The sequence below is a fragment of the Streptomyces sp. XH2 genome (assembly GCF_049725035.1).
GTDB classification, from domain to species: Bacteria; Actinomycetota; Actinomycetes; order Streptomycetales; family Streptomycetaceae; genus Streptomyces; species Streptomyces roseoverticillatus.
The window spans coordinates 209,202-261,219 of the sequence record NZ_JBMMMZ010000016.1; the positions used below are offsets into that span (position 1 = coordinate 209,202).

The following is a 52,018-nucleotide window of genomic DNA, read 5'->3' on the forward strand; positions in this document are numbered from 1 at the left end:
GGCCCCCCTGGTGTGTGGGGGGGGGGGGCGCCCCCCCCCCCCGCCCCCCCCCCAACCCCCACTTCCAACGGTTTTGGATTTACGGTCGGGCCAGCCCGACCGTCTGACTCACTCTCTGCCTTTTGGTGGCCAGCTTCTCGTGACGAGCCCGCTGCAAGCTTCCGAAGGTTTCCTGGCCCTGCCGCTTGAGAAGGTGAGGAATCCGATTGGCGGGAATTCCGACCAATGGCGACTCGCTGAGGACCGATAGAAGGTCGGACTCGGTCTGATCGTTGTATCCGGCGATGATGAGTGCTTCCACGTCGGGGAAGACGTCGGCATGCCTCTCGACCCCGAGGTCGATGAGGTGATCTTCGCGGCCGCCGAGGCTGTAGCACCACAGGAAATTCTCGGGCGCCCCGGGCTCCACGAGCCGCTTGAAGCGGCTGATCTCCTTGGTGTAGCAGTAGAAGCGACTCTTCGGAGTGTTCTTCATAATACGCATCCAGGCCAGCAGATAGGCGTCGGAAAAGAAGTCTCCGGAGTCATGAAGTCGAATCCATTTTCCAGCGTATCGCCGGTGACTGAGCTCTTCCGTCATGCGTTCCTCCCATTCAATGGGAGAGTCCCGGCACAGGAGAAGATTCCGGATGTGAGCCGCCCGTACATTCTTGAACCGGTAGGCTCCGGCCCTTGCGTAACAAAGCTGCGCGCAGACCCCTGCCTGAGGGCAGACGTTGAAATTCTCCCCGCTGGGCAGTTTGACCGCGAATGCCGGTAGAGTCCAATTGAAAATGCCCTCCTTTCGCAGTTCAGAATTCTGTGTCAGAAGCCATTTTCTGGCCGTTCGCTTTGTCGTGGCGGTGTCGCTCATGTCTGTCACACACTCGTCTTCGAAGGGCGGGGCGGGCCGCGTTCCGCAGGCCAGGGGCAGTCGATGCGGGGTCGGACGCACGCGTGAACGTGCGCCGGCGCCAGGCCGGGCGCACGGCAGTCAGGTGGTGGCGTGGGCCGTCGAGGGCGTGGGAGCGTTGCGGCTCGCGACGGGGCGGCCGGTGCCCGGGCATGGTTCGGCCCCCGGCGGGTGAAGGGCGGCCCGCGCTCCGCGCCGCAGAAGGGTGAGGGCGCCGCAGACCGTGCAGCGGCCGGTCGGCCGTTTGCGGTCGGGGGCGAGCCAGACGGTCATCGGCCCCCGGACCGCGCTCATGTAGCGGTTGATGGCGGTCTGCCGGACGCCATCGGCGCGCCAGTGGTCAGCAGTGGTTTCGAGAACCTCGATCTCCTCGACCGTGCGGTTTTCGCAGTATGCGGTGTTCTCGTAGGTGCAGTCGTCAGCGAGATCGTCGACGTCCAGCTCCTCGTCCAGGTAGCGCTTGATGGCTCGGGGGCTGTGGGCTATCGCGACGGGTATCTCGAATGTGCGTGCTGCTTCGTAGGTGACCAGCTCGGAGAAGGTGACGCATACCCGGAGCTCGGTGAACTCTTCAACGGTCTCGGTGGCGTGTGTAGGGGTGCTCATAGAAGGGGCCGTTTCATGCAGGGCGCCCCCGGCTCTGTGTGAGCCGGGGGCGCCAGTGGGGAGGAGGGTGGTTGGTGCGTCAGTCGCCGCGTGCGGGGCAGCTGGCGGTGTGCGCGGGGGAGTAGCGGAGCCGGGGCGAGCCGCCGAGGAAGTCGCGAGCCTGGAGGAGGTAGTCGCCCAGGTCTTCCAGACAGTCGATCTCCTCGGTGGGGACCTTCTTGCGGCAGCGCGGGCACGGGGCGATGAGGTCGAAGGTGAGGCGGCGGCGGTCGTTGTAGGTCGCCAGGAAGTCGAGCGCCCGGCCGTCGACTGGGATGGACAGTGCGATGGCGCGGTAGTGCTGGCCGTTCGGGAGCAGCGGGTGGGCGCTGTCGAGCGCGCGACGGATCACGACAGGACGGGCGAGGGAAGCGAGGCGGAGGCGGTGGCGCAGAACCTGTGCCACTCCGCTGAGTTCGTCGCCCCAGACGTGGACAGACGGGTCCGGGCTCAGCGGAATGGCGCGGCCGGTCCGTGCGCGCCGCATCGCGGCCTGGACGGCAGCGGACTCGATCGGGTGGAGGGCCGGTTTCATCATGGTGCTCGGCATGGTGACTCCGAGATGGACGGGGGCGCGGGCTCGAACGGCGTGTTGCTGGCTGATGGCGCCCGTGCCGGACTCAGGGGCCGCGAACGACGGCCCTGGACCAGAGCGGGGAATGACCCGCCCTGCACTACTCATAATACCGCTGAGAATGGAGATATGCAACGCACCGGGATTGGGGATGCCCCACGTCTTGACCGGTGGGGGTGTGAGACGCGGGGCATCAGCGGCCGAGACCGGCTAAGGGCACGGGCATGCTAGGGAGCAGCCAGCTGCCCAACCTGGTCGAGCAGGAGCTGGGCGCGGGCGAATGCCTTCTCCTTGTGGCCGTACGAGGGTACGACCAGGTGCATGCTCTCGTGGGCCAGGGCGCGGTCGGCTTCCTCGCGCGTCGTGACCAGATCCAGGTTGATGGCCATCAGAGGCGTGCTCAGCCGCGCCCCTTCCGGGCCCCGGAAGACCTGGGCCGCGTAGTGCGGGTAGAAGGGCATCCCGGTGACCGAGGCGTAGGCCTGGAGGTCGACGACCAGATGGAAAGGCCGCTGTGCGACGTGCGCGAACTGCTTGGCGCGCCGGCGGAGCCAGGCCATGCCGACCGGGAGGTCGCGCTCGTGTTCGGGCAGTGGGCTGCGCAGCGCCGTGTGCCGGGCGTCGGTCAGTGGGTGCCCTCGGTGCACGGTCATGAGCTTCTCCTGCCGGTGGTGTCCTGGAAGGTCCGGGCGAGCTCGAGGAGGGCCTCGGGGGTGAGGCCGAAGTGGTCGGCCAGGCCGTCCAGTACTGCGCCCTGCAGAACGGGGGCTGCTTCGCCGGCCGCCCGGACGGCTGCCGCGTGGGCCCGGACGATGTCATCCGGCTCGACGTCCCAGGCGGTCGCCAGTTTCCTTGCGACACCGGGCTTCAGGGTGCGCGTGTGGCCGCCCTCGAGCATGGCGTACCCGCTGCGCCCCAGGCCGGCTGCCTCGGCTGCGGCGGCTTGGTTGTGGCCGGCCCTGCACCGCAGGTCCTCCATCGTGGTGGGCTGTCCGGGGCGCAGCTCGCCGATGGTGCTCGAGAGAGCGGTGGCGAAGGCGTTCAGCGTTCCCCATTCCGGGGTTCGCCGGCCTTCCTCGTAGGCGTGGATCAGGGAGGTAGGCGTCCCTGTGGCCCGCCCCAGCTCCTCTTCGGACATGCGCTGGCGCTCGCGGGCGGCCCGAAGGGCGGCTCCGTCGAAGCCGCGCACGCCGCGACGTCGTGCCACGCTGATCACCTCCCTGGTGTGTCGTGTCGGCCGGAGGTCCGGCCGGCGCTTCGTGCTGGGAGGCCATCATGCCAAGACGGTTGCCGGCGCCCCTGGGGCCGGCGGTGCCAGTCAGGCATAGCGGCCTTGCCAGGAGTCCGCGTCCAGGCGTTGCAGGGCCGCGTCCTCTTCCGGGGTGAGTCGGTCGGTGAAGTCCTCCCAGCGGATCAGCTCCTCCAGTTCGGCGCCGTCGGCCGGTTCGATCCGGGCTCGCTGCCCGGTGATGAGGTCTATCTCGACGGCGTCGTCGACGAGCTGGACGCTTTCCCACTGCAGGGCGCGGCGGCGTGCCACGCCGAGGTTGAACAGGTAGCCGTCCGCCGTGTCCTGGCCGCCGGCCAGCGGCCTGATCCACACGGTCCGGTCCTCGTTCACGAAGCGGTGGTGCCGGGCGAGGGCCGCGCGGAAGACCTCGTCGCTGTCGGGGCCGAAGACGACCAGGCGCGCGCCGGCGTCGACCGGGTCCCCGGTGGTGCTGTGATTGCCGGCCAGGAGGTCCGAGAACCGGTGCTGCCACTGCTGTGCTGTCATCGTGAAACTCCTCGTATCAGCTGTAGTCGCTCGTCAGGCACAGGACATCCTCGACCGGCTTGCCGCCGAGCTCGGTGATGCCCCGGGCGGAGAACGAGGCGAGGATCGTCTCCCGCTCGCTGGCGGACGAGCACACGATCCTGCTCGGCGCCTCGGCCCCCAACAAGTCGATGCCGTTCCTGAACATCACCTCGTTGTTGTAGTTGGAGAACTTGGCGATCTTCATCGGATCCCGGGTGATCGCGTTTTTGCTGTAGTTGTGGTGATTCGGGTTTATTGCCCCAAAATGGTCACTGTTGTAGCCGTAGTAGTCGCTGCGCCGCATCAGCACACTGGGGTCGTCCCAGACCAGTACGCCTCCCCCCAGATAGTCGTTGCTGCTCTTAACCCGCAGGAAGACGCTGTTGGCGCCGCCGGTCATCTTGTCCTTCTGCTCGCTCATGCCAACGCCGCTTCCGATACCCATGACGGCGCGCTTCTCCGTCGAGGCCAGCACACCGGTGCCCAGCAAGCTGGCAAGGTCACCGCCGCCGATGCTGTGGGTCAAAGACCGCCCCTGGAAGGCGGCCTTGATCTCCTCGTGCTTGCCGGTCACGTCGAAGCGCGACCAGGTCAGCCACTTCCCGGTCGTCGAGGGCGTCGGCTCGTAGCCCGGGCTGGCCGCCAGCTCTGCACCACTGGAGAACCCGGAGGCCTTGGCGACCGCGTCCCGGACCACCTCGACCTTCATCGGCAGCACTTTCTGGGCCGCCTCCAGGTGGATCCGCTTCATCTGGGCCTGCAGGGCGTCGCTGTCGAGCCCCATGAGCGACTCCATCCGCTGGTGCACGATCTCCTGGACCTGAAGATCCTGGAGCCCCTGGGCCGTCTCCATGGCCGCCTTCATCCCGGCCGCATTGTCCAGCCCCTGCGCCTGAATGTTGTTCGCCAGGTAGGTCCACTCGCCCTCGGCCGCGGTCATGGGCTTGTTCATCAGGTGCAGCTGCTCCAGCCGGTCCACGAGTTCCTTGCCGTGGCCCGCGCCGGCGGGGGCATGAACCTCCAGCTGCCCGCGCAGCGAGTACTCCGTGCTGGATGGGTCGTTGTCCTTGTACGGGCGGTAAACCGCCTTCCAGCCGTCGCCCATGTCGATCTCGTACTCCGTGCCCTTGGCGGGGCTGCGGGTGACGCCGTCCCAGGAGGCCTGCCCGGTCTGCGGGTCCAGAGTGGCCTGGATCCGGCTGGCCTTGCGCACCGTCGCCGCGAGCGTCCCCGGTTCGGGCTCTCCGTCGGGTACCGGCACCTGCTTGGTGACCATCTTGGTCGTGGTCACCTCGTAGGCGTCCATCCACGGCAGGGGCGCGCCGCCGTTGTCGATCTTGTCCTTCACCAGGTCCAGCTGGTCCATGTAGTGCTGGGCCATGGCCTTCTCGTCGGCGCTGATGCCGGGATCGTTGAGCACTGCGGAGACGGCCTCGACGGCACTCTGGTGCTTGGCGACCGACGCCTCCGCGATCGGAAGGTCATTCTTCAGCTTGTGCTGCACCGAGCTGACCGCTGACTTGGTCAGCTCGGCCAGCATCTTCTCCTTGTCCAGGCTCAGGCGCTCCTTGACCTCCTCCTCGACCTCGACCTCCTCCATGTGCGTGCCGGGAATGCTCAACGCGTCGAGCAGTTTCTCCTCCGCCTCCTCGGAGACATGGGTGAGCAGCACCTCGCGTGGCCCCTCCGGCGAGTCGTACGCGACGAGCGCGGCCTCGGAGTTGATGAAGTCGTCCCCACCTACGAGGACCGGCGCGCCGGTCGGCTCACCCACGGGGGGTGCCACGGGCACGGGCGTCAGCGGGGGGTCCGCCTCTTCCTCGTCTTCGACCTCCTCAAGCTCTTCGGCGAGCAGCACGGCCTCACCATCGGCTGCGGGGGCTTCGCTGCTGCCCTCCTCGTCCTCAGGCGCGCCCGCCTCGGTTTGGACCTCCGCCTCCTGAGGCTCGTCAACAGCTGCTCCAGCCTCCTGGGACTCCCATTCCTGCTCGATCTCCTTGATGAGTTCGTCCGCGGCAAAGTCCAGATCAGCATCCGTCGGCTCGGCAGAGACAGGCGGCTCGGGCAGCGCCTGCTGGACAGCGGACACCTCCGCCTCCGCGTCCTCACCGCCCGCGGCAGCGCCGGCGAGGCCTGTGACTCCCGCCTCGGCTGGCGCGCCAGCGAGGTCCACCGAGGCCGAGGGGCTGTCCGGGGTCACAGTGGGGCTGACCGCGTAGCTCTGGTGGCTGGACTTCGAACTCGTTCCCATCAGCTACCTCCGTGCTTGAGGGAGGCGGCGGACGGCATCTTGAGCTGCTTGACGAAGAAGTCCGTGAAGTTCTGACGCAAGGAGTTCTTCCTCTCGACTGCGTGGTCCAGGAACGTGTTGGCGATCTGCTCGTGCGTTACCTGGGACTGGGGAACTTTCAGGGCCTTGGCGGCCCGGCTGCGCATCTGGGGCACCCACGCGACGCCGGCCTTGGCCCCTTCGTGGGCGGTGTAGTGCAGGATCGAACGCAGTTGCGCATCCGGGATGGACTCGAACTTCTTGATCACCGGGTGCGCGGCAGCAGGGTTGAGCTTGACGCCCTTGGCGAGCCCTCCGCCGAGGGCGGCCTGGTACAGGCGCTGATGGACGGGGGTAAACCCGCCTCCGCCGCTGGGGGCGTAGTCGATCGAGAGCTTGTCGTTGCCGTAGTGCTTGTAGGCCTGGCCGCGGTCGACCTGCACCAGGCCGCCGGAGGGTGTCTGAAGCCAGTTGTCCTTGTGGCCATCGTGTTCACCGATGAGCCACGAGCCGACATGGGACCGGACGATCGCGTCGACCTGGCTCTGCGTCCACTCACTCGGGCTGGAGGTGAAGGGCTTGGCGCCCTGGAGCATCGGCTGGATCGAGCCGGCCGTACCGTCGCTCTTCTTGTGGTGGTACACGGGCACCGACGGCACGCCACCGAGCGACAGGACGTGAGAGGCGGCGGCCTCGGTGTGCCCCAGGGCTCCGCCGTGGTTGTGGTCGGCCTTGAACAGCCACTGCGAACCGTCCGGGGCGGTGTGTACGGTCTTGGCGTACGTGCCGCCGAGGTTCGACGCCGTCGTGCCCGCGCCGAAGTCCCAGGAGGCGACCTCCTTGGCGTCGATGTGGGCTGGCAAGTCCTGGCTGGTCGCCTTCGCGTGCTGCACCTGTGCCATCAGGGCCTGAACGTTCGCGTTGAACGACCCCGGTTTGGCAGGTTTCAGCGCCTTCGCCGACTTCGGTGCGGCGGGCGCCGCCGGCTTCGCGGGCGAGGGGGATGCGGCGTTGCCGTTGTTACCGTGCAGCTTGCTCGCCAGGGCCTGGACCGCCTCGTCGGAGGCAAGATCGCCGCTGACCTTCGCCACCTCGAACGCGGTCGCGGCCTTCGCGGCCTCCTTCTTCGCAGCGGCCGCCGCGACTTTTTCCTTGATGGACGCCTGGTCGTACTTCGGGTTGAAGCAGGCCGCGATGTAGTTCTGCACCTGAGCACGCGAGGCGGCGGCGTTGTTGTCCATCCCCAGCTCGCCGGCCACGGCACGCAGGTCGGCGAGCTTCTGCCCCTTGGCCCACGCCTTGAAGTCGTTGGTGAGGCTCTCCGGGTACACGTACTGTGCTGCGTCGGCACCCGGGTGGGCAGCGAACGGCTCGTCGGCGAGGAACTGCTGGCTCTTGGAGTACCAGCTGTGCGTAGCGTGCTGCAGGTCCTTGAGCTCGCCGGCGCCCTTCGCCCACATGGCGATCGCCTTCGGCGCCCCCGGGATGTCCGCTGCTGGTAGACCCAGCGGCTGCCCGTCCCCGGGCGCGTAGGCGGAGTGCGCGGTGTAGGCCTCATCGAGGGACTCCAGCTGCTGCTGACGCTTCACCGCCAGCTGCTTCAGCGCGGTTGCCTCGCTCTCGGGCGTGGTCGAGCGCATCAGCGCGACAGCTTCCCTGGCGGTGAGGTGCTGCGCCTCGGCCTCCGTCAGCTTGCCCGAGGCGATGGCATCCTGCACCGCTGGCTGGATGTCCATGGGCGAGAGCGAATGGAGGTTGAGGGTCTTGTCGACCATGAGCTTGGCATGGGCCTTGGCGTTGTCGAGATCCTCGCCGAGCTCGGGGCATTCCGCTGTCGCCAGCTTGTGCTCCGCCGCCAGCATGGCCTGCAGCGCTTCACCCTTCTGTCCGCCTGCCATGTACTTCGCGGCGTGGTTGTAGGCACTGGCAGCTTCGAGGAAGGCTGTTCCGGCTGCGGTCGCCTGCTCCGGAGTAGCCGACCACGACCCGCTGCTGACCGGCGGCTCGGTGCCCTCGAGCTCGTGCAGGTCGGAGAGCGTCATCCCGCCGACCGTCCCGCCGGCAAGCAACTGCTGGTACCGGTCGAGTGCGGCAGCCTGGATCTTCTGCTTGGACGGGATGTCGCCCGGGTAAGCCGGGTCGAGCCAGTGCACCAGCGGGTGCTGGCCCTTGCCGGACAGGCCCACCAGCGCCGGGTGCTCGAATCCCTTGGCCTCGGCGATCGCGCGCAGGTCCTCTTCATCGAGGGAACTGAGGAAGGCGACAGTCTGAGCCTTGAGCGCCTTCGTGCGGGCCTCGATCTCCTCCTCGGAAGCGCCGGCCTCCTTCAGCTTCTCGATGGCGGCCTGGGCATCCTCCACTTGGCCGACGAAGAGGTCGAACTTCTCCACCGGGTCGTCGGGGAGCGGGTCATCCCCGGGACCGGGGACAAATTGCGGGTCAGCCATTTCCTCCAAGAGGCTCATGGCCACCAGCAGGTCGATCTTTGCCTGGACCTCCTGGTCGGAGACAGGCTCTGCTGGCGCCTCGGCCACCAGCTCCGCCGCCCCCTCGGCGGCGGTGGTGGGGCTCACGGCGTAGGAGTCGTGGCTGGACTTGCTGCTCGTGCCCATCAGGCAGCACCCCCCGGCGGGAGGGCGGGGATGACCTCGGCGAGCAGTTCGTTGAGGACGAGCTCGGCTGCGTGGGCCAGGTCGAGCGCGCCGTCGGGCACCTCTACAGCCTCGACGGCGCAGGTCCCCGATTGCGCCGTCCAGCGCTCGACGTCCTCGTGGGTGGTGTTCTCGCCGAGCCGCTCCCGCCACAGGTCGGCCGCGTCGTAAACCAGCGGGACCCAGCGCACCGCGCGCTGGGCCGGGGCGCCGGGCCGGCCGTCGAGGCCGAGCACGGCGACGGGGTCCACGGGCAGGCCCAGGGTGGGGTGCCAGACGAGCAGGATCCACAGCTGCCACGAGGAGGAGGCCGGCGACGGCGCGGGCGCGCCGGTGGCCGGGGCATCGGGCTGTGGAGTGAGTTCGGTCGTCATAGGTGCTCCTCCCGTCGGGGCTCTCACCTGCTATAGGTGTGAGAGGAGCTACTGGTGTGACAGCCGGGGCGGAAAAGGTTTCAGCGGGGCGGCAGTAGCGAGGCCATGTACTGAACGGTCGAAGCGAAGGCGTCCTCGGGCCGGGCGTGGACGTCCTCACGCCCGTTCGCGGTCATGATCGCGCCGTGCAGGGCGTACTGGTGGGCGTTCTGAGAGACGAGGGTCAGCCGGGATCCGAAGAGCTGCACCATCTCCGCGATCCGGTTGGTGCGGGACAGGCCGGTGAGGATGACGGGCATGTCCTCGGGGAGGTTCGCGGCCAGCCAGTGCAGGCCGGGCCGCTCCCAGGTGTCCCACGTGCCGTTGTCCCTCACGGTCTGTACGTTCACCGCGATCGCCGGCGGCGGCGCATCCTCGATCCAGGCCGCGTAGCGCTCGAGGTCCTCCAACCGGAACCAGTACACATTCGGCACCACCGGCACACCGGCCTCGGCGAACTCCTGAGCGAGCATCAGGCTTCGGCGCATGTTCAGCAGATGCTCGGTGCGCGGCCAGTCGCCGTAGATCGAATAGTTGCAGGCCAGCACCAGGTCCCACTGCTGCTCCGCGATCCGCTCGACGAGGTTGTCCCGCCGACGCCTGGTCCAGAAGGCCTCCACGAGCGGGTCTTCGCCGTAACCAACAAGGACCGCCTTCTGGTGTGGCTTGAGGTCCAGGGCCTGGCGCGCGGACTGCTTGGTGAACCGCGGGTAGAGCGTGTGGGTGTCGGGCGAGAACACACGCCGCAGGCCCACCCCGTAGGCCGGCCAGTTCAAGCTGGCGTCGAGCTTGGTGACCGAGGAGCCGTCGGTCATGGGGATGAAGGACGGCAGGCCCTCGGGCAAGGTGCCGTCGACGGTGATGTCGTCGAAGGTCAGGGTGCCGCCGACGTCGGCCATCCACTGGGCGATATCCGTCCGGCTGCCGCAGCGGATCGGGCACGTACGGGTCACGCAGGCGTTTGCGGGGGCGTCCGCTTCCGCTGCCGCGCACCCGCAGAACCGGCAGTCGGAGTTGGTGCCGGAGCACAGGGGCTCGACGGTGGCCGGGCCGCCCCGTCCGTCGGGGCCAGCGTAGAAGGCGCAGGCGTTGCAGTCGCAGCCGCGTCCGGGCAGCGGGAGGCCGACGGTCGGGGTGGGCAGGGAGATGCGGGTCATGCTGCTTCGGTTCCTTCGTGCGTCGTGCCGTGGCCCGCGTGGGCGGGGTCGGCGTCTTCGTCGAGATGTGTGCTGAGCTCGCGCAGGGCGAGCCGCAGGGACCCGCGGTCGTAGCGGGAGATCTGTTTGCCGGCCCTGATCTCGACCAGCAGGCTCCGTACCCCGTCCAGCGCGGCCCGGACGACGTCCGCCGCCACATCGGGCCGCCGCGTCGCCGGTGCGGGGGCCGCGTCGGGCTGAGTCGTGGTGGTCTGTGTCGTGGTCGTCGGCGGGGTGGCCGAGGGGGCCGGGCCGTCGTCGTGCTCGTCTGTGGGCGGGCCCGGCGCAGCGTCGCGCTCCTCCTCGTCGTCCGCGGCGTCCTGCGTTTCGTTGCTGGCCGGGACCCGTGTGAGCTTCGCGCGCCGGCCGGCGTTCGCCGCGTCCTGCCGCTCCTCCGCCTCCGCGATGATCTCCTCCGGGCCGAGGCCGGGTTCTTCCAGGCCGACGTTCACGGCGGTCGGCAGAAGGTGAAGCCGCTTGGACGTCTTCAGCGCCGCCCAGATGCCCTCGGCTGCCTCCGCACGGCCGTTGCGCAGCTCGGCGTAGCGGATCCGGGTGTTCAGCCGGATCGCCGCCTCGTCCATCTCCTCGGTGAGGTCCCGGGGCAGGGCGCGGAAGGCGCGCACCAGCTCGCCGGCCTTGCGCTCGCTGAGCTGAAGGCCCAGCCGGTCGAGCACCTCGCTCCATGGCGCGGCGCAGGAGCTGTCGGTGCCGCGGATCTTCTCCAGGGCGTGGAAGCGCTCCGCCGGGTCGGGGATGGCGTAGACCTCCTGAGGCACGGGCTTGCCGGCTTTCAGGAGCTTCCCGACGAGGACGGCGCACCGCTGGTACAGCAGGGCGGCGGCCTGCTCGCCGGGCTTGAGGGGTTCACGGGCGAAGTTCTCGACGAAACGCCACATGTGGCGTTCTTCTTCACTGAGCGGGCCCGGGCACACCACGGCGGGCAGGGCTGCGAAGTGGGGGTTGTCCGGCCGGTTGGTGGCGCCCCAGCGCATGGCGCGCAGCCGGCGCTCGCCGGTGACCAGGCGGATCGTCGGCGCCTTGCCACCGACGGTGATCTCCTCGGCCAGGACCGGCTCCAGGAGCCCGACGACGGACATGGAGGAGATCAGGTCTGCGATCTCCGCGGGCGGAAGGGAAGCGGAGGGGTTGCGGGCGTGGGCTTCGGTGAATGGGGCGCCCGGGCCGCGCAGGGGAATCATCTCGAATCGCCGCTGCCGCAGCTTCACGCTGCGGTGCAGGATCTCGGTGAGCCGGATCATGCTCCCGCCGTCGGGCGGAGCCTCGAGCAAGGTGGTACTGGGCATTGCGAAGGTCCTTTGAGTGCCGCGTCCGCGGCCAGTTACGTCGTGGCGAGGTACAGGTCGGTGGGTGACGGTCGAGCAGCGGTGCCCCGCAGCAGCGGGGTGAAGATCGGGGCGCAGGGGCCGTGCTCCTGCAGCTGCTGCAAGGTGGTGACGCCGATCATGAGGTCGTCTTTGAGCCGGGCGAGCCGGACGTCCGCGCCCGTGCGTGCGTAGAGGTCCTCCGTGCGCGCCGCCAGCCGCTGCGGCCGCCGGTCGGGCTGGCCCTCCCGGGGCGGTGCCGCATCCAGGACCACCAGGATCCGGGGAAAGACTGGGTAGGAGTACATCCAGGCTGGCCGGGTGGCGTTCGGAGTGCGGCGTGCCCGGTCCGGGCTCTGCGGGACGTACTCGTACAGCCGGCCGTAGGCGGCGAGCTTCGCAGCCAGCCGCGCGGAGGTCATCGTGGCCCGGTCGACCTCGATGAAGAAGCTCAGCATGGTGCGCTGCCCGCGCTCGATGTGCACGTAGTTCAAGAGGGCATCGCTGATGACGTGGTCGTCTTCGAAGCGGCGCTGGCCGTCGCGGATGCGGTTGGCGACCTCGGGCGTCCAGTCCAGCGGGCCGCACTCGTGCCCGAGCCGGCGCGCGTGTTCCACGAAGGCAATGCCGGCGTCGTTGACCGCGAGCGTGTGCGCCTGCCGGGCACCGGCGACCGCGTCCGGAGTCACCCTGTAGGGACGGGCGGGCAGCTCTCCGGCCTCCTCGACGGACTCGGCGCCCGAATCGGTCAGGAACCACAGGTACTGCTGGCTCTGGATCCGCCCGGGCCCGTGGCCGCCGCCTTGCGCCCGGACCCGGTTGACCAGACCCGCATCGTGCAGCTCGCCGAGCTGCCGGCGCAGGTAGACCGGACGGGCAGGCCGTTTCTCCGGCTGGGTCAGGAGCACGTGCATCTGCTGGGTGGACAGCACGCGGTGCTGGTAGAGCAGTTCCAGTACACGGCGGCCCATCGTGTGGAAGCTGCGGGTGCGGGCCGGCGCCGGGGGCGGTTCGACAAGGTGCAGGGTCATCCGAGCCTCGACTGGTTGGGGTTGGGGTTGAGCGGCAGGACGTTCTTCGGGATGTCATCCGGCTGGGCGGGCTGCTCTCCGCTGATGACGGTGCCTTCGCTGTCGTGGACGCGAGGCGTGGCCGAGCTCGGCGCGGGCGGCGCTCCGCCTCCGTCCGAACCGTCGGGGCCATCGTCGGGCGGGGCCGTCTCGTCGGCGTCGGGTTCCTCGGGCGGCAGTCCGGAGGCAACGGGATCGTCGTCGTCCGGCGGCACGTCGAGGGTGACGATGAACCGGCGCAGCCGCAGGTCCAGGCGGCGCAGGTCGGTCAGGATGTCGCGGACCGAACGGCGCTTGAGGTTCACATCGATCGCCTGGCTCAGCAGCTCCTCGTTCTGCGGCCGGTAGTAGTCGGCGTAGAGGTCCTCCACCGAGGCGCCGCGCACGCGGAACGGATCGCTCTGCCCCCCATCGAGGGTCACCGACATCACGTAGTTGAAGCGGTTGAGCTGGATGATCGTGTCGGGCGAGACCTTCTTGCCCCAGCGCCGGGTCACCAAGGTGGCCTCGTCGATGTCCGACGCCGTCGTGGAGAGGATCGAGAGATTCTGCAGCAGACCCTGCCGCGTGGTGGGGGTGAGCCGCTGCGCCATCTGCGTCATCGCCAGGAGCTTGACGTTGAACTTCCGCAGCTGCTCCGTGATCTGCGCCAGCGTGCCCTTCGACGCGCCGTCGACGCTGGTCAGCTCGTCGATGAAGGAGTAGAAGTCCCGGCGCTGCTCGGGGGGCGTGTCACGCCGGGAAAGGCCGGCCCGGAAAAGGTCGTAGATCAGCAGGGAGCTGATGATGCGGTCGACGTCACCGGTGCCAGCCGGGCAGACGAAAACGATCTTGCCCGTGTCCATGGCGTGCCGGATGTCGTACGTCGAACGGCTAGACCCGAGGAACGCCTTGATCGCGTTGGAGGAGGACAGCCGCTCGATGATGTTCGTGACGACCGGCACGGCCTCCTTGGAGTACCCCGGGAAAGTGTTCTCCCAGAAGTCGCGCACATCCCGGGGCAGGTACGGCAGCACCGTGGTGCGCCAGACGGCATCGGTGAGGATGGTGCGGATCTGGAAGACCGTGGGCGCCAGGTCCGGCCGGCCCGCGCGGCAGACCTGCCACGACAGGTAGACCAGCGACTCCACCGCGCGCGTCAGGATCGTCTTGGCACGGCCCGCGGAGTCGGACCAGTTCAGCGCCGCCGCGAACCCCGTGACGATGTACTGGACGATGTCGGGGATCTCGGCCTCGCGCCGGCGCTCCATCGACAGCGGGTTCCAGGAACCGACCATCTTGTCCAGCTCCGGAGAGGTCAGGTCGATCTCCCAGATCCGGTCGGCCAACTCTTTGTGCGCCAGGTAGGGCCGCGCCCGAGTCCAACCGTCCCCGTGGGGGTCGAGGAAGAGCACGCCGAAGCCGTTGTGAGCCAGGGCGATCGCCTGGACCAGGGACATCTCCGTCTTTCCGTAACCGGACTTACCCAAAAACAGGGCAAACAGCAGATACTTCAGCGGCAGGCCGGCCAGCCGCTCTCCGCCACCAGCCTTGGCCACCCAGCCCAAAGGCAGCAGGTTCCGCTGCCCCGTCCACGACGGCAGTGCCGCCGGCGGCAGCGGGACGACACCGCCCGAGCGGCTGATGTTGGCCGCGCCGTTGTTCTTGGTCGGCGGCTTGAGCAGCCCGGCAATCTCCTGGGCCGTGACCCAGCTGTGGCGGCGTGCCGTGAACTCGCCGGTCTCGAAGCGGCGGTCGAAGTTGTGCCGGTACAGCCAGTGGTCGGCCCGGACGCGCGTGATCCCCAGGTGGATGCCGACGGGCCGCAGGTAGTTGTCGCCGGCCCACGGCTCAAGAGCGGCGAGGACCTGGTCGAGGAGCATGCGCGCTCGATCCGGGTCCGGGGAGCCGGTGCGGACGAGCATCTGCAGGGAGAAGACCGGCTCGGCGCCCGGAGCGAGCTTGCCCATGGCGGCCTTCATATCGCCCATGCTGCGGCTGCGCTGGCTCCCCGTGCGCTGGGGCCGCTGGCTGCGCCCCTGGTTGCCCTTCATCTCGGTGGCGATCTCGGAGAGCACCGACGACAGGTCGAACCCGAAGCGGTTGTGCTGCGGCATGCCGGGGATGACCGGACCGTCGCCGGGATTGCGGCGTGCTTGTGCCAGCAGGCGCCGGCGCCGGCTGCTGACCCGGGAGGGAGCGACGGGCACGAGGTCGAGGACGACGTCGGCGCGCTCGCCGAGGTCCTCGCGCACGTCGGCGACGGCGTTGGCCAGCGCCTCGAGAGGGTCCGGGGTGAGCGGTACGTCCCGCAGGGCGAGGTGGTCGGGGAGCGCCAGCGCGAGCTCGGCCCGGGCGTAGTGCATCTGCGGGGCGGCGGCGTCGCGGGTGCCCGCCTGGGGCTTGACGAGGTCGACCGGCGGCGTGGCGGTCGGGTCGGATGCGGAGGTCATGATCTTCCGTTCTGCGGCGCGTCAGGCGGCGGCCGGCTGTGCACTGGCATGCGGCTGGCTGCCGAGCCGGATCTGGGGACGTTCGCGAGGCGGAAGGCCGCCGGCCTCCACGGGCCGCATCTCGCACTGGGCGTAGCCCTGGTGGCGCAGGACCGACAAGGCTTTCGCCGGGCCTTCGACCCGCATGGCCAGTGGGCCGCCGGAGCAGGTGAAGCGGATACGGACCGCGGTGCCCCGCGCCGGGACGAACAGCCAGCGAGAGACGCTCTTGTGGGCGCGGACGAGCTGATGGGCGAAACGCACCACCTCTTCAACCTTGGGGTCGAAGCCGGTGGTCGGCAGCACTTCCAACGCCGTTCGCTCGGCCAGTGGGCCCCGGGCCAGGAGCCGACGGCCTGCGCCGACGGCGACGCACACGAAGGCGGCGAGCAGGGCGATCCACCAGGCGTTGCTCAGGGCCCAGCTCGCCAGCCGCTCGACGTGGGCAGGAAGGCCCTGCGCGACGCCGACCACGCCGTCGATGAGATCGGCCGTGGTCATCGTCCACCGCCCAAAGACGCGATGGACGACGTCCGGCCGGTGGCCGGGACGGTGATGAGGGAAGTCGGGAGCACGGCGGCACCTCCAAGAGCGAACGGGCCATTCGCTTGCTACAGGTGTGCGAAACCCTCGCGGTGTGACAGTCAGGGAGAACTTTCTTCACCGGCGAGAGAGGCCGACCGGCTGAGCGGGTCGGCTACTCCGCGGCCCAGGTCTCCCGGTACGAGCGCGGCGTCTCTCCGCTGACCGACGTCACCGTGTTGCGGCGCTTCGCCGACGCGCTGGGCATCCCGTCCGGGCCCTGGGGTTGACCGCCCGCCCGACCGCCATGGGCGCCCGATCGGGCCAACTGCCACCTACCCGCGACTGCCAGTCCTAGGGTGGGGTGGGGCAGCTCGTCGAGGAGACGGGGAGGATCCGGTGCGGCGCAGGCAACTGCTGGCCAGCCTCGCAGTCACGGCCGCCGCTGCCGTCGGCGCCCCCATCTTGCCCACCGGCAGGACGCCCGGCGAGGACGCCGCCGCCGTCGAGACCTTGGTGGCGCGCGTGCGGGACACCATGCTCGGCCTGCACACCGCAGAGGCTGCGCGGCAGCTGGCGGTTCTGGCCCGCAAGGCCGACTGGCACGAGCAGGCGCTATCCATCGCCCTGACGGCCGCCGACCGCCCGGCCACGAAGTCGCTGATCTCCGGACTGCTGGTCTCCGGGAGAACGACCAGTGAGCTACGCGGGCTCGCCGCCCGCGTGGGTGTCCTCGCCTGACGGTTCACTCGCCGAGCAGGACGGGTCATCGTCGGCGTACGGCCCGAACGGGCCCTCCTCACCCGGCTTCGCGCCCAGTTGCGGAGCGCCTCCATTGGCCCGGTGGTAGCCGGAGATCACCGGTTAACACCTTCGAGCTGGACGGGGCCGGGCGACAGTCGAATGCGCGAGCTCACCAGTATCAAGTCTGAATCGGCCATGTTCCCGGTCGACCGTGTCTCAGCGGAGGCGCCGCCGTTGATTGCGGTGGCGCGACCGTCCGGCGCGTCATCGCATGCGGCGCCGCGACCGTCCGCCGCGCCACCGAATTTCGAGGACGTCGATGACCAAGCATCCCGCAGCCGACGACGACCGCCTGCCCCACGCGGTCACCCAGCTCGTGACCGCCTTCGAGCAACTCGGGGCCGAGCACAAGGCCCTGGCTGCCGAGGTCGAGAAGACCACCGCGAGGGAGCGCCGCGGCACCGTGAACCGCATGGTCGAGTGCATCGCTCAGGCCGGCTACACCCTGAACCACATCGTGAACATGCTGGCCACCGTCCATGGGCTGAAGGTCCTGGGGATCGACCGGCAGCTCTCCAAGGACGCCGATGGCCGCGACTACAGCCCGCTAAACAGCCTTGGGCACCCCGGCGAGACGCTCTACGAGGCCGCCGGCCTCATCCAGGCGGTCGCCCATACCCTGGGAAAGGCATACACGCCGACCCGGAAGCACCCTGCCCTGGCCAGGGCCCGATGTCCTCAGCAGATGGCGACCGTCCTGAGCAGCCTGCGGGCGGCCCTCGATTGGGTGTGTGCTGACCTTGCCGCCAACCAGGACGTGGAGGCCGTGGACCAGTACGTCCCCACCTTGACGTTCCTGAGCGACCTGGAAGATCACGTGTGTCGCACCGTGCCCGCCCAGAGTGCTGGCCTGACTGCTGACGAGGTCGCCGCGGCGATCCGGGCCAACCCGCTCATCGCCCGGGCGGCCGCCGAGGCGCTGGCCGCGTCGACCACCTAAGTCGACGGGCCAGGCACAAAACGAGCAGAGGGGTACTCACCGGTCGGCGCCCGGCCGGTCAGGGCTCAGGCAAGCACGGTGGCCAGGGCCCGCTCCTTGCAGTCGGTCTGTCCGCGCCACCACGGCGGTTGGCACGCCAGGACCGCTTGGTACAGCTGCCTCCGTAGGCGGAGGCTACGTGCGTCACCTTGCTGGCAGCGTGATGTGGGTCCTACCGGGGTCAGCTCGCGCGGGCCAGTTCCAGGAACTCGCCGACCCCTTCGGCCGACGCGTGCCCGCGAAAGCGCGGGATGAGGCCGTGGACCAGCTCGACGCAGCGCGGGGCCCCGATGCGGTTCGCCATCGTGAGCGCCTGGGCGGCGGTGGTGGCCGCCCGGTCGAACTCGCCGTCGCGCAGGTACGCCTCGGCCTCGTACGCGAGGAAAACCGCCTTCGTTTTCGTCCGGGCGGTCGGCAGGACCTCGGTGCCGTCCTGGATGAGCTGGTGGGCGCTGCGGCGGTGTCCGAGGTCGAGTAGGCACCGTCCGGAATCGACGGCGAGGTCTGAGGAGGACATCCACACGCACCAGGTGGGGGCGGGGTCGGCGGCCGGGGCGCCGAGCTGGTGCTCGGCGGCGGCTAGGGCCCGGCTGCAGGAGAGTTCTTCGCCGAGGGCTGCGTGGGCGCGGCCGAGCCGGAGGTAGAGCACTGAGCGGGCCATGGGGTGGTCGGCGCGCCGGATGGCGTGCTCGAGGACTTCGACGGCGGCCCGGGGCATGTTCAGCCAGAGCGACTGGTAGGCGAAGTCGGCGAGGACTCCGGCGCCCAGGTCGCGGTCGCCGGTGGCGTGGGCGCTGTGCAAGGCACCGTGCCATAGCTTCCCGGCCCCGGCGTGGTCGCCCTGGTCGAACCGGTACCAGCCGAGGGTCTGGGCGAGGCTCGCAGCGAGGGTGTTGAGCCGCTTGCCGATGCCGGTGGTGTGGCGGCCGTCGGCGATCAGGTCCGTGACGGTGTGCAGGTGGGCGTCGAGGAGGCGGTGGGCGTGCTGGCGCTGCTCGGTGGCCAGGGTCGCTAGGCGTTTGCTGGTGTCCTCCAGCATGGTCACGAAGTCGGCGTCCACGCGGCGGCCGCGCAGGGCGGTAGCGACGGCGTGCGGTTCGTCGGTGGCCCATTGCAGGGCAAGTCCGGCGAGCATGGCGCCGCTGTAGGCGGTGAACGTACGGCGGTAGAGATCCATGGTGGTTCTCAGGGCCTCTCGGAGAGCGGTTACGTGGCTGTAGGGGCCGAGAGGCAGCGGTCCGTCCATGCCGGGGAGCCAGTTCGGCCAGCCGAGGGCGCCTACGGTGCCGGGGCCGATGCCAAAGACTTCGGCGAGGAGGTCCTGGGATTCGTCGTCGGGCGTGACGCGTCCGGACTCCCATTTCGACACCCGCTGGGGGATGGCTCCCGACCGCAGCCCCCGGCGCTCGGCTGCCTTCCGGATCAGGCGGGCGAGGTCGGCCTGCGACCAGCCGCGCGTGATCCGGGCGTATGCGAGTGGGTGGCGGATTGGTGTGTCCACGCGTCCCATCCCATCACCGGCAGGACTTCGAAGCCTACCGCTGAAGGGCCCGGGGCTACACCAGGGCTAGCCCCAACACCTGTACGAGAACCGCACGTTGACGCTGTACTCGGTCGCGAATCAGCGTGAGGCCAGCGCCGGCATCCCGCTGTGGTGAGCAGCGTGGAGCATGTGCGGCCTTCCCGCTCAACTATCAAACCCGGGCCATGGCAGACGATGACGATGCTGCCGAACCGGATCGGCAGAAGGGATCGGTTGTGAACGTTGAAAACCGCCTCGCATCCCGCTTGGCAGGTGCCACCGTCGCCGTCACGGGCGGCTTCGGCCTCGTCGGGAGCCGCATCGTGCACAAGCTTCGGGCCCTGGGGGCCGAACCCGTGGCCGTGGGCAAGCTCGACGCCTACGAGCCATCGGTGTCCTCCAACCTCTTCGGCATCAGCCCCACCGACAGCGACGTGATCGCCGGCGACATCACCGACGCGGCTCTGATCGACCACGTGATCTCGCGCAGCGACTACGTCATCCACGCCGCCGCGCTCGCCGACGTAGCCGGGTGCACGCGCAACCCGACCGCGGCCCTGCGAGACAACGTCACCGGAACCCAGACCGTCCTGGCTGCCGCCGCGTGCCATGCCCGCTCGGTGAAGCGCCTGTGCTTCGTGTCGTCGGCCAGCGTCTACGGCCACGGCGGCGGCACCGGAGCACCAGCGCAGTTCACTGAGGACGATCCGCTGCGCCCGGTGTCGGTGTACGCCAACACGAAGGTGTGGGGAGAACACCAGACCGCGCTGACGGTGGGGGAGGCGGGCGGCTCGTACGCGGTCGTGCGGTACTTCTCCGTCTACGGCCAGCCGCAGACGATCAAGCGCGGGTCGCACTCGTGGGTGGCGGCGTGGATGGCGATGCACGCGCACCTCGGGCTGCCGCTGCACCTCAACGGCGGCGGCTACCAGGTGCGGGACTTCGTGCACGTGGACGACATCGCCGACGCGACGCTTCTCGCGACGGTGGAGCCCCGAGCGCACCGGGCCACGGTGAACGTGGGCACCGGCCGTGCCACCTCCATCAGGACGATCAGCGAGCTGGTGCGCAAGTACTACCCCGGCGTGCCGGTCATCGAGACGCCGATGCCGCCCGGTGACCCCATGGGCGGGCGCGCCGACACCACCCGCATGAAGGACCTCCTCAACTGGGAGCCGGCCATCAGCGTCGAGGAGGGCGTGCGCCGGTACGTGGCGTGGCTGCGCACCACGCCGGGGGCCGTGCCTGGGTGGCTGCGCGCCGAGTCGGCCTGAGGCGGGAGAGGAGCGAGATGACGAACCCTGCCCTGCTGAAGGACCTCGCCGACAGGCGGGCCCTTCCCGTCCACCAGCAGCTGGACCCGGGCACCGTGGAGTGGATCGCTGAGCACCGCCCGGCCACGTTCGCCGCCATGCCGCCCCGGCCGACATACCAGCCGATGATGCTCACCCCGGATGCCTCATGGTTCACCAGCGTTGAGCAGAGCGATGGCCTGCACGGGGTCCGGCACGGCGCCCGCGTGAGCCTGCTCGCGTCCGTCCTGGCCCATGAGCACGGCCTCGACGGGGAAACGGAGGCGGCGCTGTGCGTGGCGGCGGCCGTCCATGACTGCCGCCGCCGCGACGATCGAACGGACGCGGGCCACGGCCAGCGGGCGGCGGGATGGTTCGCCCAGCACGCGGGGAGCGTCACCACGTGCTTCGGCCTGCGGCTGTCCGCCGACTGCCTGCTGCAGGCGACGACCGCCATCGCGTTGCACCACCTGCCCTACGAACACTTCACGCTCACGCAGGCCCGCGCCTACCGGCGCGCCCGGCAGGTCACCGACCTGCTCAAGGCGGCCGACTGCCTGGACCGCTACCGGCTCCCGGCACTGCGCTGGTGGCCTGATACAGCCCGGCTACGCACGCCCGTGCCGGACTGGCTCCACCCACTCGCCTTCGACCTGGTCGTCCGCAGCGAGCGGGCCCGGCTCGACGGCGCCGGACACGAGAGCGCTCTGACCCACGCCTGCAGCTTGATTTTCCCAACGGGACCGGAGGCGCACGATGCGAAGCCACTGGGCTGACGCCCACACCGACTACGCCTCCCCCGGGGCAAGGCCTGGCCCGAGGGGGCTCGCCGACAGCACGGCCGACTGGAACGGCCACCTCGAGAACGAGACCCGCAACGGGTGGCTGCTGCGCGGCAACGCCATGGTCGAGGCACTGGCCAGCGGACGCCCGATCCATCTGATGCACACCACCGTGGCCCTGGACGCCATCCGCGCCAGCGGGCAGCTGTACGCGTCCACCGGGTGCCTGGTCGCCGCGCTGTACTGCGTCCCCCTCACCGCTCAGGACGGGGGCTTGCGCCCGCACAACCTCGGCTCCTACCTGCTGGAGACCAAGCCCCACACCCAGACCCTCGTCTTCGAGATCACCCCGGACGCCCCCGTGCCGCCCCTGGGGATCGACTACCTGCGCCTGGGCGGCATCCACCTGCAGACCTACGTGGCGCGCCGCAGCTTCCTGACGGACGCTGAAGACGAGCAGCTGCGCGGGACTGCTATCGGCCGGGTCCAGGCGGCAGCACGCTTCCTCGATGCCCTGCTCGCGGCCGCGCGAGGACCGATCGCCGACGAGGCCGCGTTCATCGACGACCTCGCTGCGACAGTGCCGGCCTTCCCGTTCCTGGGATACGTGTACTTCGAAGTGCTGTCCGAGTACCTGATGCTGCACTCGGCCAGCCCTGAGACCCAGCGGTGCGCGGAGGCGGGAGAGCTGAACAACCGGCTCTACAAGCGTCTGGCGCACCGGGCGGTCGAGGGCATGGACCGGCTGTTCGACCTCTCCCGGTTCCACCCACGCCACGACGAGCTCGTACGGCTCATCGCCGGTATCGAGCCCGCCCTCGCTCCGGGCGCGGCCCGGTACCTGTGCCGTCGGCTCCCGCACCTGTTCGCCTGCCTGTCGCTCGCCCCCGGACAGGATGCCGGGGCCTTCACCTTCCGGGGCGCGGACTTCCGTTCCCTGGCACAGGCGGCGCCCGGCCTCCTGGGGCAACTGCTGTTCCGCGAAATGCGGACCACCGACCGCTACCCCCAGCTCTACCTGGCGTTCGAGCAAGCCAAGGCCATGGAGGCATGGGACTTCTGGAACGAACACGGCATCCCCACCCCCTTCAACGGGACCCTCCCCAAAGGAGAGATCGGCATCAACCCGGCCTACCCCCGGGCGGGCTGCCGGATCTGGACCGCCGAGGTCTGCCCGGGCGGGCTGGTTCACCCGGTCGAGGAGCTGAACGTATCCCTGGTGCCACGTTTGGCCGAGCTGCGCATGACGGCGATGCGCCGGGACGGAACCGGGAAGGCCGCAGGCCACGCCCGGGGGCCGGTGTCCGGCGGGCGCCGGGCCGTGGGCGTGTAGGGAACGCTGGGGTGAACGCGATCACCTTCGCCGGCCGCGTGATGTGTACCCTGCCGCGGACAGGAACCTGGAAGAGGAAACCCACAGTGAGCACTGGAACACCGCCCCCGACCATCGGCGTCGTCGTTCTGACCATGAACGACCGGCCCGAGGAGTTCCCCCGGGCGATGGCTTCCGTCCTCGCCCAGGAGGATGTCGATCTCGACGTCGTGGTCGTGGGCAACGGAGTGGAGCCCGCACAGGTGCCGCCCGGGGTCCGTACGGTCACGCTGCCCGAGAACGTGGGCATCCCCGAAGGCCGCAACGTCGGCGCGGCCAACGTCAAGGGCGACTACATCCTCTTCTTCGACAACGACGCCATCCTCCCCACCTCCGACGTCGCCGCCCGCCTCGCCGCCCGCCTGCGCCAGGATCCCGAGCTGGCGTACGTCCAGCCCCGCATCGCCGACCCGGACACCGGCGTCACCGTACGCCGCTGGGTGCCCCGGCTGCGTGCAGATGCCACCCGGCCAGGCACCGTGACCGTCATGGCCGAAGGCATCATGCTGATGCGCCGCGACGTCTTCGAGCGCGTCGGCGGCTGGCCCGGCCACTTCTTCCTCTTCCACGAGGGCATCGATCTCGCCTGGCGGTGCTGGGACCACGGATACACCGGCTACTACATGCCCGAGATCATCGTGCACCACCCGGCGACCGACCCGGCGCGGCACACAACGTTCTACCGGATGAACGCCCGCAACCGTGTCTGGCTCGCCCGTCGAAACCTGCCCCGCGTCCTGATCCCCGCCAACCTGGCAACCTGGGCGTTGTTGGCCCTGTGGCGCTTCCGCAGCGCGGACGCTCGGCGCGCTTCCCTTGCGGGGTTTCGCGAAGGGCTCCGTACGGACTGCGGGCCGCGTTCGCCCATGAGCTGGGGCACCGTGTTCCGGCTCACCCGTGCTGGGCGGCCGCCGATCTTCTGACGGGTCGTTTCGGAAAATCGCGCAACCTCCACCAGGTACCTGCCGCAGCGGGGCACCGAACATCCAGCGGCGGAGGTGACCAGCACCACCTCCGCCGGCCAGGCAGCTGAGGAGCCCCGGCCTCGGACGGTGCACCTGTGCACAACTCGGATCTTCGTGAGCGGAAAAGCGCCGGCGTCCGGAGCCCGCGTTGTCGATCACACGTGATGCAGCTTGCGAAGCGGACGCTGCACCACACCGGACGGTGTCGTGGCCCCCACAGGGACCACGACACCGGCACACTTACGTCAGAGCCGGACTCCATGGCTGCGGAGGTAGCTCACAGGATCAACGTCTGACCCGTACTCGGGGCCGGTGCGGATCTCGAAGTGCAGGTGCGGGCCGCTGACATTTCCGGTGGCGCCGGAGACGCCGATCTGCTGGCCCCCGCTCACCTGCTGGCCGGCGCTGACGGACAGCGAGGACATGTGGGCGTACTGGGAGTACTTGCCGTCTTCGTGCTTGATCACGACCTGGTTTCCGTAGGCGCTGTTCCAGCCGGCCGTGACCACGGTGCCCGGCCCGACCGCGCGGATCGTGGTGCCGGTGGAGACGGGGAAGTCGACGCCGGTGTGGTATCCGCTGGACCACATCGAGCCCGAGACGTGGTAGCCGGTGCCGATGGAGTCGTCGGCCACTGGGGCGACCCAGCCGCCGGAGTTGTTGCCCTGTGCCGGCTCCGTGTAGGCCGGGCGCTTCATGATCAGGGTCTGTGACTCCCAGTAGGACAGGGGCTTGATGCGCACGTTTGCTCCGGTATGCGGTGCGTCGATGACCTCGCCGTCTCCGATGTACATGGAGACGTGCTCCGGTGCGGACGCGCTGCCGCCTGAGAAGAGCAGGTCGCCGGGTCGCAGGTCACTCACCGAGTGCACTTCGCTGCCCTCCTTGACCTGGTCGTACGTGGACCGGCCCAGGTTCACGCCGACTTTGGACCAGGCCATCTTGACCAGGCTGGAGCAGTCGCAGCCGTTTCCGCCCTCGAAGGGGGGCTGGCACTCCCCGCCCCACTGGTAAGGCGTGCCGAGGGCGGCGCGCGCCGCCTGGACGACATCGCCGAGCCGGCCGCTGGCCCCCGGGCCGCCGGTCATCGGTGCTGCCCACTTGCGGGCAAGCTCACGGATCTCCCTTACATACCCTTGTGTCTCTTCGATGGCAGGGACCCCGCCGGCCTTGATGACGGCGTACGGGCCCGCGTTGTACGCCGCGAGCATGTTGTCGGTTTTGTCGCCAGGGACGTTCCTGACGTCCTTGGCGAGGTTGCAGTCATAGGACACCGCGGCGGGGATGGCGTCCTTGGGGTTCCACACGTCCTTGACGCCGTCCCCGTCGCCGTCGACGCCTTCGGTTGCCCAGGTTTCAGGAATGAACTGGGCGATCCCGTCTGCAATCGGCACTTTACGCTTCTCGCCCGTCTTGGGATCGGTCTCCCACCGGAAGCTCTGCGCCTTGGGATCGAAGGAACTTTCGCTGTAGATCTGGGCCGCGATCAGCGAAGGAGTGACTTCGGGGCAGCCGTACTTCTGTACGGCGCTGATGATCAGTGGGCGTACCCAGTCCGGGATCTCCTTGGTGTTGGCCAGTCCGCCTCCGAAGCCGGCGTTGGTCATGCCGTTGCTGGTGTTGTCGTTTCCGATGGCGGAGGTGAGGGCGAGCACGGCGGCGATGAGAAGACCGAAGAGCGCGATTCCCGCGCAGCCGACGGAGAGGAAGAGTTTCTTCATCGGGTCCGCCTCAGGCGTTCGGCATGCCGGCGGCCCGCCACCGGCCGTCCGTGCCGCGCTCGAGCCGGAGGGCGACCTGCTGAGGTCTGGAGATGGGCTCGGCGTGCTCGGGGGCGGTGGTGAGGGTGTAGAACACGCGAACGTAGGCCAGATCGGAGGTGGGGGCGGGTGCACCGTCGGGGACGGTGGTGCGCGTGATCTCCGCCGTGACGCGTGTCCGGGTGGCCTGCCACTGCTGCCACTGGTGTGCGCCGGCGCTTCCGGTCTTGGCGCGCAGGCGGGCGGCGAAGTCCGCGGTTGCCTCCGCGGCAGCACGGTCGGCAGCGTCGCTGTAGTCGTGGTCCTTGCCGGGGCGCGCGTCGTGGCTGGCCCAGGCGGTGACGAATCGTTTGGCCGCCTCGGCGAGGGGCGCCGGCAGTCCCTGGGGTGTGGCGGCCGGCTGCGAGACAGGTCCCTGGTTCTCGGATATGGCCGGGACCGGTGCGATAGGCGGCGCTGCCTGGGAGGCACTCGGGTGAGCAGATGAAGTGCTCGCGGCAGGCGCAGGGCGGGGCGTCGGCTTGCCGGTGGGCTCAGGGGTGATCAGCAGGGCGATGCCCAGGCCGGCGAAGAGTGCAGCGGCAGCGAAGAGGGCGATGGTACCGGCGAGTCGGCGCCGCGGCGGTGTGGGCGTGGGCATGTGCACTCCCGGTCAGGTGGTTCGTGGGACGGGCGCCGACGGCGCCGGAAGCGGGGCCGGAGGTGAGCCGACGGGTGCGGGTTCACCTCCGGAGCTGGGCTTTGGCCGCGCGGACGGTGGTCCGTTCGGCCGGTCGCGCCAGGGGCCTCGTGGCCCTCTGCCTGGCGGTGACGTCGGTGCGGTGGCGAAGTGGCGTGGTTGCGGTGCAGAGAGGTGGGCGGCCGGGGCGCCGGGGCCCCGGCCGCATGTGCTGGCTGCTAGGGCCTCGGCTTGGGTGGGCCGGCCGGGCGGGTGACGCGCCGGGCGGCCCGGGGCGGGGCCGTGGGCTTGGCCGGGGCCGCAGCGGGTGCCGGCGGTGCAGGGGTGGGCGGCGTGGGCATCTTCGGCACCGCGGCGGGCCCGGCCGCCGGGGGCTTGGAGGCGCTCGGCGCTGGGGTGCCGGGCGTCTGCGGCGCGATCGCTCCGGCCCGCGGCCCGGGCGGGGCCGACGACTTGAGGTTCGGCGCGATCGTCGCCAGGCCCAGGTTCAGCTGGGCTTTGGTCCCGGTGTTCGCGACGAACTTGCCGGCCGTGACGACATTGCGCTTGTACTCGGCGCCGAAGTCCTTGGCCTCCTGGATCTTCTTGTCGACCGTGCGCGCCTTGACGGCGGTGAGCTGTCCGCGCACCTGATCGGCCCGGGCCCTGGCCGCGGCCGCGCCCCGCTTGGTGGCGGCGACGCCGCGCGGGATGCCCACCGGCGCACCGACCGTGGCCATGAAGGCGAACTTCGTCGCCTTCGCGCCGAACTTCGCGGTACCGAGGGCTGCCTTCCCTGTGGCGAGGGTCGCTCGCCCGCCCCTGGTCTGGGCCATCTTGTCGGCGGTGGCCGTGGCCAGACGCTTCCTCAGGGTCTGCTTGGCCGCCTGCTGGGCGGCCACCTTCGCCGCCGCGCTCGCCCCGCCGGTACCGACCGCCGCCGCCGCGTTGGTGGCGAGCCGTGCCGCGGTCCGCAGGCGGCTGGCCTTGCGGTTCGCCTGGGGCGATCCGACCCAGGCATTACGGGCGGTCTTCAGGCCCTTGCCCAGCGGCTGGCTCACCCGCCGTGCTTCGCCGCGTGCCTCGCCCCACATCTGCTTCAGGCCCGGCGCGGTCTCCGCGTAGCGGCCCGGGCTGCTGAAGACGGACCGGCGGGAGCCGCCGACGCGGGCGTTGGCGAGCTTGCGGTTGAGGTTGACCGCGATGTTCTGCGCAGTGGCCTTGACGCGCTTGTGCCCGGCCAGGCCGGCCACGGCCGTGACGTCGATGACGATGAATTTGACGGCCAGGACGTCGCCGGTGTCCGCGTCGATGAGGGCAAGGACGATCAGGATGAAGATGGCCAGGAACAAGATTGCCAGGGCGATGCCGAGGACCGCCTTGGTGATGGCGGAGACCCATCGCCACAGCGTGGCCCGGCCGCCGCCCGGCAGGATGCCGGCGCACAGGGCCCAGTGGCCGCGGATGGCCTCGAAGGCGAGCCAGCCCTGCGCGGTGAGGAACCCGCCGGTGACCAGGATCATGAGGATGGCCACGATGACGGCGGCGATCGCGACGAAGAGGGCGCTGAACGCGAGGTCTGCGGAGGCGCGTTTGGCCTTGGGCTTCTGCTTGCCGCATGCCATCTCGAACTTCTTGGCGGACTTCTTGATCATCTCAAGGAATTGCGTGTCGAACACCGAGTCCATGTAGGCGGCGTCCCAGTAGTTCATCCCAAGCTCGCTGAGGTTGAACTCGGCGAGCTTGAACTCCCGGAAGGCCTTATCGCAGGCGCCATCGAAGGTGTGCCCGTAGACCATGAGCTCGTTGGGCTTGACGATGAAGGCATCGACCAGGGCGTCGGTGATGGGCTTGGCGACGTTGTTCGGGTCGGAGCTGCCTTTCGCGTGCTCGGGGTCCTCGGACAACACGATGCTGGCGATCTCGAGCGTGAAGTCCTTGGACTTGCCCAACAGACCCTGCTCCGACAGGAGCATGGTCGAGCCCTGCGGCTGCGGCTGGTCGTGCTGGCCGAGCAGAACCTGCGTGGGCGAGACCAGCACGGTCGTGGTCACCGCGGCGACCACCAACGAGAGGCCGATTTCGGCGAAGCCCCGCGAGCGCTCCCGGAAGAGGATCAGCCAGCCGGCGTAGAGGCCGGCGAACAGCAGGAAGAGCCCCGGAAGACCCAGTCGGTCAATCACCTGGTTCTTGATGGTGCTGGCAATCTTCTCCACCGGGCCGACCAGGACCTCGGCCAACCCGAAGTTCAGCGCCCACCTGATCAGCCAGCACGTGAAACCGATGATCCACTTCGCGATGCCGAAGAACAGCTGCGCCACGATGTTCCAGATCTTGAGGTCGATGTCCTTCCATCCACCGGTGTCCGTCTTCACGGTGTAGGCGGAGATCGGCACGCCCTCTTTGTCCGTGACGTTGAAGGGCTGCAGAAGGCCGTCGCGGCCGTCCTTCGGCTTCTTCGTCAGGTCATCGTCGAGCTTCTTCTTGTCGCCGTCGGCCGGCTGCGTCGGGGTGGGAGAAGCCGAGGTTCCCGGCGTGGGGGTGGGGGGCGGCGAAGGGTCGGCGAACGCCACCGGAGCCAGCAGCATGGCGAAGATGGCCAGCAGGACCGTGATCAGGCCTAGGCGCTGCCGGGTGCCCGACAGTGGCCGGGCGCGGCTGATGCGGTTCATGCCAGGGCCCCGTCCGCCACCGCGGTGAGCTCCGCGAAGTCGTCGTCCTCGTCCTGGCTCTGGCCGGGGGTGGTGGTGATCGCGGCGGCCGCGTTCTCGTCCGCCGGGATCAGCACCTTCAGACCCGCGATGCGCTTGCGTAGATCCCGGTAGAGGCACTCGCCGGCCCGCAGGGCGCGCTCGGTCTCGCTGACGTTGAGCGGGCTGAGGTTCTCGGTGATGACCTTGAGCATTTCGCTGTCGGCGGGATCGAGGTCGAGGAACTCCAGGCAGCGGGCGGCGAGCGCCTTGCCGCGGTGCCGGAAGACGAAGATGTGGGACAGCAGCGCTCGGATCTTGTCGCCGACCTCGGACTTCGGCCCGATGTCATACGGGTCGTGGCTGCCGGCGAAGGCCCCGGCATGGTGCTTGCGGCCGTCGGAGATCAGCTCGAGCAGGAGGCTGGTGCCCTCCGCGGACGAGGTGAGCCACCAGCACTCGTCAAGAAAGACACCGACGAACTCGTTGGGGTCGGCGAAGGCGATCTCCCGGCACAGCGCGGTCATCAGGTACATCAGGCGCCAGCCGAAGCGCTTTTCGACCTCGAGCGAGGGCAGGCGGTGCTCGGCGAGCTCCTCCTTGGTGGGCAGGCCCAGGCGGTCGACGGCGAAGACGATGCTGTCGGCGTCCGTGATCCGCACGACCGGCAGGGTGGGGTCGAAGATGACGCGGCCGAGGTCCTTCTTCGCCAGCGAGCGCAGCTTGCGCACGAGCTCGGAGGCGGCGGCGCGCACCGCGGCGTCGTTCGGCTCCTCGGGATCGGGGGTGCGGGCCCGGTCGGCGAGGGTGTTGATCAGCGCCGTCATGCTGGACTGGGGCCCCAGGCGCGTCGCCTCGATGGCCTCGGCCAGGGTGATGCCCTCGATGCTCATGGAGCCGATGCCGAGCAGCGGGGTGAGGAAGGATTCGGTGTACCGGGCGGCGCGGGGGCCGCGGAAGACCCGCAAGGGGTCCAGGGAGACGCCGGCGTTCTCGTCGACGTTGATGATCTGCGTGGTGCCCGGGCAGGCGTTCGCGAACCGCGACCACTCCTGCTGCGGCGTCCGGTCGATGACCAGGGCGCGGCCGCGGGAGTTCCTCTCGTCGGTCCGGTGGCCCGCGACGAGGATGGAGTACATCGCGCACTTCATCGCGACCGACTTGCCGGAACCGAGCTCGCCGACGAACGCGGCGGACGCGGAGGCGTCGACGCGAGGGCCGTGGGAGAAGTCCAGCAGTACCGGCCGCACGCCGCCGCCGTTGAGCTGCAGGCCGAACAGGCTGCCGTTGTCGTCGCCGAGGCCGGCCCCGCAGAACGGCATGCTCATCGCGAAGTCACGCGCGAGGAGGTACTGGGTGTAGTCGAGCATCGGCCGGGGCGTCTTGGTGCCCGGGAGCATGCCGTGGAAGAGCGCCACCTGGTCGCCGGTCGGCCGCACGAGCGTGTAGTCGTTGCCGCCGAAGTGGTTGGCCAGGGAGGTCGCCTTCTCGTCGGCTTCCTCCGCGGTCGTCCCCCACACGCAGGTGGCGACGGTCGCGCGGATCTCGACCTCGGTCGCCGAGGCGGTCAGCCGGTCGCGGTACTCATCCAGGGCGAAGGACGCCTTATCGAGCGAGGCCGGCACACCGGAGGTCTCGCCGTCGTACTCGCCACGCTGGTGGGCCAGCTCGCGCTGCTGGCGCCGGCTCTTCGGCTCCGCCTTCGCGCCGGACTCCACGTGCAGCCGCACGGCCCAGTCCACGGGGAAGCTGAAGTCGTCAAGCGCCGCAAGGTATTCGCTGCCGGGGAAGCGGAAGGCTTCCGGCATCTCCGAGAGCACGCAGAACGCCTGGTAGGAGTCGCCGTGCTCGCTCGTGGCGCGCAGGTAGCGGCGCTTGAAGGGATTGGTCGGGCCCTTCGAGGCCCGGGCGCCGCGCCCGCCCTCGTCGAGGATGACCTGGGTGTGGGCAGTGACCGTGTGACCGCGGCCGCGCAAGGCCCGGGGCGCGCCTTCCTCGGGGAGCAGCGGCTCGCTCAGGCCGCGCCGGGCGCTGTGGCCGTAGATCCACAGGATCTCTGCCTCGGTGGCCGGCCGCATCTTGATGCCGGTGGGCCAGCCCGCGGCCAGGCGGGTGGCCTGCTCCAGGCGCTGGCGCTCTTCCGCGAGGGATATCGGTGCGACCGGCAGGCCGAGGGTGCCCATCACTTCGGCCTGCACGGAGGAGATGACGGCCCGGGTGCTCTGCTTGAAGTCGAGGTGGGGAAGAGGGACGGCGAGGAAGTCGACGCGGCCGGTCAGCTCGAGGTCCTGGAGCTGGTCCAGGACCTTCAGCGAGAGGTCGACGTACTCGGGGGAGGCGTCGAGGTCGACGCCGGCGGTCATGCGGGTGACGACCGACGCGGCGTCGACGCTCGGGCACAGGCTGAGCAGGAGCGCCTCGCCGCGCAGGGACTTGAAGAGCGACTCCAGGGCGTCCAGGCGCTCACGCTTGGTCGACTTGCTGGCGTGCGTGTAGTTCTCGGTGTCGACGCGCCACACGGCCCACACGCTGGCGGCGGTGGTCCAGATGAGGTGGCCGCTGATGTGCCGGACGGGGAGGCGCATGGTGGTTCTGCTTTCTGTGCTGGGGTGGTGACGAGCCGGCGGGTCAGTGCTCGTCGAGTGAGGCGAGAAGGGCCTGCAGGCCGGTCTTGGGCTGTGGCCGGTGGGCCGTCGCAGCCGGCGCCTGGGCGGCGGGCCTGACCTGCTTCGGCGCGGGAGCGGTCTTCGGCACAGCGGCCAGCGCCGCCTGGGCCGGGGCCGGCCGTTCGGCGGATCGGACGCGCACCGTGCAGGTCGCCTGCGCCAGTCGCGGGCGAGCGATCCGCTGCGGCCGGCCGGCCAGCCGGCCCTGGGCCGGGGTGGAGGAGTAGATGAGCAGGCTCCGCAGAGCCCGCGCCGGGTCACGCCCGTCGAGGCGTGCGTACCGCAGCACCCAGGCCAGCCCCCACGGCAGCACGACCATCAGCACGAAGTTCATGCCGCCGAAGTGGGCCCACAGGTCCCTCGTCATCACCAGGAGCCCGAAGGTGATCACCATCGTCATGACCTGGGTGATCGTGTACGGCCCTCCCGGGAGCCGGCCGGCTCCCGGGAGTTTGCCGATGACCAGGGGGTGCCGGCGGGCTCGCGTGTACGAGTGCCCGATCAGCTCCTCCTCGGAGGCGCTCACGACAGCCGCCCGGCCTCACCGGTTGCCGCAGGACCCGCATCGGCGACGTGGACGACGGAGACGGCGGCACCCTTGTCCTCGATCTCGGAGCCGACCTTGTCCTTCAGGACCGAGAGGTTGCTGATGCCCCACAGCACCAGGGCGGCCAGGACGAAGGCCACGAGGGTGCCCACGAACGAGCGGGTCTTCCACCAGGCCATGAGCACGGCGACGATCGCCATGAGGGTGGCCACGGTGAGGACGAGCGTGCGGACCTGGCCGGTCTTGGTGTTGGCCCAGTCGAGGATGTCGCCGGCGAGGACGACGTGGTCGGGGTTGGACAGGGTGTGCATGAACGATTCCTCTTCTTTTCTTTAGGAGCTGGAGCTCGACGGCGTGGGCGTTGCCGCCACGGCGTCGGGAGTCCGGGTCGGTGTGGGCATGGGCGTGGGAATGGAGTGCGGCGCCGACGAGGGCGCGCTGCTCGCGCGGATGGCCGGTGCGTCGTCGACGGACGCGACCTCCCAGCGGCCGGCGCGGGACTTGAGAGTGAGCGCGTAGCTCAGTGAGACGGCGCTGCCGGCCTGGTCCCTGGCCTCGACCTGGACCAGCTGGTGGAGCACCGTGCCGTCGGCGGGCACCTTCTGCTGCCCGGAACCGGTGGCGTCGTCCTTGACCCCGGTGACCTTGACCCCGGCGTACGGGGCCGGGCTGATGGCCTGCAGGCGCGCGCCGGGGGAGGTGTAGCGGTCGAGCTCGGCCGTTCCGGCGAGGTACGCCGTCAGGAACCCGCGCGCGGTCTCGATCGCCGGGTCCGTGCTGCTCGACCCACGGTCGGAGTCGTACGCCAGGGCCCCGGGCCGAAGCGCGGCGGGGGCGGCCACCTGAGCCGGCAGGGACGTCGCCGCGTAACCAGCCACCGGGTCGCCCGTCGCCGCGGTGCCCCCGGCGCCGGCCGGGCCCTTGGCCTGGATGCCGACACGGAAGTACTGCACGCCAAGGTGCTTCGCCTTGCCTTGGTCGTCCTGGGCGGTGACGTCGGCGGCCACGGTGATCGACCAGTAGCCGGGCTGGACTTCCCGAGAGGCGATCACGGTCGACTGGGTGGCCGTCCGGGTACCGGGCTTCACCGACAGCGCGACGGAGCCGGAGTAGTACGGCGCCAGGTCACGCTCGGAGCCCTGACCGGCCTGCAGGTACGCGGAGACGAACAACTCGGCGAAGCCAGCCGGACCGACCTGCGACGCCTGCGCCGGGGCTGCGACCGGCTTGGTCACTCCCCGGGCGGGACTCGAGGAGCCGAGAAGCGCCATCACCCCGAGGACTGGCCCGGAGGCCACGAGCGCCCAGACACCGACCCGGGCCAAGCGGGTGATCCCGGATAGGTGAGCGGTGCTCGTCTTCCATCCGGTCTCATCCGGCTCGGTCGGCGACGCCTCCTGCGCCTGCTCGACACCCTCGTCCCAGGACTCCGCCTCGGCGATCTGCTTCTTGCCGGCCTTTCGCTGACGGCGCGCTCGCTTCACGAGGCCCTCCGCATGGCCTGCGCGGTCAGGACGGTCGAGATGCGCTCCTTGAGCTGGTCGGGCGTCCGGGAGACCAGGACGTCCCACGAAGCCAGAGCGGGACCCGACTCCTGGTCGAGGAAGTCACGCATCCTCGCGTGCAGGTCCCGGTCCATCGGCCGGCTCACCAAAGCGGCGGCAAGCTGCGTCAGCTGGCGCGAGGCGCGCGCCACACGGGCCTCGTCGGCGTCAAGGAGCTGTCGGCCGGTGTCGGCGGAAGACATCGTGGTCACGTCGGTTCTCCCGGAGTCGAGATGGATGGAGGCGGTGTTGTCACTGGGGCGGCGCCGCTCTGGCGGGGCTCTCGGTTGCTACAGGTGCCGAAGCAGCGCGCGGTGTGACAGTTCGGGTGAGGTTTTTCGGGAAACCCCGGCGGAGGCTGCTCCTGGCCCGGAGCGGGGCCCGCCGCCGCAGGGCTTCAGGCCGCGGAGCGGTACTGCGTGATGTCGGTCTTCTGGCGCAGCGACCGGACGGCACGGCTGGCGTGCTGCCGCAACAGAGCGCCTTCGTGGCCCATGGCGCGCGTGGTGAGGTGCTGCTGCTCAGGGCGGACCGAGGCGGACAGGTAGTAGCGGGCGATGCGCTGGGCCTCGGTCTCCTTCAGCGCCCCGATCTCCACCGCCCACAGCAGGAGGTCCAGGACCTCGGTCCGCGCCTCGTGCCGGGACAGCGCCGGCTCGTCGGCGTCGACGAGCTCCATCTGCGCCGCGCGCATCAGCAGGTCGGCGAGCTCGACCGTGTCGTGGGGGGTGTCCGGGTCCTCGCTCGAGACGACATGGGCGTAGCGGGTGTGGGACTCGGCCGCCGCGAGCGGAGCGACGCCGGCGGCGAAGTCCTGGATCTCCTCCGCGTGGTCGACGTAGGCGGCGAGGGTGCTCCGCGTCAGCTGCAGGGTGTCGAGCGCGATGTTGTTGTAGATGCGCCGCGGCCGCCGGTCGAGCGGGTAGGTGCGGATGACCTCGAAGGCGGCGCTGAAGACGGCGGCGCACACGTCATCCCACGGCAGTCCGGTCCGCCGCTGGGTCTTGGCCATCAGCACGGCCTTGGGCAGCAGGATCCGCACCGCGATGCGCCATGCGAGGTGGCCGTCGAAGCCGTCGCCGCTGGCCCGCTGGACCAGCAGGTGCATCACACGGTCGTGGCTGTCGAAGTCTGCGCGGCGGTAGAAGCCGGAGATCTTGTCGACGACGTCCTGGGGGCCGGCAGCACCGGCGAGCTCCGGGTGCTGCCCCGCCCAGACGGCGACGTGGTCGGCAGCGCGCAGGTCGCGGCACAGCACATCCCAGTCGCGGTTCATCAGGGTGATCGTGTTGTAGCGGGTCACGGACTCGGAGAAGTCGAGCGCCGGGGTGAGCTGGGTGGTGGCCACGTCCGTGTCCGTCCTTTCGCGTCATCTGCTGTCGATGGCGCTCACACTCCCGAGGCCCCCCTTGTCCGCGGTCTGACGGCGATGCCAGCGAGGCGCGGTCCAGGGGAAACCGACCCTTGCTGTCCCGGGGACCGGCTGGACAAGGGGAGTGCGGTCAAGGGGTGGGTTGTGGCGGTCAAGGGGTGCACCCGCATCGATGCCGAGTGCGGTGCACCCGCATCGGGGCCGATGTCGTTCACTCCCGATGCGCCGATGCGCCGATGCGCCGATGCGCCGATGCGCCGATGCGCCGATGCGCCGATGCGCCGATGCGCCGATGCGCCGATGCGCCGATGCGCCGATGCGCCGATGCGCCGATGCGGTGCATCGGCATCCGGCCCGGCCCGGCCGCACTGGAAGGCGCCGGCACTCGCATCGGATGCGCAGGGGCCGAGGCCGGCATCCATCCATCGGGGTGCTGATCGCGCATCGCGGTGAACGCACCTTGGCCGTCGCCCATGACGGCCGTCCCGTCCAGCACCTCTCCCGGTGCACTGCCGCGCTGAGCACCGCGCCACCGCGATCGTGAGAGGGGGGACGTCCAGCGGCAGCCGGGTCAGCCGGCAGCTCTCGCTGGACCGCCACGACGTCGGACCCAGCACTCCCGGCGGGCCAGCCTGTTTCCCCTGGACCAGGGGTCTGGTCCAGGGGAAACAGGCTCGGCTGCGGCCCTGGTCAAGGGGCGATTCCTGCGCGTGGTCAAGGAGTGGAAGCGGGGGTGGCGGCGTGATCGAGACACAAGGTCAAGGGGTGCCGGAGGGTGGGGTCCGCTGTGTCAGCCCCGGCGGCCGGTAGCCCAGTCAGCGTCGGGCGGAGAGGATGCCTCCGCTCCTGACAGTGGGGCCGGGGCGAGTCGCTCGGCGATGCGGTGCACTACCTCTGGGGGCAGAGCTCGGTGCGGGTGCACCACGTCGGCGATGCGATGCGCCGCATCGAGTGAGCTCGGGCGACCGGTAGTGCATCGCACCGATGCCGTGCATCACATCGCCCCCTTCCCGGGTGCGTGCACCGGGTGCACTGCATCGCATCGGATGCACCGGGCGGCGGGGTGCATCGGTGCCGGGCGGGTGCACGATGCGCAGCATCGTGGGTGTGCGGTGAGGGGCCGCATCCGCACCGAGAGTGCATCCCCGGCACTCGGGCACCGCGGGCCCTACGGTGCCGAGGATGTGCTGGACCTGGTGCACCGGTCCCCGTGTGCGAGGGTCGCGACCACTGAGGTGCGCCCTCTGCGCGGCGCGCCTTCTCCCCGAGTGGCTGCCGGTGGCCGAAGGCGCAAGCGCACGGAGACTGATGGCCGGCGCCCTTCCGGGCGGGTGTGGTCGGCGCTTTCTCAGGGAGGAGGACCAGGAGCCCGTTTCCCCTGGACCACCACCCTGGTCCAGGGGAAACGATCCGGGCCGCGCGCCTTGGTCAAGGGGGGCGGGGCCAGGCGGGCCCGGGCATTGGGACCTTCGATCGCCCCCTGGACCACCTCGCAGTGCCCCGGGCTCGTGCCACCTGGCGCCTTCCGTCTGCATCCCGGCACGGTGCACCGGATGCAGACGGTGCTGTGCACGGTGCACGGGTGCGACAGCTTCACCAAGCCGTCGACCGGGCTCAGTGCACGGCCCGCCTGGTGGCGGTGATGCTGTGCATCGTCAGTGGGCGGGCCGGTGCACCCGGAGGATCGAGAGCGGGCATCGTCGATGGCAGCCGACACTCGGTCCGCCGATCAGGGCCCGGATCACGATGCGGCGCACTCCAGCTGACGAGTCCGGCACCGCACGCAGAGGCCAGCGGTGCCGAGTGCCGGGCGAGTGCATCCTGCACCGTCCCACCCGGTGCAGACCTCCGGCACTCCGTGCGGCGCTGATGCGGGCGAGGGGCCACTGGCTTGGCCATCCCGGCGGGGAGTGCACAGCCCGTCCTCGGTCCCATGGTTCACCTGGTCGATGCGGCAGCCGCACTCCTGGAACTGCTTCCGAGGAGCCGCCGGGCCGGCCGGAGGCGTGGGGTTGCTGCTGGGCGCGGGTCGGCGAGCAGCGGGCACTTCGTTCGGCGCGGCCGCACGGTGCCGGTCCTGGACGATCTCTTCGCACACCGAGCACCGGCGGCCGCTGCTCCAGAGAACACCCGCCTCGCAGTCGAAGATGCCGCAGCCCCAGGCGGGCAGGCCGACGCCGAGGATCCAGCGGCCGGGGTCGCGGATCTCATCGCTCATGGTGCGCGCGTACCGGCTGGCGAGGCGCTGGTGCAGCCGGGCATCGGCGATGCCGGAGCGCAGCTGACGGCCGACTTCCCGGGCGATGCGGCGCTGCACGTAGACGTTGGCCTGCCGGTAGAGCCAGTGCACGGGCTCGAGGACGGCGTGGATGCGGGCGCTGATGGTGAGCTCCGGTCCGCTGTAGGCCCGGTCTGAGGTGGTCAAGGGGTCGGTCAAGGGGGTGGTCAAGGGGTGCTGGTCTTCATCCGCGCGCAGCGCGAGACCGTCCTGGGCCTCGGCACGCGGCGGTTGCGCATCGGGGTTTTCCACACCTTCACCTACCTGTACTTCGCCTACGGCGGGTGAGGAAGGCACGCGCTCGTCATCAGGTCGGTCAGTCGTAGGTTCTTCCGTATTCGCGAGCGATCCCGCATCAGCCAGGGAACCCGATCCCTCATCAGAACCAGGGGTCGGGCCGGGCGTCGAGGCGGTCAGGACGGGTTGTCCACAGGACGGTGCTGCAGCGGCCTCGGGCCGGATGTCGTGGGCGATGTACCGGTGGCGGCCGCGCGCGCCGGCCCGCCGTTCGAGGGTTATCCAGCGCGCGGCCTCCAGCTCGTCGACGATCTCGCCGGCCGCAGCGGTGGTCAGCGGCTGGCCGGCCCGCCGACCGCTGTGGTGGTGCAGCGACCCGGCGATCTCCGCCTCCGTCAGCGGGATCCCCTGGGCCTGGGCGTACGCGATGACCGCGTAGGCACGCAGCTGCCGTGGGGTCAGGTCCTCGGCCGCCGCCACCGGGATCCAGACGAATCGCTCGGTCGTCGTCAGGGGGCGGGTGCGGCGCAGGGCGGAGGTGCCGTCCCCGCCCGGCAGGGAGCGGCGCCTGGAGGAGAGCTCGATGACACCGTCGGGCCCGGGCCGGGTCAGCTGCGTCATGCCGCGTTCGACGGAGGCCTTGGACATGCCGAGGTAGCCCGCGATGGTCACCGTCGCCGCCGTGCATCCCTCGGGGCGGGAGGCGAGTGCGGCGATCTTCACGTACACGCTCACCGCGACGTCGGAGTAGTGCGGGGTGGCGACGAGCCGCATGGGCACTTTCACCCGCTGGCGGCGCTGCGGGCGCACGGCCGCGCCCGCCGGCGGCGGGTTGGTGGGTACTGCTGCTGTGCTGGGCACGCTTCTCCTGGCGCGCCGGTGCCGCGGGGACGGCGGCCGGGGCGCGCTGGGTCTCGACGGCGTCCCCGCGGACGGGGACGCGCAGTCTGGGGTCTGGCCGGTGGCACTCGGACGGAGGCTGAAGGAACGGGGGCCTTCAGTTCCTATGGGTGTCGAAAATCCCGACGGTGTGACAGCTGGTGCCGAGAAATCCCCGGCAGGCCTGTGACCTGCAGGACAAGGGGGTGTCCGAGGCCATGACAGACCCCTAGACCAGCTCCTGGAACAGTCGTGAGCGCGCCGCTTACCGAGGCGCTGCGGTGCCTGGTCAAGGGGTGGCGGCCGAGTCTGGTCAAGGGGCGCCGGAGGGGGGCGAGCCCGGGTTGCCTCCAGGCCGCTCGCCGGGGCGTGCGGAAGGCCGTGGAGCGTGACGGTGAGATCACGGACGGGTGAAGAAAGGCCGGGAACAGCGGGTGCCGGCGGCGCCCGAGCTGACAAAGGGCATGGCTGTGCTGCAAGATGGACCCCGTTCTCCCGGGTTGCCCCGGGAAACGACGAACCCCCTCGGGGGGATTGCTGCTGGAGGGCAGTGATCACCGGACCGAACCGGTCCGGCCTTCGCTCGGACGAGCTGCTAACTCGGATGAGCGGTGATGGGCCGACGGAGGAGCTGCTAACTCCGAAGTCGGCGGAGAGGGCGAGGAGCGGCCTTTGCTAGAGGCGCCCGCCCGGAGCTTTTACGACGTCGTCGACGCCCCCTTCCAGGGGGCCGCGCAGATGCGGGCCCGGCCGTGTGGGAATGCGCCCGCGGCAACGTCAGAAACGCCGAACGGTGTCCGTCCGACGTCCATCGCTGCACAGGTGCATGTCATGGGAACCGCCTTCTCGGTTCACCGGGCCCTGACAGGACTTTGTGTTCGCGGGGCCCGAGGGTGAGGCGTGTGGATCAAGTGGGAGCAACCCTATCCCGTGACGGTCGCCACGCACACGCATTGGGGCCGTTGTCACCGACCGTCTGCTGAGCGCCGGAAAAACGCCATTAATCGGGCAGTTGGGGAGCCGTCTCGCTAACTGCCGCTTCCCCAAAGGATCGTCACTCTATCCGCCCGTACCACCGTCAAGAGGTATGAATTCGGGCGTTCTTTAATGAACCCGGCCCTTCGGATCTCCATCACGGTGGCGTCGGCCCGCGCCCGGAGGAGCTCGCGCTCCTCGGTGCTGGCCGGCCGCGCCGCCCAGCGGCCGGTGTGCCGCGTCTCGTGCGCGGCGGCGCCGGCGGTCAGCAGGGTGGCGATTGCGGCCTGATCGCCGGCAGTGGCGGCGTCGGGCGCCGTCGGGGTGAACAGGGTCTGCAGCGCCCAGGGCGCGCCGCCCTGCAGGAGTACCGCCTGCTGGATGAAGAGGGTGGAGCCCGGCGCCAGGCCGAGCGCCTCGGTCGCGAGCGGATCGGTACCGCGGGTGCCGGTGCGGAGGTCGTTGCGGCCCAGGCCGCTCCTGTCCGTGAGGCTGATGAGGCCGCTTCGGGTCAGGTGCGCCTCCATGTGCGGCGCCGGCTGCAGCACGCGGCTCCGGCGCCGGGGTGCCGTCTCCACCAGCCCCTCCCTTTCCAGGAGCCGCAGGGCCTCGCCCATGGTGTTCTGGGCGACGCCGTACCTGCCGGCCAGCTCCCGCTGTCCCGGGAGCTGCTCGCCGGGCGTGAACCTGCCGCCGAGGATGTCGGCGCGCAGCGCTTCGGCAGCCCGTTCGTGCGGGTGATGGGACGTCATGGGCACATCTTGCCGCACCCGCCAGAGCTCCCCGATCAAGAGACTCGCCTCTCTTCCTTGACGCGATCCACCGCGCCGTGCATGATCTGACTTAACTGACGCAAGTCAGTTAAGTCAGATGGGGCTCAAAAAGCAAGCGACCCCCGGGGCTGGTACCCCCGGAGGCCGCGGCGCCTCATCACACCCGTCACAGGAGATGAGCACGCATGAACACCATGATGGCAGCCCGCCCGCCGGCCCGGAGCCGCAACTCCCAGCCGAGCGAGGACGGCATCGCCCAGTACCTCGCCGCCACCGAGACGATCGACAACCTCGTCGCCGACGGCTACCTCGTCCGCCACGACGGCCGCCTCATCGCCCGGCAGCTGCGCGCCCCGCAGCTGCGCCAGGCGCTCACCTACTCCGTGTGCCACACGGCCCGGCCCGACGTCGACGACTTCTACCAGGCGGACGGCGAGCCGGACACCGACTGGAGCCGGCGCTGCGCCGCTACGGCCCGCAGCCACTGCTCCGCATGCCCGGTACGCGCCGCGTGCGCCGAGCTCGCCCTCCGCGACAGCGACACCGACGGCATCCGCGGCGGCCTGACGCCCGAGAAGCTCCAGACCCGGCTCCTGGCCGAAGCCCACGAGCTGGCCCGGGCCCGCGCCGAGGACCAGCGCGCCGCCCGGGAACAGCAGGCGCGCATCGCCGCGGCCGTGGAAGTCCAGCACCTCGCCCGCCAGTACCTGGGCGGCTCGATCCCGGCGAACAAGCGCGAGGAGAACCGCACCGCGATCGCCACCGCGGTCCGCCGCCGCGACGAACTCCTCGAGGCCCACCGCCTCGCCACCGGCTGGACGCAGGCCGCATGAACCCCGCCGACGCCGAACGCGCTCGCACCCGCGCCCTGATCAGCCACCTCGCCCACCGCGACGACGTCCTCATCCTGCCCGTCCCCGTCCCGGCCGGCGCCGAGGCACCGCCCATCCACCCACTCACCGTCCTGCTCCTGGCCCAGCTCCGCCAGGTCACGGCCGAGCGCAACGCCTACCGGGACTGGGTCACCCAGGACCCCGCCCCGCCCAGCGACGCCCAGCTGCGCACCCACGCCGCAGAAGCGGCCGGCTTCATCGCCCGGAGGGATTCCCCGTGACGCCCGACCTCGTCCACCGCGGCACGGCCGCGATCGAACTGCTCAGCAGCTGGCAGTTCGTCCTGGGGGCGCTCGTTCTCACCCTCGGGCCGGCGATCGCCCTTCACCGGCGCCGCACCGCCCAGGTAGCGCTCACCGAAGACGAGCGCGCGCAAGCCGCCGACTACCGGGGCCGGAGGACCGAGGACCTCCTGACCGTCATCATCGCCGCGGCCGCAGCGACGCTGTCGGCCACCGGCCTGCGCAGGGTCGGCCACCACCAGATGGGCCTGGACGCCCCGCTCGACCTCCTGCCTTTCGTCGCCCTGGACGTCGCCGCCATGGTCTGCGGCCGCCGGGCACGCCGCCGCGCCCGAGCCGGCGACGGGCCAGGCCTGTCCGGAGCGCTCTTCTGGACCCTCGCCGGCATCAGCGCCGTCTTCTCCGCCGCCGAAGCCGCCTCTCCGCTCGGCGCCGCTGTCCGCGCCGTATGGCCCGTCCTGGCCGCCGTCCTCTGGGAAATCGGCTCACTCGAGCAACGCCGTGAGGCCCGAGCCAAGCGCGAGCGCCCGGACCGCCGTATCGCCCTGGTGCGCCTGTTCCACCCCATCGAATCCCTCCGCGTCGCCCTGCTGCTGGCCGCCCAGCCCAATCTCCCCCAGGAGGACGCCACCGCCGAGGTCCGCATCTCCCGTGTCGCCTACCGGTGGTACCGGCTACGCCGTGCGCAGGGTGCGGTCAAGCAGGCCGGCTGGCCGACCCGCTGGGCATACCGCCTGGCCGAGATGCATGCCGACGCGCGAGCGCAGCATGCCAGCGAACGCGCGGGATGTTCCGACCCGCAGGTGCTGGAGCAGGTCGTCGCGCGACTGCAGCTGAGGGTGCGCCAGGCGGACTGGGCCGGGATGAAGCTGCACTCGGCCGCCGCGTTCGAGCAGATCCGCGACACCTTGATCGGAGCCATCCCGCCCATCCCGGCCCAGTCGGCATCCCCTCATCCCGCCTCCTCATCCCACCCGAGCTCCAAGGAAGACCCGCAGGTCGAAAGCGGGATGGGCGCCACTGAACAAGACCGGGGCGACGCCGAAGATCAGGCCACGCCTTCGCTCGCCCCAGACGAGGACTCCGAAAAGGATGAACCGGCGAACGCCGACCCGAAGACTGACGAGGAGGTCATGGCCGCCTTCGTCGCGATCGTGCCGCGCCGGGATGACGGCACCTTCGCCTGGGGCATCAACCGGGTCGCCCGGGAACTGGGCATTGGCAACGGCCGGGCCAAGCGCTTCCTGAAGACCCAGGACAAGTGGCTGCCCCGGGCGCTCGAGAACCATGCCGCGGCTCACGCCGCCGCCGAGGCCGACCATGGCCTGGACCACTTCGACCAGGCCCTCGCCGTCGCCAACGGTCCCCAGGCACCCTCCGCCCCGCGAACCCTCCTGCTGGCCGACGCCCCGTCCGCCCCTGTGCAGCCGCCCCTCGACGAGCTCCTGCTCGAGCCGCGCCTCGGCGACGGCTACGCGCAGCGCGGCAGTGGCCTCCTCGTCCCCGCTGGGGCCGACACCCAGCAGCCCTGACCTGACGCCCCGCTGCGCAGGGCGCCCCAAGGGCTGCCCGCCAGCACGACCGTGAGGACTGAGATTTCCATGCCCGCCACCTTTGACGAACACGTCAACCAAGCCCTCGCCCTCATCGCCCGGGACCGACGCCCGGCGGCCCGCCCCCGCACGCGACCCGCCCACACCCGCCGGCCCCACCTGTCCCTCGTGCCGAGGCCCGACTCCGAGGGTGGTCACAAGCGATGACCACCATCCCCTCCGCGGGCGGCCGGCGCGGCCGGCCCCGGCGCGCCCTGCGAGCCCCCGCGACCCGAGCCCTGCCGACGACGGCGGAAAGGCACCGGAGCGCGGGACCTGACGAGCGGCTGATCCGGCGCATGCTGGCCAAGGTCGGCGCCCGGCCGCTCGGCCATGCCGACCAGCTCGCCGACGAACCGGCGCCGCCGGCCCCCGTCGTGCAATCAGAGCTGGACGCGCCGAGCGCCGACACTCGCCGGCGTCCCTCGGCATCCCCGTACGGACGGCTGCCGCCGCCCGGCCGCACCATCCCGCTCACCGCTGTCGACGACGAGCAGGAGACGATCTCTGGTCCGCCGGCCGCCGAGGAGCAGGTCCCCGACGCACCCGACCACGCCGCCGACGACGCCCACGAAGAGCTGGAGGCACTGCTCGAAGAAGAGGAAGAGGGACCTGCCAGTACCGCCGGCCCGTCCCCGGCCGAGGACGCAGGCGGCACCAAGGTACGGCTCCCTTTGCCCAAGTCGGCTCCGCGCCGCGTCATGGACGCCGCTGACGATCCGAACATGCGCATCCTCATGTTCAACGGCACGGCCGCGGCTGCCGGATACGCGACCCCGCTCGTCGACTACTTCGCCCAGTTCCTGCCTTACGCGGAACAGTCCGCCCGCGGTGTCCTCGGTCTGCTGCTCGCCGTGGCCGGCGCCTGGCTCGGCTGGCGCGCCACGGGCTACCCCGCCGTACGGACCGTCTTCGGCGGCATGACGCCGTTCGTCCGCTTGATCGGCACTGCGGCACTCGCCGAGCTCGGCCGCCGCCTGGCACCCATTCCGGTCGACTGGCTGAACCACAAGGGAGCCGACTACGGGCTCGGCGCCGGCTCCGTCTCCCTGATGCTCACCGCTCTCGGGATATGCGGCGGCCTGTGGTGGTTCATCGACCGTCGCACCCGCAACTTGCACTGGACCGGCCGCTGGATCCTGCGGATCCCCCTCGCCTCCGCCCTGCTGGCCTGCGCCCTCTACACCACCTGAAAGGCCCCGCTGTGCACACGCTCCTCGCTGCCGCTCCCGGCATCATCGACGGTAAGTTCCTCGGCACCATCACTGTTGTCGGCATCGCTGTCCCCGCCACCATCTGCTTCATCGCCGGTCTCTGTGGCAGCGACACCGTCAAGATCAACAACAAGAAGAAGGCGATGTGGTGGGGCATCGTCATCGGCAACATGTGGATTGCCGCAGGCGGCACACTCGCCGACATCGCCAACGGCGTCGGCGCCGTCAGCAAGGGTGTCCTCGGCGGATCTGAACTCTGGGGCTCCAGCCCCGGCCTGGGTGGTGTAGGGCTCATGCTTGTTGCCTGCGCCTGGGCTCCGCCGTGGAAGCGCCGCATCGTCTGGCCCGCGATGCTCGGCTTGTCCGCCGGCGCCCTCATGGCCGAGATCGGCGGCCTGTGGGGCATCATCGCGAACGTGATCCGCATGGTGCTGGCCACTGTCGTCACGAAGGTGGCGGCATGAGCGTGCGCGACGAGGTTCTGGCGCCATTCCGCGGACTGCCACGTGACATCGGACGTGGCACCCCAGTCCTGATCCGCTACCTCGTCCGAGGGCTTCACGCCGCACTGCGCGCCGCCCTCCGCGGCATCGGGCGCCAGGGGAGCGCGGTGACGCCACCGGCGAAAGGGCACGCTGAGGCCGGGGAGGATCAGCAGGCCGGCACGGCGAGGGCCTCGAACGGACAGTCAGCCGGGCCGCCCTGGAAGAAGAGGAAAAAGGGCCCGCCGACGGCCGCCCCTGTGCCGGCTGCAGGCGGCCGGAGCCTGGCCGACCTGGCCGAGTTCGCCGCCATCGGCTTCCTGAGCCTGGCCGTGGCGGCAACCGTCTTCGGCATGGTCCTCGGCTACATCGGCCATCTCCTCGCCCCCTACCGCTGGGGCATCGCCCTCGGGCTTGCCATCAGTTGGTGCCTCGCAGCTGCCATGGTCGCACCCTCCGAGGAGGACACCCCCTGCCTCGAAGAAGGCGACGAGCCCGATGGCAAAAACGATCATGAAAAGTTGGTGGGGGAGGAGACCCCCGTCGCGGAAGCGTGGTCCGTGACGCAAGACCTCCGCGACTTCGTCGAGGGCAAGGTCGCAGCCGGCGCCGCAGGCTATGCCGAAGCCAAAGGCAAGGGAGCCCGCATCGACGACATCATCGCGGGTCTCCAAGCCGACGACAGAGCCCCCGAAGGATTGGACAGGAAGACGATGACCAGGCTTCTTGGAGACGCTGGAATTACCGTCCGGGAGCAGATGAAGTTCCGCATCGACGGAAATCAGAAGAACCAGCCCGGTGTACACATCGATGACCTCACCGAGGACCTGGGACGCCGCCCACTTCTTCCTGCCCACCTGATCCCCGACCTCACGCCTCAGCACGCCCCCGCGCGAGAAGACCCCACCACTTGCTGATCCCTCGTCGGCGCCCGGGTTGGAGTGGGGCCGGGCCGGACGCAGGGGAGCCGCGAGCCCCACCCCTCCCCCAGCCCGCGGAGAGCCCCGCACGCCTACCACCTACCACCTACCTACCTCGCCTACCTGCCCCAAGAGAGCCGCAGCCGGTTGCCGGAAGCGACCGGAAACAGGCAGAGACCGCATCCTCGCCCCGATACCGTGGACACGCACCAGTCCGTCCGCACTCGCACACGGGGAAGGCGCCGCCGTGCTTGGCCCATACCGCTACGACTGCCCGGTGTGTCAGATCACTTCCCGGCCCTCCCTCTTCCGATATCAAGCGGAGAAGATCGGCCACGACCACCGCTACCGCCGCCACGATGGAATGCACCCGGCCGGAGAGTCCATTAAGGAACCTGAACTCCGGGCGCCGAAGGGCGGAGAGCGCACGGCAATACTCGTATTCATCCTTGTCGTTGTGGCCGCATTCGCCAGCAAGCTGCATTGACCTACGGGAGCGGATCGAACCGACGCCGGGCTGCATGCTCCTCATCTGACCGGGCATCGGCGGGCCCACCCTGGTTGCCCGCCTGCCGCCCAGCAGGTGCGGGCGCAGCGTTCTCCGGCTGAATTGCCGGCATTGGTGCGCCAGGCTGTGTGCAAGGCTGGGCCAGACGGGCAGAGCGCCGGGGAGCGCCCCAGCTGAGGTGCCCATGGGGACGCTCGGGCCCGTCAGGCCGAGGTCGTAGGTTCGCTGCAGGGAGCCGGGCTGGCTTCGAGACGTCCTTCGTAGGTGACGGCATCGATAGGGGCGAGGATGTGGCGCCGGCCGTCGCGCCGACGGGCGAGGCGGAGCACGACAGGGGATGAACCCGACACTGTAGGCCCGGTCGCGGAATCACTCGAGCTGGCGGGAGGGAGGGGCGTCGTCCGTGTGCGCCGGAGCACGCGGCGCTGTAGGCGGGGTGGGTGACGCGAACGTACGCCTGCCTGCCGGGGCAGAGGATCACCCGAACCCATGCGTTGCAAAAGTAGATTCTTGAGCGTAATCTGAATTTCACGCGGAAAGGTCCCGCCTCACTGTCACACGTGGCTCGCGCACCGCACCTATAGCAAACGAGCGCACCCACACACGCCCAGGAGCCCACCGTGCCCACTGCCCGCACCCTGATAGTCAGCTCCGCAGCCGCAGCCACCCTCCTCCTCACCGGCTGCACCGAACAGCCCGTCAAACACGGCGAGGTCATCGACAAGCGCAGCCAGGCCGGCCACTGGGTCCCGGAGTACCAGGACGCCTACCGCGAGAACTGCGCAACCCTCCGCACCACCGCCTTCAACAGCGCCCTCCTCGGTCGCGGCGGAAGCACCGGCGGCAAGAGCACCACATCCAAAGGGAGCGGCAAGAGCGGGTCCGGCGCGAAGACCGGGTCGTCGTCCTCCGACGGCTCACGGACCGGAGGCAAACAGCTCAACCCCGGCAGAAGCAACGGCAGCACAACACCGGGTTCGACCGGCTCGACCACCAGCGGCGGCACGCCCCCGACCAACTGCAAGCGAGAGTCCGTCGACCGCAAGGAGACCGGACGACGGTGGCAGCAGGGGAAGTGGGAGCTCAAGCTCCGCAACGGCGGCCGCACCGCATGGATCGAGGTCTCGCAAGCCACGTACGACGACACAGACCTACACGACCGCATCTGACATCAGCACCGAAAGGACCGAGACGGTGCACCCGCTCCCGCCCGGCAACCCCTACAGCTACATCACCAAAGCCCAGCTCCACCCCGTCGACAACTCCCCCTGGCTCGGACAGGCCGTCCACGGCCCCTACCGCCGCCCCTACACCGTCCAGCGCGTCTACACCACCCCCTTCGGCGTGGATGTCGCCCTGTGCCTCAACGAATACGACAAGGCCCTGGAACTAGAGGTCACGGAGATGCTCTCCACGCCCGAACGCCCGGCAGCCAGGCGCACGGAATACCTCCGCAACTACCGCCAGCTGCTCCGACTCCACCGCGCAGATAGTGACGGGAAAGCGACCCCGCAGACCCACCGCGCCATCCAGCGGCGAACCGTGTTCTACCAGCAGTTCAACTACGCACGGATCTACGTAGAAACAGCCCTCCTGGAAGGAGTGCAGGCCGGAGACCGAGTCGTCACCATCCAAGGAGTACAGATGACCGTGCTCGACCCGAACGCCGAGCGGTGCCCCGGCATGGGCTGGCGAACCCACATGCACCTCAAGGTCACCCCCCAGTACCGCGAGGTGGTCGACCGATGGGGCTGGCACCACGGAGAAGGCACCTACCACATCCGCCACCAGGGATGGGGGCTGCTCCCCACCCTCGGCCTGGTCTGACGCCCCGCCCCCAGGAAGGACTCCACTATGACCAACCACCTCCGTCGCACTCCTCCCGACGGTGCTCGACTGCTGAACGATCAGTTATGCCGACCACCAGGCGCGCACTGCAGCCCCCAGACACCGCCCAACCCGGAGACACGTCGGTGACCCAGCTCGCCCTGGGCGCGCTTCTCGGCGCCACCGCAACCGCCCTCGCCCTTGCTACCTGGCGGCGACTGATCCGACGTCCCCACTGTCCCTGGTGCGCAACGGCCTCGAACTGGCCCACATCCCAGCACGACGCCCTGCACTGCCGCGGCTACGTCCAAGAGCGCCGTCGAGAGCGGCTCCGCGACATCGCCCGAGGCCGACCCGCCCCGGAGACCAACCCGTGGCGCAACGCATACCTCCTGGACGAGGAGCTTGGCACCGGACCCCACACGCCCACCACCTGAACTCCAGCGGCCCGGGGGGGGCCCCCGGCCCCCCCCCCCCCCCCCCCCCCCCCCCGTCACCCCCGGGGGCGGTGGTGCACCGCCGTACCCCCACGGCCCTGCACCCCACCGCGCTTGTCCGGCACCGCCGGCCGGAGCCATCACCTCAGAAAGGCGTAGCCATGCACGCTCCATCACACCCCGAACACGACCTCACCGCGTACCTCCGCGAACGCCCGTCCATCACCCGGCTCATCAGCGAAGCCAGGTGGGCGCACTATCAGGTCGCGTACGCCCTGGAGCACTACCCCGACAGCGAGACCGTCCCCGCCCTGCGGCGCCAAAAGTTCCTCCATCTTGGCGCGCTCACCGACGTCCTCGCCCTGCGGACCCAAGATCCAGACCTCTACGAGACGGCCCGCGACTACGGCGAACTCCTTCGAAAAGTCGACGGCCTGGCCCTCAACGACCACCCTCGCAACGGCATCGACCACCTCCGCAGCCAGTACGGACTCCTCCACGGACACGACCACGGAGCCGACCACCGCCCCCTGCAGGCCCTGAACGAACCGCGTCGCCGACTTCCGATCTATCCCGCAGGACCCCAACTCATCCACCACATGTGCGACGCCTACACCTGGGCCGCCATGGGGCGCTCCCCGTACTTCCCCGCGGTCGACGTACCCGCCGAGCAACGGCGGCACTTGCTTACTCGCGGCCTCATCCTTGACATGGCCGCCGAGGCGGCCCCGACCGACACCGCATCCGCCGCGGCAGCTGCAACCGCCGGCCACGCACTGCGGGCACTCGACGGCCGGCCCGCCCTGGACGACGCTCGCGCCCGCGCTTATCTTCTGGATACCTTCCGCGACCTTGACGACGAAGACGACGAAGAGGCCCCCCACCCCGCAGACTGCGCAGGGGGCTGCGCCGGCGACGGCGAGATCCTCACCGTACTCACCTGGGAGTCGCAGGGCGACGGCATCTACATCCCCGTCCACCAAGAGCCGATCACCTGCCCCGGCACCACCCACGTCCGACACGAGCCCGACTGCACCACTTGCAACGGCCACGGGTATACCTACCCAACCGGCTACCGCGAACTCTGTCTGGACTGCCGCGTCCCGAACGGCGACCACGCGGCCCAGGAAACCCTGCCAGTGCCGCAGGGAGGATGACCGTCAGCGCAACCGCCGGCCTTCCCGACCCCGCCGGCGGTCAGCAGCGCCACTGACTTCGGAACCATTCCGATCCCTGCACTGGACACCGCCTGTCAAGGCCTAAACGCCTGCCAGATGTTCGGCCATCCGTCGAGGCACAGAGATTTCTCCCCCCCCCCAAGAGCAGCGGAGGTAGGGAGATTTCTCCACCCACAACACAAGGCTTTTGGGGAGGAGAAGTCTCTCCCCCAAACAGGCAGGGAGAAATCTCCCTCCCTCCGTCACAGCATCGGGACGAAGGAGGAGAGGAGATATCTCCCCCCTTCCGATCGCGGCCAGGGAGGAGGAATCACCCCCCCTCCAATGTCCCGGACAACCCACCCCAGCCCTTCGGAACGGAGGTTGCCCTACGAGTTGCCCTACGAGTTGCTCTACGAGTGTCCCTACGAGTTGCTCTACGAGTTTCCCTACGAGTTGCCTCAACACCACTACCCAGAGAGGGAAAGTCGCAGGTCAACAGCCCGGTCAAGGGGAGAAAGCCACGCCGACTACTTCTCTACGAGACCCCCAAGAGCTATGAGGACACCAGCGAAGACCATCAGGCAGGGACCGGGACGACTGGGAAGAGACAGGCCGAGACAAGGAGCGAGGCAGGGACGGCAACAGGACGGAGAGCAGAACAGGTCAGAAGGAATGCGACAGAACAAGAGCCGAGGAGTCGAATACGCAGACCACGACGAACAGGTAACCCAGCACAGCTACCGGAAGAGGCAGACGAGACGGCAATAGCGCAACGACAACCGACCTACGGAGAGCAGCACACGAATGCGCGGGGGACCAACAGCCCCGAGACGCGGAGAGCGTCGGTGACTGCCGAAGCCTGGGGAGTACCGCTCCACGTGAGCCCGGCACCGGCCGAATGGGACAATTCGGAAAACAGGGCGCCCCGCTCAGCATTCGCTGAGCGGGGCGAGCGGGAGCCGGGGGCGGCTGCTACATGGAGGGTCGGAGCATGCGCCACGCGGCGGCGCGCCCACTGGCCGTGAAACGCTCCTGCGCCTGGATGCTGGCCGCGCGCACCCTCATGAACGCGGCGGCAGCAGCCATGTCCCCCTGAGCCGCGCGGGCGAGCAGGTCGTCAAGCGGGTTGGAGTTCATCGAGCTTTCCTTCCTTGATGGGTCAGATCTGGGGGTTGTCATCGAAGGTGAGCACAATCTCCGACTTCTCGAAGGAGTACTTGAGCCCGGCCTTGTCCAGAGCGGCGACGACTTGCGCTCGTACGCCGCCGTTCTCCCCACCGGTCCACGGGGCCGGGGCGCCCTTCCGCTCCGCCTCGGTGGAGTACCACCAAAACACCACGACCCAGCTACCACCGGTGTGGACGAGAACGCCGCTCCCCATACGCTCCATCCACCGGGCCATCTGGAGATCAGCAGCACGGAGAGCCTCGGTCACGGCCTTGCCCAGCCGCGCGTTCCCCTCGATCCGGGCGCCGTTCTCCGCCATGATCTCGGCCACGTCCCCCGGGGTGGCGGGGCGGTAGTGGGTGGTGGTCCCACTCTGCCTGAAGGTGATCGCCAGGGAGCCGTCCGGGTGACGCTTCGTGGGATTGCGCTCGGCCTGCGCGTGGACGGTGCGCGCCTCAGTGAGGCCGCGCCCACCCGTCAAGCCGCTGTACTGGTAGTAGTCGAATTCGGGAGTAGTGGTTGCGGACATGCGAAGTCCCCCCAGGACGACAGATGGATGGATAGTGGCCGGCTGATCGCCCGGCCTCATGAGAATTAGAATACATGCAAGAATAGCGGTATGCAACAAGAAAGAGGGGGCGCGCTCTACCGACTGAGCTACGGCGCATCAGACGGCCCGTGCCCGTACGGTGGCTCGGCAGTGCCGACGGCCGTACGGGTGCACGGACGGCTGGTCAGGCCCCCCACCCGCCCGGGCAGGTGGGGGCAGCTCTGTGGACCGGTGCAGCGGCCCCTTGTGGGGCGCTTTGGATGGTTCGGGGCTTGCGGTTGGTAGTGCTTGTAAGCGGTCACGCGGTAGCGGGTCACCGGCGAGTCCGGCGCGACGGGGTTGATCCGACATGGCTTCTCCTGGAGGACGCGCAAGCAGATGGGAAGAGGGTCGGCCGGTCGTCGGCCATGCCTCGTCGGGCGGGGTGTTCTGGCGCGCCGCGCCGCGCCGCTCGGCGCGGCGGTACCCTGCGGACCACCTAGCGGCAACTGGGGTCGTGCGGAACGACCGCGATGGCTCCGTACTTGTTGTCGCCGTGGTACAGCGTGTAGACGCGGTTCCCGTGGTCACACTTCGTGGCCATGTTGGAGAACCCGTCAGGCATGGTCACAACGTCAGCCGATCCGCTATTCGTAGTCCCCCGGGGGGCATCTTTGAATGGCTCCTGATACTTGGCGCATCCCGCGAGGAGAGCGAGCCCACCCGCTGCGGCGAGCGCGGCGATGGCCGCGCGGCGCATGACCGGCTTGTTCATGGAGGGTCTTCCATTCTCTTGGGCAAGTTGACGTGTTGGCGGGGACCGACTTAGCCGCCGTTTCCCGTGGTGGGGTGGGGCCGGCTTTTGGTGTGTGGGTCCCGGCCCGGGGGTGAAGGGGTGTGGGGCCCCGGGCCGGGGGTCTGTTGGGGTGTTGGGCGGGGCCTGGGCGGGTCGGGAAAGGCTGCCCGCTGCCCGGGGCGGCATGGGTCCCGGGCCGGGCTGGGGGATGCTCGGCCCGGGGGCTGCCTGGTTCCGGGGGCTGGGCCGCCCCGGGGGCCGCCGGTGCCGGTGTGGGGGGTGCCCGGGGCCGGGTTGGAGGGGGGTGGGGTTCCCGGCCCCGGGCGGTTT

Annotated in this window: 45 protein-coding genes and 1 pseudogene; 16 read left to right on the forward strand and 30 right to left on the reverse strand. The window is 69.9% G+C overall.

The annotated features are described in order from the left end of the window. Positions 1–79 precede the first annotated feature (79 nt). The 14 genes from ACOTKD_RS31190 to ACOTKD_RS31255 form a co-directional block, all read right to left on the reverse strand. Positions 80–853, reverse strand: a complete 774-nt coding sequence (locus tag ACOTKD_RS31190) for a GP88 family protein (protein WP_424892361.1) — start codon at positions 851–853, stop codon at positions 80–82. A gap of 120 nt (positions 854–973) precedes the next feature. Continuing rightward, entirely contained in the window at positions 974–1,498 is a 525-nt protein-coding gene (locus tag ACOTKD_RS31195) for a hypothetical protein (RefSeq protein ID WP_424892362.1), read from the reverse strand. Between the two features lie 79 nt (positions 1,499–1,577). Beyond that, on the reverse strand, positions 1,578–2,087 hold the full coding sequence (locus ACOTKD_RS31200) for a hypothetical protein (RefSeq protein WP_424892363.1): 510 nt from the start codon (positions 2,085–2,087) through the stop codon (positions 1,578–1,580). A 251-nt stretch (positions 2,088–2,338) separates the two neighbouring features. Continuing rightward, on the reverse strand, positions 2,339–2,764 hold the full coding sequence (locus ACOTKD_RS31205) for a hypothetical protein (RefSeq protein ID WP_424892364.1): 426 nt from the start codon (positions 2,762–2,764) through the stop codon (positions 2,339–2,341). Then, on the reverse strand, positions 2,761–3,318 hold the full coding sequence (locus ACOTKD_RS31210; protein WP_424892365.1) for a helix-turn-helix domain-containing protein: 558 nt from the start codon (positions 3,316–3,318) through the stop codon (positions 2,761–2,763). The genes ACOTKD_RS31205 and ACOTKD_RS31210 overlap by 4 nt, the downstream gene beginning before the upstream one ends. A gap of 111 nt (positions 3,319–3,429) precedes the next feature. After that, the gene (locus ACOTKD_RS31215; protein ID WP_424892366.1) at positions 3,430–3,888 is read right to left on the reverse strand and encodes a hypothetical protein; all 459 of its coding nucleotides are present in this window, start codon (positions 3,886–3,888) and stop codon (positions 3,430–3,432) included. A 16-nt stretch (positions 3,889–3,904) separates the two neighbouring features. Continuing rightward, a complete protein-coding gene (locus ACOTKD_RS31220) occupies positions 3,905–6,160 on the reverse strand; it encodes a hypothetical protein (RefSeq protein ID WP_424892367.1) in 2,256 nt (751 codons plus the stop codon). Then, entirely contained in the window at positions 6,160–8,751 is a 2,592-nt protein-coding gene (locus tag ACOTKD_RS31225; protein ID WP_424892368.1) for a hypothetical protein, read from the reverse strand. Before ACOTKD_RS31225 ends, ACOTKD_RS31220 begins: the two co-directional genes overlap by 1 nt. A gap of 38 nt (positions 8,752–8,789) precedes the next feature. Further along, positions 8,790–9,203, reverse strand: coding sequence for a hypothetical protein (locus ACOTKD_RS31230; protein WP_424892369.1), 414 nt, complete (start codon positions 9,201–9,203; stop codon positions 8,790–8,792). A gap of 80 nt (positions 9,204–9,283) precedes the next feature. Continuing rightward, positions 9,284–10,399 (reverse strand): DUF4417 domain-containing protein, encoded by a 1,116-nt coding sequence (locus tag ACOTKD_RS31235; protein WP_424892371.1) that lies wholly within the window; start codon positions 10,397–10,399, stop codon positions 9,284–9,286. Then, a complete protein-coding gene (locus ACOTKD_RS31240) occupies positions 10,396–11,745 on the reverse strand; it encodes a ParB N-terminal domain-containing protein (protein WP_424892372.1) in 1,350 nt (449 codons plus the stop codon). Before ACOTKD_RS31240 ends, ACOTKD_RS31235 begins: the two co-directional genes overlap by 4 nt. Before the next feature lie 35 nt (positions 11,746–11,780). After that, positions 11,781–12,794, reverse strand: a complete 1,014-nt coding sequence (locus tag ACOTKD_RS31245; RefSeq protein WP_424892373.1) for a replication-relaxation family protein — start codon at positions 12,792–12,794, stop codon at positions 11,781–11,783. Further along, the gene (locus tag ACOTKD_RS31250; RefSeq protein WP_424892374.1) at positions 12,791–15,265 is read right to left on the reverse strand and encodes an ATP/GTP-binding protein; all 2,475 of its coding nucleotides are present in this window, start codon (positions 15,263–15,265) and stop codon (positions 12,791–12,793) included. Before ACOTKD_RS31250 ends, ACOTKD_RS31245 begins: the two co-directional genes overlap by 4 nt. 21 nt (positions 15,266–15,286) lie before the next feature. Continuing rightward, a complete protein-coding gene (locus ACOTKD_RS31255) occupies positions 15,287–15,805 on the reverse strand; it encodes a hypothetical protein (RefSeq protein WP_424892375.1) in 519 nt (172 codons plus the stop codon). Positions 15,806–16,038: 233 nt separating this feature from the next. On the opposite strand from ACOTKD_RS31255, the pseudogene ACOTKD_RS31260 reads away from it, so the two are divergent. From ACOTKD_RS31260 to ACOTKD_RS31270, 3 genes and pseudogenes are all read left to right on the forward strand, one after another. Beyond that, positions 16,039–16,116, forward strand: a pseudogene (locus ACOTKD_RS31260) (hypothetical protein); the annotation flags it as partial. Positions 16,117–16,225: 109 nt separating this feature from the next. Then, positions 16,226–16,567 carry a hypothetical protein gene (locus tag ACOTKD_RS31265; RefSeq protein WP_424892376.1) on the forward strand — a complete coding sequence of 114 codons (342 nt, stop codon included), beginning with the start codon at positions 16,226–16,228 and terminating at the stop codon, positions 16,565–16,567. Positions 16,568–16,889: 322 nt separating this feature from the next. After that, a complete protein-coding gene (locus tag ACOTKD_RS31270; RefSeq protein ID WP_424892377.1) occupies positions 16,890–17,570 on the forward strand; it encodes a hypothetical protein in 681 nt (226 codons plus the stop codon). Between the two features lie 220 nt (positions 17,571–17,790). Here the strand turns inward: ACOTKD_RS31270 and ACOTKD_RS31275 are convergent, their stop codons facing one another. Then, complete coding sequence (locus ACOTKD_RS31275; protein ID WP_424892378.1) at positions 17,791–19,110, reverse strand: helix-turn-helix transcriptional regulator; 1,320 nt, start codon at positions 19,108–19,110, stop codon at positions 17,791–17,793. A 287-nt stretch (positions 19,111–19,397) separates the two neighbouring features. On the opposite strand from ACOTKD_RS31275, the gene ACOTKD_RS31280 reads away from it, so the two are divergent. From ACOTKD_RS31280 to ACOTKD_RS31295, 4 genes are all read left to right on the forward strand, one after another. Continuing rightward, the gene (locus ACOTKD_RS31280; RefSeq protein WP_424892379.1) at positions 19,398–20,405 is read left to right on the forward strand and encodes an NAD-dependent epimerase/dehydratase family protein; all 1,008 of its coding nucleotides are present in this window, start codon (positions 19,398–19,400) and stop codon (positions 20,403–20,405) included. A gap of 17 nt (positions 20,406–20,422) precedes the next feature. Next, on the forward strand, positions 20,423–21,199 hold the full coding sequence (locus ACOTKD_RS31285; RefSeq protein WP_424892380.1) for a hypothetical protein: 777 nt from the start codon (positions 20,423–20,425) through the stop codon (positions 21,197–21,199). Further along, positions 21,180–22,538: a hypothetical protein gene (locus tag ACOTKD_RS31290; RefSeq protein ID WP_424892381.1), complete on the forward strand. Its 1,359-nt coding sequence runs from the start codon at positions 21,180–21,182 to the stop codon at positions 22,536–22,538. Before ACOTKD_RS31285 ends, ACOTKD_RS31290 begins: the two co-directional genes overlap by 20 nt. An 86-nt stretch (positions 22,539–22,624) precedes the next feature. After that, on the forward strand, positions 22,625–23,500 hold the full coding sequence (locus ACOTKD_RS31295) for a glycosyltransferase family 2 protein (RefSeq protein WP_424892382.1): 876 nt from the start codon (positions 22,625–22,627) through the stop codon (positions 23,498–23,500). 287 nt (positions 23,501–23,787) lie between these two features. On the opposite strand, the gene ACOTKD_RS31300 is transcribed toward ACOTKD_RS31295, so the two are convergent. From ACOTKD_RS31300 to ACOTKD_RS31355, 12 genes are all read right to left on the reverse strand, one after another. After that, complete coding sequence (locus ACOTKD_RS31300; RefSeq protein ID WP_424892383.1) at positions 23,788–25,263, reverse strand: peptidoglycan DD-metalloendopeptidase family protein; 1,476 nt, start codon at positions 25,261–25,263, stop codon at positions 23,788–23,790. Positions 25,264–25,273: 10 nt separating this feature from the next. After that, the gene (locus tag ACOTKD_RS31305; RefSeq protein WP_424892384.1) at positions 25,274–25,942 is read right to left on the reverse strand and encodes a hypothetical protein; all 669 of its coding nucleotides are present in this window, start codon (positions 25,940–25,942) and stop codon (positions 25,274–25,276) included. Positions 25,943–26,199: 257 nt separating this feature from the next. Continuing rightward, positions 26,200–28,632, reverse strand: a complete 2,433-nt coding sequence (locus ACOTKD_RS31310; RefSeq protein WP_424892385.1) for a hypothetical protein — start codon at positions 28,630–28,632, stop codon at positions 26,200–26,202. Continuing rightward, positions 28,629–31,235, reverse strand: a complete 2,607-nt coding sequence (locus ACOTKD_RS31315; RefSeq protein WP_424892386.1) for an ATP-binding protein — start codon at positions 31,233–31,235, stop codon at positions 28,629–28,631. The genes ACOTKD_RS31310 and ACOTKD_RS31315 overlap by 4 nt, the downstream gene beginning before the upstream one ends. Positions 31,236–31,278: 43 nt before the next feature. Next, entirely contained in the window at positions 31,279–31,842 is a 564-nt protein-coding gene (locus ACOTKD_RS31320) for a hypothetical protein (protein WP_424892387.1), read from the reverse strand. Further along, positions 31,839–32,174 (reverse strand): hypothetical protein, encoded by a 336-nt coding sequence (locus ACOTKD_RS31325; protein ID WP_424892388.1) that lies wholly within the window; start codon positions 32,172–32,174, stop codon positions 31,839–31,841. Before ACOTKD_RS31325 ends, ACOTKD_RS31320 begins: the two co-directional genes overlap by 4 nt. A 21-nt stretch (positions 32,175–32,195) precedes the next feature. Beyond that, positions 32,196–33,347, reverse strand: coding sequence for a conjugal transfer protein (locus ACOTKD_RS31330; RefSeq protein ID WP_424892389.1), 1,152 nt, complete (start codon positions 33,345–33,347; stop codon positions 32,196–32,198). Further along, positions 33,344–33,610, reverse strand: a complete 267-nt coding sequence (locus ACOTKD_RS31335) for a hypothetical protein (protein ID WP_424892410.1) — start codon at positions 33,608–33,610, stop codon at positions 33,344–33,346. Before ACOTKD_RS31335 ends, ACOTKD_RS31330 begins: the two co-directional genes overlap by 4 nt. A gap of 194 nt (positions 33,611–33,804) precedes the next feature. Continuing rightward, complete coding sequence (locus ACOTKD_RS31340; protein ID WP_424892390.1) at positions 33,805–34,755, reverse strand: hypothetical protein; 951 nt, start codon at positions 34,753–34,755, stop codon at positions 33,805–33,807. Positions 34,756–34,990: 235 nt separating this feature from the next. Continuing rightward, positions 34,991–35,275 (reverse strand): hypothetical protein, encoded by a 285-nt coding sequence (locus ACOTKD_RS31345; protein WP_424892391.1) that lies wholly within the window; start codon positions 35,273–35,275, stop codon positions 34,991–34,993. Positions 35,276–36,520: 1,245 nt separating this feature from the next. Then, positions 36,521–38,155 (reverse strand): hypothetical protein, encoded by a 1,635-nt coding sequence (locus tag ACOTKD_RS31350; RefSeq protein WP_424892392.1) that lies wholly within the window; start codon positions 38,153–38,155, stop codon positions 36,521–36,523. Positions 38,156–39,201: 1,046 nt separating this feature from the next. Then, positions 39,202–39,900: a GntR family transcriptional regulator gene (locus ACOTKD_RS31355; RefSeq protein WP_424892393.1), complete on the reverse strand. Its 699-nt coding sequence runs from the start codon at positions 39,898–39,900 to the stop codon at positions 39,202–39,204. Positions 39,901–40,106: 206 nt separating this feature from the next. Here ACOTKD_RS31355 and ACOTKD_RS31360 point away from each other — a divergent pair, with 206 nt between their 5' ends. The 9 genes from ACOTKD_RS31360 (at position 40,107) to ACOTKD_RS31400 (ending at position 49,193) form a co-directional block, all read left to right on the forward strand. Then, on the forward strand, positions 40,107–40,754 hold the full coding sequence (locus tag ACOTKD_RS31360) for a WhiB family transcriptional regulator (protein ID WP_424892394.1): 648 nt from the start codon (positions 40,107–40,109) through the stop codon (positions 40,752–40,754). Then, positions 40,751–41,035 (forward strand): hypothetical protein, encoded by a 285-nt coding sequence (locus ACOTKD_RS31365; RefSeq protein ID WP_424892395.1) that lies wholly within the window; start codon positions 40,751–40,753, stop codon positions 41,033–41,035. The genes ACOTKD_RS31360 and ACOTKD_RS31365 overlap by 4 nt, the downstream gene beginning before the upstream one ends. Continuing rightward, on the forward strand, positions 41,032–42,588 hold the full coding sequence (locus ACOTKD_RS31370; RefSeq protein ID WP_424892396.1) for a DUF2637 domain-containing protein: 1,557 nt from the start codon (positions 41,032–41,034) through the stop codon (positions 42,586–42,588). The genes ACOTKD_RS31365 and ACOTKD_RS31370 overlap by 4 nt, the downstream gene beginning before the upstream one ends. Positions 42,589–42,812: 224 nt before the next feature. Next, positions 42,813–43,841 (forward strand): hypothetical protein, encoded by a 1,029-nt coding sequence (locus tag ACOTKD_RS31375; protein ID WP_424892397.1) that lies wholly within the window; start codon positions 42,813–42,815, stop codon positions 43,839–43,841. A gap of 11 nt (positions 43,842–43,852) precedes the next feature. Then, on the forward strand, positions 43,853–44,326 hold the full coding sequence (locus ACOTKD_RS31380; protein WP_424892398.1) for a hypothetical protein: 474 nt from the start codon (positions 43,853–43,855) through the stop codon (positions 44,324–44,326). Next, on the forward strand, positions 44,323–45,261 hold the full coding sequence (locus ACOTKD_RS31385; protein WP_424892399.1) for a hypothetical protein: 939 nt from the start codon (positions 44,323–44,325) through the stop codon (positions 45,259–45,261). The genes ACOTKD_RS31380 and ACOTKD_RS31385 overlap by 4 nt, the downstream gene beginning before the upstream one ends. A gap of 1,131 nt (positions 45,262–46,392) precedes the next feature. Then, positions 46,393–46,941, forward strand: a complete 549-nt coding sequence (locus tag ACOTKD_RS31390; RefSeq protein ID WP_424892400.1) for a hypothetical protein — start codon at positions 46,393–46,395, stop codon at positions 46,939–46,941. A gap of 25 nt (positions 46,942–46,966) precedes the next feature. Next, complete coding sequence (locus ACOTKD_RS31395) at positions 46,967–47,599, forward strand: hypothetical protein (protein WP_424892401.1); 633 nt, start codon at positions 46,967–46,969, stop codon at positions 47,597–47,599. A 598-nt stretch (positions 47,600–48,197) separates the two neighbouring features. Beyond that, entirely contained in the window at positions 48,198–49,193 is a 996-nt protein-coding gene (locus ACOTKD_RS31400) for a hypothetical protein (protein WP_424892402.1), read from the forward strand. A 975-nt stretch (positions 49,194–50,168) separates the two neighbouring features. On the opposite strand, the gene ACOTKD_RS31405 is transcribed toward ACOTKD_RS31400, so the two are convergent. The 3 genes from ACOTKD_RS31405 to ACOTKD_RS31415 form a co-directional block, all read right to left on the reverse strand. Beyond that, a complete protein-coding gene (locus ACOTKD_RS31405) occupies positions 50,169–50,333 on the reverse strand; it encodes a hypothetical protein (protein WP_424892403.1) in 165 nt (54 codons plus the stop codon). A gap of 22 nt (positions 50,334–50,355) precedes the next feature. Beyond that, a complete protein-coding gene (locus ACOTKD_RS31410; RefSeq protein WP_424892404.1) occupies positions 50,356–50,892 on the reverse strand; it encodes a hypothetical protein in 537 nt (178 codons plus the stop codon). A gap of 499 nt (positions 50,893–51,391) precedes the next feature. Next, positions 51,392–51,517 (reverse strand): hypothetical protein, encoded by a 126-nt coding sequence (locus tag ACOTKD_RS31415; RefSeq protein WP_424892405.1) that lies wholly within the window; start codon positions 51,515–51,517, stop codon positions 51,392–51,394. Between the last annotated feature and the right edge of the window lie 501 nt (positions 51,518–52,018).

Bases quoted from the DNA above. Each gene is read 5' to 3' on its own strand.
- ACOTKD_RS31190 (WP_424892361.1), bottom strand. From the start codon at position 853: ATGAGCGACACCGCCACGACAAAGCGAACGGCCAGAAAATGGCTTCTG.
- ACOTKD_RS31195 (WP_424892362.1), bottom strand. From the start codon at position 1,498: ATGAGCACCCCTACACACGCCACCGAGACCGTTGAAGAGTTCACCGAG.
- ACOTKD_RS31200 (WP_424892363.1), bottom strand. From the start codon at position 2,087: ATGCCGAGCACCATGATGAAACCGGCCCTCCACCCGATCGAGTCCGCT.
- ACOTKD_RS31205 (WP_424892364.1), bottom strand. From the start codon at position 2,764: ATGACCGTGCACCGAGGGCACCCACTGACCGACGCCCGGCACACGGCG.
- ACOTKD_RS31215 (WP_424892366.1), bottom strand. From the start codon at position 3,888: ATGACAGCACAGCAGTGGCAGCACCGGTTCTCGGACCTCCTGGCCGGC.
- ACOTKD_RS31220 (WP_424892367.1), bottom strand. From the start codon at position 6,160: ATGGGAACGAGTTCGAAGTCCAGCCACCAGAGCTACGCGGTCAGCCCC.
- ACOTKD_RS31230 (WP_424892369.1), bottom strand. From the start codon at position 9,203: ATGACGACCGAACTCACTCCACAGCCCGATGCCCCGGCCACCGGCGCG.
- ACOTKD_RS31235 (WP_424892371.1), bottom strand. From the start codon at position 10,399: ATGACCCGCATCTCCCTGCCCACCCCGACCGTCGGCCTCCCGCTGCCC.
- ACOTKD_RS31240 (WP_424892372.1), bottom strand. From the start codon at position 11,745: ATGCCCAGTACCACCTTGCTCGAGGCTCCGCCCGACGGCGGGAGCATG.
- ACOTKD_RS31245 (WP_424892373.1), bottom strand. From the start codon at position 12,794: ATGACCCTGCACCTTGTCGAACCGCCCCCGGCGCCGGCCCGCACCCGC.
- ACOTKD_RS31250 (WP_424892374.1), bottom strand. From the start codon at position 15,265: ATGACCTCCGCATCCGACCCGACCGCCACGCCGCCGGTCGACCTCGTC.
- ACOTKD_RS31255 (WP_424892375.1), bottom strand. From the start codon at position 15,805: ATGACCACGGCCGATCTCATCGACGGCGTGGTCGGCGTCGCGCAGGGC.
- ACOTKD_RS31270 (WP_424892377.1), top strand. From the start codon at position 16,890: ATGACCAAGCATCCCGCAGCCGACGACGACCGCCTGCCCCACGCGGTC.
- ACOTKD_RS31285 (WP_424892380.1), top strand. From the start codon at position 20,423: ATGACGAACCCTGCCCTGCTGAAGGACCTCGCCGACAGGCGGGCCCTT.
- ACOTKD_RS31290 (WP_424892381.1), top strand. From the start codon at position 21,180: ATGCGAAGCCACTGGGCTGACGCCCACACCGACTACGCCTCCCCCGGG.
- ACOTKD_RS31300 (WP_424892383.1), bottom strand. From the start codon at position 25,263: ATGAAGAAACTCTTCCTCTCCGTCGGCTGCGCGGGAATCGCGCTCTTC.
- ACOTKD_RS31305 (WP_424892384.1), bottom strand. From the start codon at position 25,942: ATGCCCACGCCCACACCGCCGCGGCGCCGACTCGCCGGTACCATCGCC.
- ACOTKD_RS31310 (WP_424892385.1), bottom strand. From the start codon at position 28,632: ATGAACCGCATCAGCCGCGCCCGGCCACTGTCGGGCACCCGGCAGCGC.
- ACOTKD_RS31315 (WP_424892386.1), bottom strand. From the start codon at position 31,235: ATGCGCCTCCCCGTCCGGCACATCAGCGGCCACCTCATCTGGACCACC.
- ACOTKD_RS31325 (WP_424892388.1), bottom strand. From the start codon at position 32,174: ATGCACACCCTGTCCAACCCCGACCACGTCGTCCTCGCCGGCGACATC.
- ACOTKD_RS31335 (WP_424892410.1), bottom strand. From the start codon at position 33,610: ATGTCTTCCGCCGACACCGGCCGACAGCTCCTTGACGCCGACGAGGCC.
- ACOTKD_RS31355 (WP_424892393.1), bottom strand. From the start codon at position 39,900: ATGACGTCCCATCACCCGCACGAACGGGCTGCCGAAGCGCTGCGCGCC.
- ACOTKD_RS31360 (WP_424892394.1), top strand. From the start codon at position 40,107: ATGAACACCATGATGGCAGCCCGCCCGCCGGCCCGGAGCCGCAACTCC.
- ACOTKD_RS31365 (WP_424892395.1), top strand. From the start codon at position 40,751: ATGAACCCCGCCGACGCCGAACGCGCTCGCACCCGCGCCCTGATCAGC.
- ACOTKD_RS31375 (WP_424892397.1), top strand. From the start codon at position 42,813: ATGACCACCATCCCCTCCGCGGGCGGCCGGCGCGGCCGGCCCCGGCGC.
- ACOTKD_RS31385 (WP_424892399.1), top strand. From the start codon at position 44,323: ATGAGCGTGCGCGACGAGGTTCTGGCGCCATTCCGCGGACTGCCACGT.
- ACOTKD_RS31400 (WP_424892402.1), top strand. From the start codon at position 48,198: ATGCACGCTCCATCACACCCCGAACACGACCTCACCGCGTACCTCCGC.
- ACOTKD_RS31405 (WP_424892403.1), bottom strand. From the start codon at position 50,333: ATGAACTCCAACCCGCTTGACGACCTGCTCGCCCGCGCGGCTCAGGGG.
- ACOTKD_RS31410 (WP_424892404.1), bottom strand. From the start codon at position 50,892: ATGTCCGCAACCACTACTCCCGAATTCGACTACTACCAGTACAGCGGC.
- ACOTKD_RS31415 (WP_424892405.1), bottom strand. From the start codon at position 51,517: ATGCCTGACGGGTTCTCCAACATGGCCACGAAGTGTGACCACGGGAAC.